Consider the following 44,108-nt stretch of genomic DNA (forward strand, 5'->3'; position numbering starts at 1 on the left):
GAAGCAAAATGGTTAGAAGAGTGGTATGCCGACAACATTTATCAGCAGATTCGTGCATCGCGTATTGGCAAGAAAAAATATGTGCTTCATGACGGCCCTCCGTACGCAAACGGTCAAATCCATTTAGGCCATGCCGTCAACAAAGTCCTTAAAGACATCATCATCAAAAGCCGCGTGATGGATGGCTATGATGCCCCTTATGTCCCGGGTTGGGACTGTCACGGTCTTCCCATTGAACTGAAAGTTGAAGAAAAAGTCGGCAAAGTCGGCGTGAAAGTCGATGCAGCAACTTTCCGTAAGCACTGCCGTGAGTATGCCTACACCCAGGTTGAATTACAGAAAAAAGACTTCGTGCGTATGGGCGTGTTCGGTGACTGGGATAACCCCTACCTCACCATGAACTTCAAGCAAGAAGCCGACATCGTGCGTTCTCTGGGTGCAATTGCCAAAGCAGGTCATATCGAACCAGGTTTAAAACCAGTGAACTGGTGTCTGGACTGCGGTTCGGCATTGGCTGAAGCTGAAGTTGAATATGAAGACAAGAAATCAGATGCGATTGACGTCGGTTTCAGCGTGGTTGATTTGGCAGACCTGTCTGCACGTTTAGGCGTTGAAGTTAAAGACTCAACTGATATCGTGATCTGGACCACAACACCTTGGACATTACCTGCCAACCAGGCCGTTGCCCTGCATGCTGAAATTGAATATCAATTGGTCAAAGCACGTGGTGAAGATAAACAACCGCAAAACTTTATCTTGGCCAAAGATCTGGTTGAATCTGCGACTGAACGTTATGGCTTTAGCACTGTTGAAGTGATTGCCGATTTTACCGGCGCAAAACTTGAAAACCTGCAACTGCAACATCCGTTAATCGCTGATCGTCAAGTACCGGTCATCCTGGGTGAACACGTCATTGCAACCAGTGGTACAGGGGCAGTACATACCGCGCCAGGCCACGGTGTGGACGACTATAAAGTCGGCCTGTTATACAACTTAAAAGTCGATAACCCGGTCGGTGGTAATGGTGTTTACCTGCCAACTTCACCTATTTTTGCCGGTGAACACATCTATAAAGCCAATCCAAAAATTATTGAAGCTTTAAGTGAAGCGGGCAAACTTTGGGCGCATCACCCGATCAAGCATAGCTACCCACACTGTTGGCGTCATAAAACCCCGATTATCTTCCGTGCTACCCCACAATGGTTCATCAGCATGGATGCCAAAGGTTTACGCCAAGGTGCTTTGAATGCCATTGAAAATGACATCAGCTTCGTGCCGGATTGGGGTAAAAACCGTATCCAGGCGATGATTGAAGGCCGTCCGGACTGGTGTATCTCGCGTCAACGTACCTGGGGCGTGCCAATTCCGTTCTTCGTGCATAAAGACACCAACGAATTGCATCCGCGTACCCCTGAACTGATCGAAGAAGTTGCGAAGCTGATCGAACAGGAAGGCATTGATGGCTGGTACAACCGTGAAGCGAAAGACTTCATCGGTGATGATGCTGAACACTACAATGCGGTACGCGATACGCTAGACGTGTGGTTCGACTCAGGTACAACCCACTACGCGGTATTACGTGAACGTGAAGAACTGCAAGACCCAGCTGATTTGTACCTTGAAGGTTCAGACCAGCACCGTGGCTGGTTCCAGTCTTCATTGTTGACTTCAATTGCGATTAACGAACGCGCACCGTATAAAGGCCTATTGACTCACGGCTTCGTAGTTGATGAAAAAGGTCGCAAAATGTCTAAATCACTGGGTAACATCATTACCCCGCAAGACATCATTAAAGATATGGGTGCCGATGGTCTGCGTTTCTGGATCGCATCTGCCGACTACCGTTATGAAATGACCGCCGGTAAAGAAATCTTTAGCCGTGCTTCGGATGGTTACCGCCGTATTCGTAATACCCTGCGTTTCTTGCTGGCCAACCTGAATGGCTTCCAGCCAGCTACTGATGCCTTGCCAGTGGATCAATTGATCGCGCTGGATCAATACATCCTGCAACGTGCTGCGGACGTACAAAAAACCATTCAGCAAGCGTATGAAGATATGAACTTCCATATCGTCACCAATGCCTTGACTAACTTCTGTATCAATGACTTGGGTGGTTTCTATCTCGACATCATCAAAGACCGTCAGTACACCACCAAAGCGGATTCACAAGCCCGTCATTCTGCACAAACTGCCTTGTATCATCTGGTCCAAGCCTTTGTACGCTGGATGGCACCGATCTTGAGCTTTACTGCACAAGAAGCTTGGCCTTTAATTCCGGGTCAAAGCGAGAAATACGTGTTCACTGCCGAATGGTATGACATTCCGGTGGCTTCAACTGTGAACCTGGTTTCAGAAGCTGACTGGCAGACTTTAATTAGCGTTAAATCTGCAGTCAACAAGCAAATTGAAGCGGCACGTAATGCCAAACTGATTGGTTCTAACCTGTCTGCAAAAGTTGAACTTTGGGCCAATGCTGAACTGAAAGCAGTATTGGATCAGCTAAGCGACGAGCTTCGTTTTGTCCTGATCACCTCTCAAGTTACTGTAAATGCCTTTGATGCAGCGCAAGGTGAAGCCACTGATCTGGAAGGTTTACGTGTCAAAGTCTCTGCAGCGGATGGTGAGAAATGTGCACGCTGCTGGCATGTACTGCCTGATGTGAATACACATCATGAACATCCAGGCCTTTGTTCTCGCTGTATTATTAACCTTCCTACAGGTCAAGGCGAAGAGAGAAAGTATGCCTAATCCGCAAAATAAAAAGGGCTTATTTCAGTTCTACCCGCACAATCTGGTGTGGGTCGGATTATCCATTGTGGCAATTATTCTGGATCAATGGACCAAATGGTTTGCAACGACCCATCTGAACTATGCAGATCCGGTCCCTGTACTGCCCTTTTTAAACTGGACATTGCTACATAACTATGGTGCAGCCTTTAGTTTCCTGTCCGATGCCGGTGGATGGCAACGCTATTTCTTTACTTCACTGGCAGCGTTAGTGTCTGTAATTTTTGTATTTTGGCTGATGCGTATGCCGAAAAAAATCGTGATTTTACCTATGGCGATTGCCCTGATTCTGGGTGGCGCCATCGGTAACCTGATTGACCGGGTAACCTTGGGTTATGTGGTCGATTTTATTCACGTTTACTACAACAACAGCCACTTTCCTGCTTTTAATATTGCCGATAGTGCCATTACCGTGGGGACTATCTTGCTCCTGATCGATACGTTTTTCCTGGAAAAACACCGTATTCAACGTGCGGAAGCGCAACAAAATGACTGATTTTATTAATCCAAATGAAGAAACCCGAATTGCAGAAGGCTCTAAAGTCGAGCTGCATTTTTCGGTCGCCATTGAAAATGGTGTGGAAATTGACAATACCCGTAACCGTGAAACGCCTGTCAGCCTAGTAATGGGTGATGGCAGTTTATTGCCGGGCTTTGAAAAAGCCCTGTTTGGTTTACGTGCCGGAGACCGTCGTACCGTAAGTCTTCCCCCAGAAGAAGCTTTTGGTCCATGGAATGCTGAAAACGTACAGAAATTTGATACGGTTAAATTCGAACAGCCTCCTGTTGTGGGTCATATGATTGAATTTGAAGATAAAGCCAAGCAAAGTCTGTTTGGTGTGGTGAAATCGGTCGGTGAAGATATTACTGAAATTGATTTTAATCACCCGCTTGCCGGTAAAAACATTACCTTTGAAGTGGAAATCTTTAAAGTGACCCCGGCGGGTCAGCAAGGCGTTAAAATTATGTAAGGTTTCAGCCTTTTTCGTTTAAAAGCTCCTTCGGGAGCTTTTTTATTTTCTGCTTGCAGCGATGGTTAAAGATACAAATCCCTAATATTCAATAGATAACATTGATAATAAGTTAAACATGACAATTCAAAAAATCTAAGGTCCATACATGAAAATATATATTGTCGTGGGTAGCGTGCGTGAAGGTCGGACTGCCATTAAAGTGGCATGTTGGGTCAAGCGCAGTATTGATCAGGCCAATTTCAGTACGGTTCAAGCAGAACTGGTCGATTTAAAAGAATGGAATCTGCCAATTTTTGCCGGCAGCCATCCTCCCCTGACCGGCATTTATGATCAACCCAAACAGCAGGACTGGGCAGACAAGGTTACTTCGGGCGATGCCTTTATTTTTATCAGTCCTGAATATAATCATGGTTATAGCCCGGCGCTTAAAAATGCCCTCGATTACGTCGGTAAGGAATGGCAAGGTAAACCGGCTGCCTATATTGGCTATGGGGCAACCAATGGCTCCCGTTCCATCGACCAGATTCGCCAGGTCGGAACGCAACTTGGCTTAGTGGACAGTAATGCGGTCATTGAAATTCGCGATATTTTTTCACGTAATAAAACCGAAGAATTTGAACCGAATGAGTTTGATGAAAAAGCTTTAAAAAGTGTACTGGATAAACTGATTCAATACGTAAGCAATTGATACCTAGAAAATCGTTGTACGTTTAAGCTTACAAGAGTTGAAGAATATATCTACTTTTCACACATTATCTTTCACGATATATTTAACTCATACCGAGACAGGAAGTCTCTAAACTTACAACTAAAAAGATAAGTGATATAACAGCAGGATGCTGCAAGGTACGACAGGAGTTATACCTTAGAAAGAATATAAAAAACCTCGACAGGATGTCGGGGTTTTTTTCTTTATGCATGATGCTGATCGGGCTGAGCATTTATCGAAAACTTCAACTAAAACGATTAAAGTTTACATGCTATTGAAACTTCAAACTCTATAATCACAAGCATACAAAAATGAGGCATCATTAGAATAACCCTCAGAATTATTCCAGCCATCCTCAACAAAATAATAAAATGGAACGCTCAAGACAAGCAGACCTTTTTTAATACCATGTACCTAACGTGATGCCCTGTGACTACAATGACAGAAAGGTGATGTCGCCCTTGTGGTTAATATCAGGATTGCCGATTGGGGCATGAATGGCAAACAAGGCAACCGTAAACTGATCCAGATTCAGGCCAATGTGTTTAATGCAGATGAGCATTACGCAGCCTGATTCAGTGCAGTCATGAATATCAATTATTCTAAAAACCCCCATCAGGGGCTTTTGAACTTTATTAAATTTATTTCATAAATCATTTTCAGTGACTATAAGTATTTCATAATACGAAAATAAAAAATTGATTTTTTAGCAGGTATTGGATTCATGAGTGTGGCATGGATGCCACACGTTTCTCATCACGACAAGGAAGTCGTGTATGGGAAACAAAAGGTTTTTCTTGCGAACTCAAAATATATTTTGATGTTCTCATTTTGACCTTTCAAAAGTAGCGATATTGCCTACGCAAAGGCATCAAAATGAAATCCATCAAATGAGGCTGTGCTGAATTAAAAAAATTAAGATTGAACATATTTTTGATTTATGAAAGATATCTATTAATCACCTTATTTCGCAGTCATTTTCAGCAGTCTGGCATTGCTACCATCTTCCAGCACCCAAATTGAACCATCTGGGGCTTGCAGCAGATCACGGATACGCTGCTTCATATCCACGCGCTGTACTTCAGTCACAGGTTTCATCGCTGTATCTACCACTACAATGGCTTTGGAAGACAAGCCACCAATCAGGGCCTTATTTTTCCATGCCGGAAATTGGGAACCGTTATAAAAAATCAGACTAGATGGGGAGATGACAGGTGTCCAGCTGATTTCAGGTGCTTTAAATTCAGGACGGGTATGATGGTCAGGAATATCTCTGCCATCATAATGATCGCCATTTGAAACCAGCGGATAGCCGTAATTTTCACCTTTAACAATCAGATTCAGTTCATCCCCGCCTTTCGGTCCCATTTCCGCCACCCACAGTTTTCCTTGTGCATCAAATGCAATGCCTAATGGATTACGATGCCCCAACGACCAGACCTGTTTTGCAATTTCGCCCTGATCGCTAAACGGATTACCTGTGGCAGGTGTTCCATCCTCATTTAAACGCAATATTTTGCCTAAATTGGATTGCATATTTTGCGCAGGATCAAACTTCTGGCGTTCACCCGAGCTAATCCATAACTTTCCATCCTGACCAAACAGGAGCCGATGGGCATAATGTCCCTGCCCTGATACTTTAGGCACCTGTTTCCATATTGTTTTTAAGTTTTTAACCTGTGGTTGCTGAACATTGGATAAATCCAGTTCGCCACGTGCCACCACAGCCCCATAGCCTCCCTGTCCTGCTTCTGCATAGCTTAAGTAAATGATATGGTTCTGTTCAAATTCCGGATGCAAGGCTATATCACCCAAACCGCCTTGCCCGCCATAGGCCACCTTAGGAATGCCTTTGACTTCAATTTTTTCTCTGGTTTTGGGGTCAAATAACTGTAACTTTCCCTTTTTTTCAGTGACCAGTAAACGACCATCCTTCAGCCCTGTCATGGCCCAGGGTTCATTAAATTCTGCGACGCTGGTGAGTTTATACGTTTGATTGACTGAACCTGAAGAAGGTTTGGAAGATGTGGTTTCTGCTGCTGACTTGGATGCCGGACTTACAGCATCAGTTTGTGCATTACATGCAGTTAAACTTGATGTACTGATTAATATAGTTGTGATCAGCATACGCTGTCGGAATATTTTTATTTTCATCCTGATGATCCTCTGCCATTCAAATCGCTCACCCGTTTTATTCTAAGTACAATATTGAAAATCACTATTTTTTATTGGTAACAAACTTTCATTTGCTATGGTCAGCTTGTGTAAGACATAACGTACACAAAATGATTCTATTAACCTCTATCTGCATCAAGATAAATTTCTTATTCTAAATTCATCAGGAAACAGGACGTTTCCCAAACAGAAAACAACAATAATAAAGTTTGAACATCAGGACGTGAGGTACGACAGGAGTCATACCTAGGCAACCCATATAAAGAAGCCCTATCTGATGGGGAGAGCGTTCAAAATTCTGTGTCAGCCGAATTGGCTAGAGTTTAATTATATCATCGAGCCTGCCTTCAAAGTAAATCGATAACTGTGTGATGGTTTGCCCCCAGTTTGTCACCGGCATTGTCCATTTTTCAGAAGCCTGTTGAATGCCAATATACAGCAATTTCAGCAGGCTATTTTCATTCGGGAAAGCCCCCTTGGTTTTGGTCAGTTTTCTGAATTGGCGATGTACTGCTTCAACCGCATTGGTGGTATAAATTGGCTTCCTAACCGCTTTCGGATATTTGAAATAGGCACTGAGTAAATGCCATTTTTCACGCCATGAACGAATGACTTTCTCGTATTTATCCCCCCATTTGGCTTCCAGCTCATCTAGCGCCATTTCAGCTGCCTGCTTGGTATCTGCTCGGTAAACAGGTTTCAGATCAGCCATAAAGGCTTTTTGATCCTTACTGGCCACATAACGCAAGCTATTGCGGATTTGGTGAATAATACATAACTGCACTTCTGTCTGCGGAAATATCGCAGCAATTGCTTCAGGGAAGCCTTTAAGCCCATCAACGCAGGCGATCAGAATGTCTTGTATGCCACGGTTCTGCAAATCTGTGAGTACGCTGAGCCAATAATTAGCACCTTCACTTTCTGATAGGTAAAGACCCAGCAGTTCTTTATGGCCTTCGGTATTTAATCCCAGTACGGTATAAACGGCTTTGTTGACATAACGGCCTTCATCCTTGATCTTGTAATGGATGGCATCGAGCCACACAAAGGGATATACGGCATCAAGCGGCCTCTGTTGCCAGGCACGTAATTCGGGGATTAGCTTGTCTGTAATATTGGTAATGGCACCCTCGGAAATATCCAGTGCATACATATCGGCAATATGTTTTTGAATATCACGGTAGCTCATGCCGAGCGCAAACAGTGAGATGACTTTACTGTCGATCTCTTCAGAGAGTTTGGTTTGATTTTTCTTGACGAGTTGAGGCTCAAAATCACCAGTGCGATCACGAGGTGTTTCCAGTTCAAATGAACCGGAGGATGATTTTACGGTCTTGCGAGAGTAACCATTCCTGCGATTGGATGGTTTAGGATTTTCTTCCAGATAGTTTTCAATTTCAGCATTTAAAGCCGCTTCTGTCAGCTGTTTGATTAGTGGTGTCAGGATACCGTTTTCACCAGTGAGGGGTTGTCCTGACTGTAATTGTTTTAAAGCTGCTTCGAAATCAAAGTTGTTTGCCATGATGTGTCATTTCCTGTTTTGATTCAGTTTATTGAAATGACACAGATTTTTGAACACTACCATGATGGGGCTTCTTTTTTATCACGATAATCCTTTTAAGCTTTTAAGATAAGCTGTGACTTCTTTATTACCTGCCATTTCAGCAAGCTCTAAAGCCGTATAAGTACTGCGATGATCAACATCTGCACCTTTACAGATCAATAGCTTCACGACTTCTAAATGATCATTTTCAGCTGCTGCCTGTAAGGCGCTATAGCCTTCTTCATCAGCTGAGTTGACGTCCAGACCTTCTTGTAAAGCCTGCTCAATCTGGTCAATGTCACCAATAGATGCCCAGTACACAAGTTCAGGAAGATGCAGTTCGTCATCATCTTCAGGGATTGGGGAGAATGAGTTTAGTTTCATAAATAGCTTACTCACTTAAATAATGAATCTTATATTCATTTTGCTTTTTCAAATAATCCTACCAATTTTCTTCTTCGATCTCTATATAAAGCAATATCTTGTTGTAAGTTAACTTTATCTTTAGGTTCTTTTGGAGTAAGGGGTATTTTCTTAGATAAATCATGGATTCCATTTTTTATTAAACTCGCATCATTTACATTTATATTTCTAATTAATTCTTCAATTTCCTCATGTACTTGCTCTATCTTTGGAGTAATTTCAGTTACAGGCACTCCTAACTCAGCACTTCTTTTAATACTTTCTAATTGAGATAATATTTTATGTAATGAGCCTATTATCCCGGTTCTGGCTTCTAATCTAATCACATCTTCATGTTTTGCTTTTGTAGAAAATTGAACTTCAGAAACAATATATTCTGCTAATCTTTTTGAATCACCATAGATGAGGGCTACACCTTGTCGTAAATCTGGATAACTAGAAACTGCCTGTAATAGTATATTGATTGCACCAAAAACAGTGATCCTAGCTTTTAAAGATCCTTCTTCAAATTCAACTTTTATTGACATATCTGGATGAAGATAGAATGCAGTTCTAGTTTCAACAAATTTTTGAATATGTTCTTTAAATACTAATAAATCTTGCTCAGAATCCAAACCTTTTGGTTCAACATGTATATATGCTTGACTCAAAATATTTTTATCAATGTAATCAGCCACTTTTATCTCTTTTTTACAATAATTTTCTATAAATATATAATTTATTTTTAATATATCAACAACTTAGAAAAATACTTAAATTAATTATATAAATAAAAAGCCCCCTTTCGGAGGCTTCTTTTTAAACTTAACTTTTAAGCTTTAGAAACTGCTGGTTCAGCTGAACCAATCTTTTCAGATTCATCGTCATGCATAATCAATGCAACAGCAATCGCAGTAATTAGCACCGGTAAACCGACTGCAATAAAGTTGAAATGTGCAGGCAGGTTCATGCCCAGTAAGCCACCAATCAGGATCGGGCCTACAATCGCGCCCATACGACCAATCGCAGACGACCAGCCAATACCGGTTGAACGTACCGCAAGTGGGTAGAACTGCGCGACATAACTATACAGCAACATTTGCGAACCAATCGACGCCGCACCCGCCAGGAACACCAAGATGTAAAGTAAGAATTGGTTAGACGCAAAGCCCATTGAGCTCATCACAACCGCACCCATCATACCAAGGATCATCAATACCGGTTTCAAGTGGAAACGGTCTGCAAGAATACCGCCACCCACAATACCGACCACTGCACCAACATTCATGACCATCATAAACATCAGGCTGTTATCCATTGAGTAACCTGCCGCCATCATCAGCTTCGGTAACCAGCTGCTCAAGGCATACATGGTCAGTAAGCAGGTGAAGAATGCAACCCAGAACAATAAGGTATTGGTTGCACGGCCACGACGGAACAGGCTCACCACGTTTGCCGCTTCAGGTACACTTTCCTGTGGCAAAGTAAATGTGGTTTGGTCAGTAACTTTGGTATTTGGCGACAAGCGACGCACAATACGACGTGCTTCAGCCTGCTTGTTTTGCTTTACCATAAACGCTAAAGATTCAGGCAAGAATTTCCAGATTAAAGGCAGCAAAAATAAAGGAATACCTGCAATAAAGAACATGATTTGCCAACCAAAATCAGGCGTAAACCATGAACCTAATAATGCTGCCATCACACCACCAACCGCATAACCGCTAAACATGGTGGTCACAAGTGTGCTGCGCATTTTTTGTGGAGCATATTCAGAAGTCAGTGCCACCAGGTTCGGCATCACACCACCAATCCCCAGACCGGCAAGGAAGCGTAACATACCAAATTCGGTTGGATTAGAGGCAAAACCACCAGCAAAGGTCAAACCACTGAATAAAACAATACAGATCATGATGACTTTCTTACGACCAATCTTGTCCGCCAAAGAACCAAAGATCATCGCACCAAACATCATGCCTGCAAGAGCTGTACTGGCAAGCATTCCCGCTTGAACGGCACTGAGGCCCCAGTCCTTCATTAATAGTGGTAAAGTTACACCATTAATTGCCAAATCATAACCATCAAATAAAATTACCAGTAAACACCAAGCAACTACATTGAAGTGAAAAGGCGTAAATTTCGCATTGTCGACCACAGAATTTATATCTACAGTTTCCATTGTCATCGTTCTCATCTCCCATGAGTACTTGTCCGTAACATTCTTTAAATATTCAGCTGAATATTTAATTCGACGCAATATACGCAAGCCGGATTTAACGCACAATAAGACTAATTGATATTCTTCTATGATCACTGAAATAACATTTATTTGATTGATATATCACATTATTATTAGAGTAATTTATGATCATTTTTATAAGTAAATTGGGCTTTTCAGGCCTTCTAGCTCGATTATTTTTTTGATTGGTTTAATCTTTTATGAAATAGCATAAAAAAACCTCTTCATTTGAAGAGGTTTAGATATTTTTGAAATATTTAACGCTTAAAGATTCTGATCACAATACGATCATTGGGCTTTTAGAGTGTTCAGTTTTTTCACCGCTAATGGATCAGCTTTTACCACTTTGTCTTGACGAACAATCAATGTTACCGCAAGTGCCACAACAATTACCGGTAAACCGACTGCCATAAAGTTAAATTGATGTGGCAATTCCATACCCAGCAACATTCCAATCAGGATTGGTCCGATAATCGCACCAGTACGTCCCACTGCAGAAGCCCAGCCAATACCCGTTGAACGTACGGTTAGCGGATAATACTGTGCGACATAACTATAAAGCAAAATTTGTGAACCAATCGCGGATGCACCAGCAACTGCAACCAGTAAGTAAATCACAGGTTGTGGAGATTTAAAGCCAAGTAAAGATAAAGCCACAGCACCCGACAAACATAAGGTAATAATGACTGGTTTTAAATGGAATTTATCTGCAAGAATACCGCCACCAACTGTACCGATCACCGCACCAATATTCATCGCAAGTAGGAACATCAAGCTGTTATTCATTGAGTAACCTGCTGCCATCATCAGCTTTGGCAACCAGCTGCCCAAGGCGTATAGCGTTAACAGACACATAAAGAAGGCAAGCCAGAACAACAGCGTACTACCTGCACGCCCCTGCTTAAACAAGCTGCTGACAAAAGCAGGTTCAGAAATTTTAACTTCACTCAGTTCAAATTTAGTTTGTGCATTCAAAACTAACTTTGTGCTAAGACGCTGCAAGATATTTCGTGCATGTTCATCCTTTTGAGCCTTGACTAAAAAGGTTAACGATTCAGGCAGAAATTTCCAGATCAGCGGTAACAGCAATAATGGTACGCCTGCAATAAAGAACATAATTTGCCAGCCAAAATTCGGAGTAAACCAGGCACCAAATAACGCTGCCATTACACCGCCTACCGCATAGCCACTAAACATCGTGGTGACCAGTGTTGCTCTTAAACGCTGCGGAGCATATTCTGAAGTTAAAGCGACAAGGTTGGGTAATACCCCGCCAATGCCCAGCCCTGCGAGGAAACGTAAAGCACCAAACTCTGTTGGATTTGAAGCAAATCCACCCGCAAAAGTAAATCCACTAAATAGCACCACACAGGTCAGGATCACTTTTTTACGGCCAATTTTATCCGCCAAAGTCCCGAATAGCATCGCGCCAAACATCATGCCTGCAAGAGCTGTACTGGCCAGCATTCCCGCTTGAACAGCACTTAAGCCCCAGTCCTTCATTAATAGTGGTAAAGTTACACCATTAATTGCCAAATCATAACCATCAAACAGAATAATTACCAAACACAAAAACACGACCTTAAAATGAAAGGTCTTAAATTCAGCTTTATCAATAACATCATTTACATTGACTGTATTCATTGTCATATCCCCACCTCCTGTGAGTTTTAATTCATTGTGATTACTACGACACAACACATGACCTGTAATCTTTTTATTATTTTTAATGATTTATAGCAGCATGCTTTCGTAACTGACTAAGTTGAACACAGCCATTTTTGAGTAAACACTCTACTAAAGTATTAAAAATGACAGAAATCCTAGACCCTTGAGTTTAGTTTTTAACCATTTTTAAATTGACAATTTTGAATTTGAATCAATAAAAATAAAATTAAATTGTTCTTTTTTAATCATTCTTCTTTTTAATAAGAATTCCAGGCAAAAAAAAGCCCCTGCTTTATGCAGGGGCTTTTAGGAATAATGAGCTGGCGATGACTTACTCTCACATGGGTAATCCCACACTACCATCAGCGCTAAGAGGTTTCACTTCTGAGTTCGGGAAGGGATCAGGTGGTTCACTCTTGCTATGGTCGCCAGCACAACTGTTTATGACTTTGCGTTTGGTCTTATTTAGATGCCAATGCTTGGTCAAATAGAATTCATTAACAGGTATATCTGAGCTGTCGTATTTTGTTCTTTAGCGTTCACTAAATCAAGCTGTTTTGCTTAATATCGAATTAATTGATGCTTTATACAACAACTGTTTGGGTGTTGTATAGTCAAGCCTCACGAGCAATTAGTATTGGTCAGCTTCACATATCACTATGCTTCCACATCCAACCTATCAACGTCGTAGTCTTCAACGGCTCTTTAGGAGACATAAAGTCTCGGGGAAATCTTATCTTGAGGTAGGCTTCCCGCTTAGATGCTTTCAGCGGTTATCCCTTCCGAACATAGCTACCCGGCGATGCGACTGGCGTCACAACCGGTACACCAGAGGTTCGTCCACTCTGGTCCTCTCGTACTAGGAGCAGATCCTCTCAAATTTCCAACGCCCACGGTAGATAGGGACCGAACTGTCTCACGACGTTCTAAACCCAGCTCGCGTACCTCTTTAAATGGCGAACAGCCATACCCTTGGGACCTGCTTCAGCCCCAGGATGAGATGAGCCGACATCGAGGTGCCAAACACCGCCGTCGATATGAACTCTTGGGCGGTATCAGCCTGTTATCCCCAGAGTACCTTTTATCCGTTGAGCGATGGCCCTTCCATACAGAACCACCGGATCACTAAGACCTACTTTCGTACCTGCTCGACTTGTGGGTCTCGCAGTTAAGCGCGCTTTTGCCTTTATACTCTACGCGTGATTTCCGACCACGCTGAGCGCACCTTCGTACTCCTCCGTTACTCTTTAGGAGGAGACCGCCCCAGTCAAACTACCCACCAGACATGGTCCTCGTCCCGGATAACGGGACAGAGTTAGAACCTCAATATTACCAGGGTGGTATTTCAAGATTGGCTCCACTAGGACTAGCGTCCCAGCTTCAAAGCCTCCCACCTATCCTACACAAGTAAGATCAAAGTTCAATGTCAAGCTGCAGTAAAGGTTCACGGGGTCTTTCCGTCTAGCCGCGGGTACACCGCATCTTCACGGCGATTTCGATTTCACTGAGCCTCTGCTGGAGACAGCGCCCCCATCATTATGCCATTCGTGCAGGTCGGAACTTACCCGACAAGGAATTTCGCTACCTTAGGACCGTTATAGTTACGGCCGCCGTTTACTGGGGCTTCGATCAAGAGCTTCGCTTACGCTAACCCCATCAATTAACCTTCCAGCACCGGGCAGGCATCACACCCTATACGTCCACTTTCGTGTTTGCAGAGTGCTATGTTTTTAATAAACAGTTGCAGGGGCCTGGTTTCTGTGGCTGCTCTCAGCTCAGGAAGCAAGTTCCATCACCAAAAGCAGCGTACCTTCTCCCGAAGTTACGGTACCATTTTGCCTAGTTCCTTCAGCAGAGTTCTCTCAAGCGCTTTGGTCTACTCGACCTGACCACCTGTGTCGGTTTCGGGTACGATTCCAGTGTAACTGAAGCTTAGAGACTTTTCCTGGAAGTATGGTATCAGCCACTTCACTGTACAAGTACAGCTTGCTATCAGATCTCAGCATAGAGCACCCCGGATTTGCCTAAGATGCATGCCTACTTCCTTCCACCTGGACAACCAACGCCAGGCTGACTTAACCTTCTCCGTCCTCTCATCGCATTACACTGAAGTATTGGAATATTAACCAATTTCCCATCGACTACGCCTTTCGGCCTCGCCTTAGGGGTCGACTCACCCAGCCCCGATTAACGTTGGACTGGAACCCTTGGTCTTTCAGCGAGCGGGTTTTTCACCCGCTTTGTCGTTACTCACGTCAGCATTCGCACTTCTGATACCTCCAGCAGACTTCTCAATCCACCTTCATCGGCTTACAGAACGCTCCCCTACCACGTATACAAAGTATACATCCGCAGCTTCGGCACATAGTTTTAGCCCCGTTACATCTTCCGCGCAGGCCGACTCGACTAGTGAGCTATTACGCTTTCTTTAAAGGGTGGCTGCTTCTAAGCCAACCTCCTAGCTGTCTATGCCTTCCCACATCGTTTCCCACTTAACTATGATTTTGGGGCCTTAGCTGGCGGTCTGGATTGTTTTCCTCTTGACTACGGACGTTAGCACCCGCAGTCTGTCTCCCGGATAGTACTCATTGGTATTCGGAGTTTGCATCGGTTTGGTAAGTCGGGATGACCCCCTAGCCGAAACAGTGCTCTACCCCCAATGGTATTCGTCCGAGGCGCTACCTAAATAGCTTTCGGGGAGAACCAGCTATCACCGAGTTTGATTAGCCTTTCACCCCTATCCACAAGTCATCCCCTGGCTTTTCAACGACAGTGGGTTCGGTCCTCCAGTCAGTGTTACCTAACCTTCAACCTGCTCATGGATAGATCACCCGGTTTCGGGTCTATACCCAGCAACTAAACGCCCTATTAAGACTCGATTTCTCTACGGCTCCCCTATTCGGTTAACCTCGCTACTGAATATAAGTCGCTGACCCATTATACAAAAGGTACGCAGTCACCGAACAAGTCGGCTCCCACTGCTTGTATGCATGCGGTTTCAGGATCTATTTCACTCCCCTCACAGGGGTTCTTTTCGCCTTTCCCTCACGGTACTGGTTCACTATCGGTCAGTCAGGAGTATTTAGCCTTGGAGGATGGTCCCCCCATATTCAGACAAGGTTTCACGTGCCTCGCCCTACTCGACATCATCATATAAGCCCTTTCGTGTACAGGACTATCACCTACTATGGTTGCACTTCCCAGAGCATTCCACTAAAGCTTATATGACTTAATGGGCTTTTCCCCGTTCGCTCGCCGCTACTGAGGGAATCTCAATTGATTTCTTTTCCTAAGGGTACTGAGATGTTTCACTTCCCCTCGTTCGCCTCGTAACACTATGTATTCATGTTACGATACCTACCTTATGGTAAGTGGGTTTCCCCATTCAGAAATCTCCGGATCACAGGATATTTGCCGCCTCCCCGGAGCTTATCGCAGGCTATTACGTCTTTCATCGCCTCTGACTGCCAAGGCATCCACCACATGCACTTAATTACTTGACTATACAACCCCAAACAGTCGTCCATCCCTACAAGTAGGATGAGCAACAGATTATGATGATTTCTCATCACTTTCTTACAGTTGGCGTTTGTGCACTTAAGCACTGTACAGCTTCAATTAGATTCATATACCAAAACGCTTGATTCAGTTTAATCGCTAGTAACTCATTTCTTAATCTTCATCAACCAGTCATAATGACTGCTAATGTCGATTTCAAAACGAGTATGAACAATTTATTTCAACTCAAATATATTCTGTTAATGATTTTTCTCGTCTTCGTCAGATCGAGAAACTGTGATAAATCACAGAGGTTAATAACAATGCCGCGCATTATACGCCGCTTTCTTACTAAGCTCTATAAGCTATCTAACCGTTTGCTTATTATGCATCCGAAGATACATGGTGGAGACTAGGAGAGTCGAACTCCTGACCTCCTGCGTGCAAAGCAGGCGCTCTACCAACTAAGCTAAGTCCCCAGCTTATCAATAAGTCAATGTTTCTGATTTTCCGTACTTCGTCAGTAGTGGTGGGTCTGACAAGACTTGAACTTGTGACCCCACGCTTATCAAGCGTGTGCTCTAACCAACTGAGCTACAGACCCTCAGATACATCGTCATGAAGAACAACTTGTTGTGGATTCTTACCGATCGTCAATCTTTCGTTAAGGAGGTGATCCAGCCGCAGGTTCCCCTACGGCTACCTTGTTACGACTTCACCCCAGTCATCGGCCACACCGTGGTAAGCGTCCTCCTTACGGTTAGACTACCTACTTCTGGTGCAACAAACTCCCATGGTGTGACGGGCGGTGTGTACAAGGCCCGGGAACGTATTCACCGCGGCATTCTGATCCGCGATTACTAGCGATTCCGACTTCATGGAGTCGAGTTGCAGACTCCAATCCGGACTACGATCGGCTTTTTGAGATTAGCATCCTATCGCTAGGTAGCAACCCTTTGTACCGACCATTGTAGCACGTGTGTAGCCCTGGTCGTAAGGGCCATGATGACTTGACGTCGTCCCCGCCTTCCTCCAGTTTGTCACTGGCAGTATCCTTAAAGTTCCCGGCTTAACCCGCTGGCAAATAAGGAAAAGGGTTGCGCTCGTTGCGGGACTTAACCCAACATCTCACGACACGAGCTGACGACAGCCATGCAGCACCTGTATGTAAGTTCCCGAAGGCACCAATCCATCTCTGGAAAGTTCTTACTATGTCAAGACCAGGTAAGGTTCTTCGCGTTGCATCGAATTAAACCACATGCTCCACCGCTTGTGCGGGCCCCCGTCAATTCATTTGAGTTTTAGTCTTGCGACCGTACTCCCCAGGCGGTCTACTTATCGCGTTAGCTGCGCCACTAAAGCCTCAAAGGCCCCAACGGCTAGTAGACATCGTTTACGGCATGGACTACCAGGGTATCTAATCCTGTTTGCTCCCCATGCTTTCGTACCTCAGCGTCAGTATTAGGCCAGATGGCTGCCTTCGCCATCGGTATTCCTCCAGATCTCTACGCATTTCACCGCTACACCTGGAATTCTACCATCCTCTCCCATACTCTAGCTTCCCAGTATCGAATGCAATTCCTAAGTTAAGCTCAGGGATTTCACATCCGACTTAAAAAGCCGCCTACGCACGCTTTACGCCCAGTAAATCCGATTAACGCTCGCACCCTCTGTATTACCGCGGCTGCTGGCACAGAGTTAGCCGGTGCTTATTCTGCGAGTAACGTCCACTATCCCTAGGTATTAACTAGAGTAGCCTCCTCCTCGCTTAAAGTGCTTTACAACCAAAAGGCCTTCTTCACACACGCGGCATGGCTGGATCAGGGTTCCCCCCATTGTCCAATATTCCCCACTGCTGCCTCCCGTAGGAGTCTGGGCCGTGTCTCAGTCCCAGTGTGGCGGATCATCCTCTCAGACCCGCTACAGATCGTCGCCTTGGTAGGCCTTTACCCCACCAACTAGCTAATCCGACTTAGGCTCATCTATTAGCGCAAGGTCCGAAGATCCCCTGCTTTCCCCCGTAGGGCGTATGCGGTATTAGCATCCCTTTCGAGATGTTGTCCCCCACTAATAGGCAGATTCCTAAGCATTACTCACCCGTCCGCCGCTAAGTATTGGTGCAAGCACCAATACTCCGCTCGACTTGCATGTGTTAAGCCTGCCGCCAGCGTTCAATCTGAGCCATGATCAAACTCTTCAGTTTAAAATCAATAGTGCTTTATTCAAAACACCAAATCTGGCTCATCAATTTTCTGACAAATATTTCTCAAATAAACTTCGAGTAATTTCTACCATCAATCAATGAAAATAATTTCGATCAATCAACCAGTAAAAATCCACACAAGTTGTTCTTCATAATTTCTTAATGATCTTTCTAATACCTCGTCAGTATTAGAAGCTGGACTTTAATAAACTTAACAACTTAACACTTTGTGCTTCGTTCGTTTCCATCTATCTCGTCGGTATGGGGTGCATTCTAGAGGATTTCAGAATCATTGCAACCCCCAATTCACTATATTTTTCACGTATGTCTCTTTTTTCTACGAAAATTGCCAAAAAATCGCTTTTTTATCTAAATTTTGAGCATTTTTCTTAAAAAAATAGCGGATTCATTGTGATTCAAATAAAAACAACCCATTTTTTTAAGACCTGATAGCGATCAAAAAACTACGGAATTCCAATAAAATCCTAAAATTCCTTTTCGCTATAAAGGATTTTTTAAAGCTTTCTCTGATTACAGACGATATTTTGCTCTTTTCCATCCGACTTATAGATATACAACACTTTATTCAAAGCAGCTTTCTACTTTTAGACAGATTTTTTGCGATTTAAAATGAATCCGTTATCTCTCCATCCCCTTTTCAACCACAAAAAATTAAGAGCTCATAAAGATTGAACAGCCTATTCAGATGAATTAAGCCACATAGGGTGAGTCATTACGCCCCAACCAGTAACACATGACTTCTTCAATCATTTCTTTCTTACCCCTATAGTCTTCAGCAGCAAATAATAATTTAGCCCGACGCGGTAAACGTTCTTTGACCAATGAAAATAAAGCATAGGCTTGCTCAAAAGATTCCTGCTTCTGTTCAGGCGTATCGTATTCAAATAGAAAACGTAAATTGACATACTCCCACCACTTTCGACTAGCTCAAGTGGGGGATTCTAAAAGCAAAGGCTCTTAGGCGACTTCCTCACGGATTTCGCTTGCTTTCTGCTTCGCAGGGCGACCTTTACTGCGTCTTCCCTCCACAGACAAAACGGTATGTCCTACCGCTAAGATGTTACGAGATGCGTTAATATCCGCATTCGCAACATATCCACACGAAACGCACTCAAATTTAGCTTGAGTGGGTCTATTTTCTTTTGCAATATGACCACATGAACTACAAGTCTGACTTGTATATTTAGGGTCAACTTTAACGAGTAAACCACCTCGCCATTGCTGTTTGTACTCCAACATACCAACAAGCATTGACCAACCTTGATCTAGGATTGATTTGTTTAAGCCTGATTTGGCTTTCACATTCTTTCCTTGATTTTCAGGTGTTCTACTTGCTGACTTCGACATATTGGCTACTTTTAAGTCCTCAACTACGATCATTGCGTGGTTTTTGCTGAGAGTTGTCGTGACTTTGTGCAAGTAGTCATGCCGAATATTGGCAATATGATGATGTAGCTTGTTAATTTTTAAATTAAGTTTTTTCCAATTTTCGCTGAATTTGGTTTTCTTCTTCAACTTTCGTTGAAGCCTAGCTAATTTTAGTTGATTGGCTTTAAAGCTATTGATCGGCTCGAATACCTGACCATCTGATGTTGTAACCAATTTTTTGATGCCAAGATCAACACCAATAGCTGATTTCGATGGGTGAAGTGGCTGTTTGATTTCACGATTAGTACAAAATGAAACATACCAAAGTCCACAAATTTTCTTAATCGTTACACTTGTGATTTTACCAATAATTTCTTGTGATTTTTTAAATCTTATCCAACCTGTTCCTTTAGGCAAAGAAACTCGACCACCAGCAACATCACAATCTGCAAATGGTAGTCTAAAGGATTGCTCACCGTCTGATTTCTTCTTGAATCGTGGCATGAGTGGTCTAAGTTGAACTTCACTACCATCAGTCAATTTAAAGAATTTCGGCTTGCGTGGTTTACGCTTGTTTTCTTTTAGACGAGCATGTTCTTTTGGGTTGTAGTATTTGTTCCATGCCTGAGCAAGATCACGAATTTTTTGTTGTAAGCAAGCTGAATATGTTTGACCAAGAAAAGAAAATTCAGGTTTCTTTTTTAGAGGTACTAAATTCTTTTCAATGGTTTCGTAACGTATATATTCATCTTTGGCGAACATTTCAAACGATTTAGCCAGAATTTGATTCCACACAAAACGAGCAGAACCTATTGCTTGGTTAAGCAATATTTCCTGTTCTTTATTAGGTAGAAGCCTAAATTTATAGTGTTGTGAAATATTCATTAAATCATTGTTTACAAAAGAATTAATATGGGTGAATTATAGCAAAATAAAGCACTGTAATAAAGGCGATATTTGATTTTTTATGGCTATCGCCACTCGCTTATATCCCCCACCTGACTGTCGGTGGGGGTCTTACGCTCGATGAAGATAAAATCGATTTCCTGATCAAAAATATCCTGAGTCTGGTAATGATACATAAATAATGCTTACCCTCTTTTTTATGACTTTTATAAATATTTTTGAGATTCCATATCTCAAGCATGCTAATGATGGGATTCAATCTCAGCATTCATACTGCAGTCTAGCCCGTATTTCAAGCAAATGAAAAACGCAACAGTCCAATAAAAAATCAGCAGGAATCGTGGAAATTCAGAAATAAAAAAGGAAGAGATCTCTCCCAAAATCTCTTCCCTGGAGTTGAATCTTTATGCGATCCATCGTGTCATTATTATAGTTATCTACAAAAATTTAAAAAAAGCCTCTTGGGGAAGAGACTTAAAAATTGTGGAGTTATTTTTATATACCCTCTAGATATGTTTCTACACAATGTCTAGATGAATAAATCTTAAACATAAAATATGACAAAATCAAGACAATTGGAAAAATTTAAGTATTGTTTTTATAAGCTTTTTTTTGAATTTATATAATTCATATATAACTAAAAAAATAAAAGCAGGCGGAAGCCTGCTTTTATTTCAACAACTTAGAATAATACTCAGTCTACAAAAGTCACTTTTGCAATTGCTTTTTTGCTGGCTTGAACGATCAAAGTCACGTTCTCTTTCACAGAAAAATTAGCATCAACCACATTCCAATCTACTTTAACAGCACCACGACCGATCGCATCTTTGGCTTGAGCCGCATTTTTAGTTAAACCCGCAGCACGTAAAATAGAGGTAATAAAGATTTCACCACCAAATTCGCCACGTGAAATGGTCACCTCAGGTGTTCCTTCTGGCAATTCACCTTCAGTAATCAGGTTACCCGCACCTTTATGTGCAGTTGCCGCAGCTTCGGCACCATGGAAACGCTCAACCAATTCAAGTGCAAGAATCTTTTTCACTTCTTGCGGATTACGACCTTCAGCCACTTCTTTTAACAACTGCTGGATTTCTTCAATCGACTTGAAGCTTAACAAATCAAAATAACGCTCGATCAGGGAATCGGGCATTGAAAGGACTTTTTGGTACATCGCACCCGGTGCATCAAACACGGCAATGTAGTTACCTAAAGATTTAGACATTTTATTCACGCCATCTAAACCCTCAAGAATCGGTACCGTAATACAAACTTGTGCTTCCTGGTCATATCGACCTTGCAAAGTACGCCCCATCAACAGGTTAAAGGTTTGGTCTGTCCCCCCCAACTCTACGTCAGCATGTAATGCGACCGAGTCATAACCTTGCACCAATGGATATAAAAATTCATGAATCGCAATCGGTTGGTGGCTGTTATAACGTTTGGTAAAGTCATCACGTTCCAGCATACGTGCTACAGTCTGCTGTGAAGCCAGCTGGATTAAATCAGCTGCAGTTTTTTGAGCAAACCATTCAGAGTTGAATACCACCTTGGTTTTAGCCGGATCAAGAATTTTAAATACTTGCTCTTGATAGGTTTTTGCATTTTCCAGCACTTTTTCACGTGACAGAGGCGGACGTGTCGCGCTTTTACCTGTTGGATCACCGATCATGGCGGTATAGTCACCAATCAGGAAATAAACTTCATGCCCCAAATCCTGGAACACTTTCAATTTATTAATCAGAACCGTATGGCCCAAGTGCAAGTCAGGTGCAGTTGGGTCAAAACCCGCTTTAATTTTAAGCGGACGATTTTCTTTTAATTTCTTCAGAAGATCTTCTTCAGAAATAATTTCATGCGTGCCTCGTTGAATGAGGGCAAGTTGTTCTTCAGCCGGCAGGAAATTTGACATCACAAAACCCAAACACATCAGTTATTCAATTTGTGCGATATACTAACACTTTTTCAGCACATTGCAGGCTTAAGAATAATCATGACAGCGATCTATATTGGGGTAATGACCGGCACGAGCATGGATGGTGTCGATATTGTTGCTGCTTCTTTTGATCCCTTACAGCTTCATGCGACCCTCACTTTGCCATTTGATCCAGATCTTCGTGACGAACTGATGGCGCTCACCCTACCAAGCGACAATGAAATTGACCGTATGGGCAAAGCTGACGTTGCTTTAGCCAGCATGATTGGTCAAGGCATTAATACGCTCATTGAAAAGAACCATTTAGATCGTAACCAAATTAAAGCCATCGGTTCGCATGGACAAACCATACGCCACCGCCCTGAACATGGCTTCACCCTGCAAATTGGTGATCCCAACATCATTACCGAAATGACGCAAATTCCAGTCATTTCAGATTTTCGTCGTCGTGATATGGCGGCTGGCGGTCAAGGTGCCCCTCTGGTTCCGGCATTTCATCAAGCCTTGTTTCAGCATGACAACATTCATCGTGTAATTCTGAATTTAGGCGGGATTGCCAATGTCAGTATGCTGCCTGCCGGCAAACCCGAAGCGGTATTTGGTTTTGACACCGGTCCTGCCAATATTCTTATGGATGCCTGGTGTCAGCGTTATACTGGTCAGCCCTATGATGAAAATGGCAACTGGGCAGCCTACGGACAACCCATTCGCAGCCTGCTGGACCACTTGCAGGCGCATGAGTTTTTCTCCAAAGAACCACCAAAAAGTACTGGCCGCGAAGACTTCAACCTGGAATGGCTGGATGAACAGATTCTCGACTGGCGTAATGACCTTGAATATGACGAATTAGAAGATACCCCTGAAAATGTTCAGGCGACCTTAATGAAACTGACCACCCGCGCCATTAAAAAAGCCATTTACCGTTCCGACATGGATACCGGTGAAGTTTATGTCTGCGGTGGCGGAGCCTATAACTCGAACCTGCTTGAACAATTGCGCTGGCGTTTACGCAAACACGAATGGACAGTACAAACTACAGCAGATTTAGGGCTGAGCCCAACCTGGGTGGAAGCAACTGCTTTTGCCTGGCTGGCTATGCGCTTTGTGAATCAGCAAAGTGGTAATCTGCCTGCAGTCACCGGTGCGGCTGGCTATCGTATTTTGGGAAGCATAACGGCCGTCTAAATATTTTTTAATGCAAAACTTCAGCATAAAAAGGTCTGCTTGATGCAGACCTTTTTATTTCTATACGTTTATAGAGCTATCTATTGCATCATTTTTTTAGCATTTTCACTGCGCAAGGCATTTAAAATTTGTTGTCCGGCTCGTCCGGTTGGGCTAAGCTCCAAACGAATCTGTTCCTGACGGATCGCTTGACGGGTTTTATCCCCAATCAGGCCATCTACAGTACCAATGTCATAACCGCGATTGATCAAGAATTGCTGAATTTCACGACGCTCTGCACGCGATGTTCCTGCATCATCAGTGGGCCAGGTTTTACTAAAGCCAGCACTCTGACCCTGTAAGCGATCAGACAAATGCGCAATCGCCAGAGCATAACTTTCCGCAGCATTATAACTATATATAGCATCAAAATTTTTAAAGACTAAAAATAACGGCCCTTTTTCACCCGCAGGTGCCATGAGACCTGCAGCAGATGACTCGCTTAAATTACCTTGAATTAACGCTGAACCATCCGCGCGAACCACGCCTTGACTGACCCAGCTGCTTAAAGCCTTTTTATTGCGACGGCTTTCACCCGCAATAGACATGCCTTCCGGAATTCTGACTTCAAAGCCCCAAGGCATGCCAGTTTGCCAGCCGCGTTTTTTCAGAAAATTGGCGGTTGAAGCCAGAGCATCTGTAGTACTGGACACCAGGTCACGGCGTCCATCGCCATCAAAATCGACAGCCAACTCATCATAAGTAGAAGGCATAAACTGGGTATGGCCAAATGCCCCTGCCCACGAGCCTTTCATTTGCTGTTCGCTTAAATCACCGCGCTGCAAAATTCGCATGGTGGTAAAAAATTCGCCACGGAAATACCCCTGGCGACGCCCTTCACAACTTAAAGTTCCCAAAGCCTGCAATAAAGGATAGCTTCCGGAAATATCGCCAAAGTTACTTTCTACACCCCAAACCGCCACCACGGTTTCAGCCGGCACCCCATAGGTGGCTGCAACACGATTTAACACCTCTCGGTGCTGGGCCAGTTTTTGTTGCCCCAACTGTACCCGCTCTTCATCAACCAGACCGGATAAATAGTCCCAAATCGGGGTCGAAAATTCAGGCTGATAATTCAATTTATCAATCACAGAATAATCAGGCGTTAAATTTTGCGTATAGCGATCATAGGTAGAGCTACTCACACCCGAAGTTATGGCTTGACTACGTAAGTTTGCCAGACATTGCTGAAAATTATTTTGCGAAGTCAAAATTTGATTGGCTGGTGGGGTTGAAGTGACTGTGACAGGTTGACCATTAATAATCAGCTCAGCATTGGCTTGAGTCATGGCAAGGAAAACTGAACCTAAAACGAAAGCTAAGCGCTGCATAGTATCCTTTACGATCTTTGAATTTAAATTATGCTTTTACCATACCACCATCAGCACATCGTTTCTGAATCAAATCGTAAATTTAAATTCATTTTCTTCATTTTAAATTCATATTTACTTTTGAATTTAAAAATTTTATCCACAGATTTTATTTTTAGTTTTTTTAAATTCAAAACATAAGGAAATATGAATTTAAATTCATTATTTTAAATTTAAAGCAAAGTTTTAAATTCAAACGGCTTGTGGGTAAGCTAATTCTGACCGTTTTTATAATCTTAGAAAGCTCATACTTTAAATTTAAAATCCTAGTTTTTAAATTTAAAAGTTTAAATTCATTTCCTGCTCAAATACTTTGAATTCATATTTTTTTAAATTCAAATGCACGAGCTTAAATTTAAATTCATATTTTGAATTTATTTTTATCTTTTGAATTTAAAAATTTCTGCATTGTTTTACGACAATAAAACTAAAATACAGAACCATTCTATTTGTTTGTTTTTTATGCAGTATATTTATAAAGCATTGTATAAATTACACACAATTATTTTTATTTTGTTCCGATAAATGGCGCATTCTCGAAAAGAGGCGCAATCATGCCCGAAGTGCAGGCATAAAAAAAGCGATCATTGGCATGACCGCTTTTTTATCATTCAAACTTGGGTTTAAATGCTCATATCTTCGCTAAGTGCTAGTGGATTCGGCAAAATTTTCGCCAATGCACGGCATAAAGTAGTCAGTTCAGCACTGTCATTTGGCATCAAGGTGATATGGCCAATTTTACGACCTTCACGCTCAGTCTTGTTATAAAGGTGCAAATGAGCGCCATTTAAAGCCAAGACATCTTCAGATTTAGGATGTTGACCAATAATATTGATCATCACCGTTGGACGAACCACTTCAGTTGAACCTAAAGGTAAGCCCGCCACCGCACGAATGTGGTTTTCAAACTGCGAGCAAACAGCACCTTCAATTGACCAGTGCCCCGAGTTATGCACGCGTGGTGCCATCTCATTGGCATACAAGCCCTTGTCAGTGACAAATAGCTCTAGCGTCAACACACCGACATAATTCAAATGATTCAGCAGACGAGTGATGTAGTCTTGTGCCACAGGCTGTAAATCGGCGCTGTTAGGTGCAGGCACAATTGAGTGCGACAAAATACCATTATGATGGTGGTTTTCTGCCAATGGCCAGGTTTTCACCTCACCATTTTGGCCACGTACCGCAATAATTGAAACTTCACGTGAGAAAGTCACAAAACTTTCTGCAATCAGTGAACCAGCCGGACCAAGCTCAGCCCATGCCTGATCAACCTGATCTACAGAACGCAGCACAAACTGACCTTTACCGTCGTAGCCACCTGTTGTCGTTTTCAAGACGATTGGCAAACCCAGTTCAGCAACAGCCACTTGTAAGGTTTCTAGCGAATCGACTGCCTTATAAGGCGCAACTGGAATCTCGAGTTGATCGAATAAAGCTTTTTCCAGCAAACGGTTTTGCGCAATAGCCAAAGCCTGACGCGGCGGGTGTAATTGTTTTTGCTGGGTTAAAATATCCACATCTGCAAGCGGGGTATTTTCAAACTCCAGACTAAATACATCCGCACTTTGAATAAATTCATTTAAACCATTTTCAGCTTGGCTTGAGATGACCTGACCCAGCGCTGCAGAAGGGCAATCTGTATTGGCTTCAAAGAAGGTGCATTGAATATTCAACGGTAGAGCAGCTTGCGCCATCATACGGCCGAGTTGACCACCACCAAAAATACCGATGGTTTTATCCATAACATGTGTCCCGTTTTAAGCTTGGCTTTAGTTTTGGCCTGGAATATTTTTGCTTGCCACTTTTTCAGTTTGCGCAGCGCGGAATTCAGCAACATTTTTTGCAATTTCAGGACGTGTTAAACCTAAAATTTGCGCTGCCATAATGGCTGCATTGGTTGCACCAGCAGGACCAATTGCCAATGTACCCACTGCGATACCAGCAGGCATTTGCACGATTGAAAGCAATGAGTCTACGCCATTAAGAATAGAAGATTTCACTGGTACACCCAGAACCGGTAAGTCGGTTTTTGCTGCACACATGCCTGGAAGATGCGCTGCACCGCCAGCACCGGCAATAATCACCTGAATACCACGTTCACGTGCTGTTTCAGCATATTCAAATAAACGGTCTGGGGTACGGTGTGCAGAAACAACTTCCGCTTCAAATGGGACGCCAAGCTGTTTCAGCATATTGGCAGTGTGTTCCAGAGTTGCCCAGTCAGATTGGGAACCCATGATAATTCCAACGAGAGGTTGAGTGTCTGCAGCAGCCGCATTCATTGCAAATGTTCCATAAACTAATGTAAGGAAGGATAAATCTCGACAAGAGCCAAGTTTTAAATGAATCACAAGCTCGCTATTATAGACTGATTTTTCATCTCACCAAAATTTAACAGCACAAGCAGGCGGATATTTTCAATTTTTTTATAGAAATAGCTAAAAATAGGGCAGTGGCCAATTTATTGGCTACGAAATACAAAATAAATACAGCCCACCAAACAGAGCCCTGCCCACAAATAATCCAGTTTAAACGGCTGTTTAAACAGAAAAATCATAAAAGGTACAAAGACCAGCAAGGTCACCACTTCCTGGGTTATTTTCATTTGTCTCACAGCCCAGCCCTGTTGTGCAAGCAGGCGAGTGGCGGGAATCATAAAACTGTACTCCAGCAGGGCGATCAGCCAGCCGAATAAAATCGCCTGCCAGATGGGTGCACCATGTAAAAATTTAAGATGACCATACCAGGCCAAAGTCATAAAGCAGTTGGAAATAATTAAAAGCAGCAGGGCAAAGTACATAGTCAATTGATCTGGAAGAACTGCAAATATTTTACGTTTTTCCAGTAAAAAAGCATGTGATTTCCGGACGGATTTTAGCGCGGAGAAATCCCGATCCAACAGCCCCCTAAACTACCGGATGCAATGCCGGGAATAGATACAAGAAAGACTATCTTTTCCGCAAAACCCTTGATATCGTTGCTTTCAAATTGAATCAATAATGACAACACCACCAATAACAACGTGATGTGTCTAAAAAGCAGTGGAGTTAAAACGCATGCATCTGCATATTTTGGGTATTTGTGGCACCTTTATGGGTTCGCTCGCACTATTGGCACGTGATTTAGGACATAAAGTGACGGGTTCGGATGCAAATGTCTATCCACCCATGTCAACCCAACTAGAAAATGCAGGCATTGGCTTAATGCAGGGTTATGACCGCAGTCATTTGCAGCCACATCCCGATCTGGTGATTGTCGGGAATGCCATGAAGCGCGGCATTGATGCGGTGGAATACATGCTCAATGAAGGTCTGCCTTATATTTCAGGTCCACAGTTCTTGGCCGATCATGTTTTACAAGGCAGACATGTGCTGGGCGTTGCAGGAACCCATGGTAAAACCACCACAACCACTATGCTGGCTTGGGTACTGGATCAGGCCGGTTTAAATCCGGGCTTTTTGATTGGCGGCGTACCTTTGGGTTTTAGTGAAAGTGCACGTTTAGGCGGCGGCAAATACTTCTGTGTGGAAGCAGATGAATATGATTCTGCCTTCTTCGACAAGCGTTCCAAGTTCGTGCATTACCATCCTAAAACCGCGATTTTGAATAACCTTGAATTTGACCATGCCGATATCTTTGATGATCTGGCTGCGATTCAAAAACAGTTCCATCATTTAGTACGGACCATTCCAAGTGAAGGCCGCATTATTGCGCCAATTACCGAAACCAATATTGATGAAGTTTTGCAGATGGGCTGCTGGACACCTGTGGTTCGCACTTCATTGGATGCCAATGACAAAGCGTTACTTTCTGCCGAACAGTTATTAAATGATGGTTCACATTTTAAAGTACTGGAAAATGGTATCGTTAAAGGTATCGTGAAATGGAACATGACCGGACAGCACAGTGTGGCCAATGCCTTGGCGACCATTGCAGCGGCGGAACATGTGGGCGTTTCGATCGAAACTGCATGTGAAGCACTTTCCAACTTTGGCGGCGTCAAGCGCCGTATGGAATTGCTGGATACGGTAAAAGGCATTGAGGTGTATGATGATTTTGCCCATCACCCAACCGCCATTGAAACCACGCTTGACGGCGCACGCAAACGCCTGGGTGAACGTAAACTGTGGGCCATTATTGAACCGCGCTCCAATACCATGCGTATGGGTAGCCACAAAGATGGTTTGGCGCATTCCGCACGTCTGGCGGATGAAGTAATCTGGTATCAACCGGAAGGGCTGGACTGGGATCTACAGCCGGTAATTGATGCCGCACCAAACAAAGCCGTGGTGGCACGTAGCTTAGATGACATCATTCAAACGGTTGTCTCTGAGGCAGGTGAGGGCGATGCTGTGGTGATTATGTCGAATGGTGGTTTTGGCGGATTACACCAGAAATTGATTAGTGCCTTACAGCAAAATGCTTAAACTTCTTTTCAGCCTGAACTTGATCAGGACCGTAGCCAATCGTTCTGCGGTCCTTCACTAACAAATTAATAAATAATATATTATTTTTTATTCAAGTAACTATTTTGCTAATGACCTTGTCATCAAGACTTGTTAATTTAACTGGATAGCATCCCGCCAACATGACTGTTGCTATATAAGCCAGGCGGCTGGATGTCTTTTACAATAAACATTAAGAAGGATGGTCCCCATGTCAAATACAATGAAAGCAATGGTTTACTACGGCGCCAATGATATCCGCTTCGAAGAACGTCCTATCCCTACCATCCTGCATCCCGATGATGCGATTATCAAACTCACAAAAGTCACAATCTGCGGGACCGACCTCGGCATCTGGAAAGGTAAAAACCCCGAAATTGAACAGGTGGAAAAAGAAAAAACCGGCAGCTTTAATGGCCGCATTCTCGGTCATGAAGGCATCGGCATTGTAGAAGAAGTCGGTTCAGCCGTAAAAAACTTCAAGAAAGGCGACCGGGTAATTATTTCCTGTGTCAGCCGCTGTGGTACCTGTGAAAACTGCCAGAAACAGCTGTACGCGCATTGCCGTAATGAAGGGGGCTGGATTATGGGTTACATGATTGATGGCACCCATGCCGAATATGTCCGGACTCCATTTGCCGATACTTCACTCTATCATTTGCCACAAGGACTGAATGAAGATGTCGCGGTCTTCCTGTCTGATATTCTACCAACTTCACATGAAATTGGCGTGCAGTATGGCGATGTTAAACCGGGCGATAACGTGGCAATTGTTGGGGCTGGCCCGATTGGGATGAGCTGTCTGCTCACCGCACAATTCTATTCACCTGCCAATATTATTATGGTGGATACAGATGATAACCGACTAGAATTTGCCAAGACTGTAGGGGCTACCCATGTCATCAACTCTGCCAAAGAAGATGCCATTGCAAAAATTTTAGAGCTTACCGGTGGTCGTGGTGTCGATTGTGCCATTGAGGCCGTGGGTGTGGAACCGACCTGGAATATCTGCCAACACGTGGTAAAAGAGGGTGGACATATTGCCAACGTGGGTGTGCATGGCAAATCTGTCAACTTTGAACTGAACAAACTCTGGATCAAGAACCTGACCATTACCACCGGTCTGGTCAATGCCAACACCACCGGCATGCTGCTGAAAACCTGCTGTTCCGGCAAACTGCCACTAGAAAAACTGGCGACCCATCACTTTAAGTTTGCTGAGTTTGAAAAAGCCTATGATGTCTTCAAGCATGCCGCTGATGAAAAGGCACTGAAGGTGATGATCGACATGGCTTAAACTTTAAGTCTTCGATAAAAAAGTCCGCATCGCGGACTTTTTTATTTTAACCTGCATCAGAAATAGGAAAGTGGTCCGCTATTGGCCTGAAGGCAGGTTCTGAATTTTATACCCTACTGCAAAGCCTTGATCTGCCAGATTTAAAAGCCAAATGACAGACAATCTCTCTATCGGCCAGCATCTTTAAACTTAGGCTACAACATCTGTAAAACTCTGATCACGTTTAAACATTACCTCCACATAGGAACAGGTGGGAATAATTTTTAACTGTTTTTCACGTGCAAATTCAACTAAAACATCTAACAATTTTCGTGCTACGCCTTGACCACGCAAACAATCATCCACCCAGGTATGATCAGCCACTATGGTATTTTCATTGCGCCAAACATAACTGATTTCTGCAATTCGTTGACCTGCATCATTCAAAGTAAAAAACTCACCTTTTTGGCCATTATCCTTGTGTTGAAACTGCATCGCTAGTCCTCACTTTTTATTTGACTGAAACCAGAATACGTTAAAAGTAGATTATTTTAAAACAGTGTGAATAGATAAAATTTGCACAATTACAATAAATATGCGATTCTTCAGCCATATTTGGATGAAATCCAAAACAAAATTAAGTTGAACAAGGGGAGTAGCCTCCTCCAAGCCTGATCATGATGCCGTTTTAAAATGATCAGGTGTCAGAATATCGTCATTACACTTTGCAAAAAGTCGGTATCTGAGCATCTGAATTTACATAATATGAATATTCAGATGTAGGCAAGACCTTGATCATGTTGACAGAGATGTTTAAATCATCTGGCAACAGGTCAAGGTTTTTTTATGGCCGGTTGTCAGGTGTGGAGATTTTTATGGAATCCATTGGCAATTTATGGCTGTATTTAGCATTCTTCGGTTTAGTTGCCGTTATGCTCATCATCGACTTCTTGGGCTTTAGACAAAAACAGGGCCAAGAAGTCAAAATTAAAACCGCAGCGTACTGGAGTATGGCTTGGGTTTCTGTCGCCGTGCTATTTGGTGGTGGCTTATGGTTTTACCTGCAACAGACAGCTGGGGTAGCCATCGCAAATACCAAAGTCATGGAGTATTTTGCTGGTTACTTATTAGAGAAATCCCTAGCGATTGATAACGTTTTTGTATGGCTGATGATTTTTGCTGCCTTCGCTATTCCTCCGGCATTGCAACGTAAAATATTGCTCTATGGGGTACTCGGCGCCATTGTATTACGTACCATCTTTATTTTTATTGGTGCCTGGTTCGTTCAGGAGTTCTCTTGGGTACTTTATATCTTCGGTGCTTTCCTGGTCTATACCGGCTTTAAATTTCTTAAAGGTCATGACGAAGACCCCAATATTGAAGATATGGCCTTACTCAAGTGGTTACGTAAACATATGCGTATTACCCCGCAGCTGGAAGGAGATAAATTCTTTGTCCGTCAAAACGGTCTGTTATGGGCCACGCCGTTATTCCTGGTCTTGATTTTGGTTGAAGCTTCCGATGTCATTTTTGCAGTAGATTCCATTCCGGCTATTTTCGCGGTCACCAGTGATCCCTTTATCGTATTAACTGCAAACTTAATGGCCATTTTAGGTCTACGTGCCATGTTTTTCTTGCTGGCAGGTGCAGCATCTAAAATGCATTACCTGCCGTATGGTCTCGGTATTATCCTGCTGTTTATTGGTTTCAAAATGTTGATGCTGGATGTGTTCCATATGCCAATCTGGATATCACTCGGCTTTATTGTGATTGTCCTGTCCATTACCGCATGGTTATCGATTCGCTACAACAAGCAACAACAGTCACTTTAATTTTTAAATAAAATGATTCGGCCTTTCATCTCATAAATGGAAGGCTTTTTTATGACCCATATTTCAAGCGACTGGATATTTATAAGTAGAGTTTTTTATCCTTTAGCATGCAGCTCAATGCATCGCACAGGGGAGAGGATTAACCCCATCAGATCGGGTTTAAGGGAAAAATTTCAGGTACAATCAATCGAAAAAATTCAAAATCGCAGGTTTTCAATGTCTTCTGTAGTTGCAACGACGGCGGTTCGCGGTCGCTTCCTAGATATTCAGAATACGGTTGCCCAAGCGCGTGATATTCACGACCAAGTGCGATATGTAGAAGATGGTTTACTGATTGCCGAAAATGGCAAAATTCGCTGGTTTGGCGACTGGCAAACCGGCCAGCAGCATATTCCGGCTGATGTCGAAGTTCATCACTATCCCGACAAGCTGATTGTACCGGGTTTTATTGATACCCATATCCATTTTCCGCAAACCGAGATGGTCGGGGCCTATGGGGAACAGCTGCTTGAATGGCTGAATACCTATACCTTTCCAACTGAATTGCAGTTTAAAGACAAAGCCTATGCCGACAAAATCGCGCAGTTTTTTGTCCAAGAATTATTAAAAAACGGCACCACCACAGCTTTGGTTTTTTGTACAGTCCATGCGGAATCGGTCGATGCCTTATTTGCAGCGGCACAACAGTATCAAATGCGTTTAATTGCCGGCAAAGTGATGATGGACCGTCATGCACCAGAAGATTTGTGTGACACGCCAGAGACTGCTTATCAGGACTCTAAGGCATTGATTGAAAAATGGCATGGCAAAGGCCGCAACCTGTATGCCATTACCCCACGTTTTGCACCGACCTCGACGCCAGAGCAACTGGCCAAAGCAGTGCAGCTGAAAGCCGAATATCCCGATGTGTATGTGCATACCCATTTAAGTGAAAACAAGAATGAAATTGCCTGGGTCAAAGACTTATTTCCTGAGCAAAAAGGCTATCTGGATGTCTATCACCATTATGGTTTAACTGGGCAACGTTCGGTATTTGCCCACTGCGTACATTTAGAAGATGCCGAGTGGGACTGTATGCATGCCACCGACTCGGCCATTGCCTTTTGTCCGACCTCAAATCTATTTTTGGGCAGTGGTTTATTTCCCTTAAAAAAAACCTGGGAAAAACAGGTTAAAGTCGGTTTGGGCACAGACATTGGGGCAGGGACGTCCTTCAGTCAGCTGCAAACCTTGAATGAAGCCTATAAAGTACAGCAGCTTCAGGGCGATAAACTCTCGGCATTTGAGTCTCTGTATCACGCGACCTTGGGCGGCGCCAAAGCGCTGGATCTGGAGGATAAACTGGGTAACTTTAACCTGGGCAAAGAAGCCGATTTTATTGTACTGGATTTAAAAGCCACTGCACTGCAGGCACTGCGTCAGGAACATGCAAAAAGCATTGAAGATGCTTTATTTGCCCTGATGACCATGGGCGATGATCGTAATATCCATGCCACCTATATTTATGGAGCAGCAGCCTATGTCAAAAAGTGAAGTGAGGAAAAAATCTGCTAAAAAGATCATTGTGTGGGCTGGAATTGCCCTGGTGTGTGCATTTTTACTGAAACGCGATACGGTGCAGCACAAGGTCTGATTAGATTTACAAGCGCAAAAAAGATGCATCTCTTAAACAGATGTATTAAAATTAAAACAACTTTAGAGGTGTTGCTGGTCAACACCTTTTTTATTTTTTGATTTGCTTTTAGGTATCTCCCCATGACCGTTCATATGAGTGTGATGATCTCAACTGAAGAAATTCAAGCCAAAGTCAAAGAGCTTGGTGCAAAAATTGATGCTCACTATGCCAATAGTGACAAAGAATTGGTGCTGATTGGTTTACTTCGCGGTTCTGTCATTTTTATGGCGGATTTATGTCGCGCAATCAGCAAACCGCATGAACTCGATTTTATGACCGTATCCAGTTACGGCGGCGGTACGGTTTCAAGCCGTGATGTCAAAATTCTAAAAGATCTGGACGGTGAAATTCGCGGTAAAGATGTACTGATTGTGGAAGATATTATCGACTCTGGTAATACCCTGAGCAAAGTTCTGGAAATCTTGAGTACTCGTGGTCCCAACTCTATTGAACTGTGTACGCTCATCAGCAAACCTTCACGCCGTGAAATTGAACTTGAAGTGAAATTCCTGGGCTTTGAAGTGGAAGATAAATTTATTGTCGGTTATGGCTTGGACTATGATCAAAAATATCGCCATATTCCATTTATTGGTGAAATTGGTTTATAAGACTGACCCAAGATACTTAAAGTGGCCGAAGGCCACTTTTTTATGCTCTAAATTGCAACAGGCACAAAAAAACAACAGTTATTAGCAGGATTCATCTGTTTCGTGTTGGATAAATGATTAATTATAAAAATGAAAGCGAATTGAAAGTAAATAAATGATAACAAAAGGAGAAGACTGATGTGGTCACTGATCGTTGCAATTGTGGTTGGTTTTATTGCAGGTTTAATTGCACGCGCTATTCATCCGGGTAATGATAAAGCAGGATTTTTTATTACTGCCTTGCTCGGTATTGCAGGTTCTTTATTGGCCACTTATGGTGGACGCTTACTCGGACTGTATGGTGAAAACTCTGCAGCAGGTTTTATTGCTTCGGTGATCGGGGCCATCATTATTCTGTTTCTTTATAACCTAGTGACCAAGAATTCCAGGGGTTAAATACTCCATCACATAATGGAGTCACTCATAAAAAAGTACCGTACATGGTTTCAGTTAAGGAGTTTAGAAATAGACTCTTTAATTTTTTAGTAATTCATGGCGGAGTCTTACCATTTTAAATCAAACCCTTGCAGCTCATTTGTTACTTTGGTTTCGCCCAAAGTAACCAAAGGCATTTGTCATCCGCAAAACTCGTCAGCCACTATCAACTAGCAAATTCATCGCAGAAACAATCATTTTTTAATGTAGTCCTGCCTCAAACAGTTGCGGATGACTTTTCCATATATCAACTACAATCATGAATTTAAAAAGAAATGCCAGTCAATTTCTTAACTGACTGACATTACCGTACACGGTGCTTTTTTATAGTTCCTCGCATCAGCGCAGATCTATTTTATAAACCCAGTTCTTTCCAGATTTTTTCAATTTCCTGGGCAGGGTAGGCCCCCATGACTTTAAAGCCATTGGAGAAAACAATGGCTGGTGTCCCGGTTAAACCTAAAGTTTTACCTAAACTTAAATTACGCTCAATCGGATTGGCACAGCTTTTATTAGCATTGGGTTGAATGCCTTTAGCGATCAAATTTGACCAGGCCAAAGCTGGATCTTTCTCACAAAATACCTGTTTTGAAACCGCCACAGATTGAGTTTTAATAGGGTAAATAAAGGTGTAAATAGTCACATCCTTTAATTTGCTTAGTTCAGTCTCAAGCTGTTTACAATACGGGCAATTTGGGTCAGAAAAGATCGCAATCTGGCGTTTACCATTACCTCGCACGGTTTTGACTGCATCCTGTAACGGCAATTTTTTCCAGTCAACACTGTTCTGCTTCAGTATTAAATCTTTGGTCAGGTTTTTCTGATCACTTAATCGGAACATGGAACCGACCAGAATATGTTGAGCATCTTCCCCCAAATATACCACTTGGCCATCCATTGAGCCGCTATAAATCCCTTTCATTTCGGTGGTTTGAATATTTTCAATGTTTAGTTTGGGATGTTGCTTACTCAGGTTGGTTTTCACTGTATCGACATTTGCCAAAGTTAAAGTGGAAATAAAACTCACCAAGGCACATACCAATGTTTTTTTAATCATCTATTTTGCTCATCGCTTTAAAATCCTTCCCGCTGATTCTACTCAAAAACCAGCCAGGTAATCTTAAAATTTTAGCTCGCCTTACTGAAAATACACATATTTACCCAGCAAGGTTTCACGTGGAACATGGATTTAGCGTGGATTAATTTCTACCGAAACATGTACGATTTCCTCATGAATGGACAAGGCTGCACGAATCTGGTCTGCATTCAAATTGAAATCGGTGGCTAAAGCTAAAATGCAGGAGAATTTACCTTTGCCGACTTTCCAGACATGCAGGTCAGTAATTTCTACTAGAGGAAATTCTGCAATCACCTCGCGAATTTCCTCTACGACCGGATGATCCATTTCTGCATCCAGTAAGGTTTTTCCAGTTTCTTGAATGAGGCCCCAAGCCCATTTCGCCACCAGAATGGATCCGATGATGCCCAGTGCAGCATCCAGAAAAGTCCAATTCAAATACTTGGCAGCAAACAGGGCAATAATGGCAAAAACTGAAGTCACAGCATCGGCAACCACATGCATAAAAGCGGCTTTCTGGTTTAAGTCATGCTCGGTATGAGTATGCTCATTTTCATGATCATGGTGATGGTGATGGTGATGGTGATCATCATGCAGTAACCATGCGCAGATTAAATTAATCACCAGGCCCAATATTGCAATCGGAATGGCTTGATTATAAAGAATATCAACCGGGTTGAGCAGTCGTTCAATCGATTGAAAGGCCATAAACACCGCCACCACCATCAACAAGATGGCGCTGCTATAGCCTGCCAAAATTTCAATTTTCCAGGTGCCAAAACTAAAACGATGATCCTGCGCATAACGACGTGCAGAACGGTAAGCAAAATAAGCCAGTCCCAGCGCCAGCATATGCGAACTCATGTGCCAGCCATCGGCCAGCAAGGCCATAGAGTTGTAAATCCAGCCACCAATCACTTCTAATAACATCATCACTGCCGTTAGAATGGTCGCCAATAAAATGCGTTTTTGTGCGAGCGGGTTGCCTTCATCAAACTGATGACTATGGGTTCGGGTCAATGGGGCGTCTTGCATAATCTAGATTTTCAATATACTCCCCCATAGTATATTTATTTTTGGAGAATAATGTTGGGTCATTTATATCAGGACAAGAAAATTCAGAATCGGGTCAAACGTTTACAAGGTCAGATTAATGCAGTGGATCTGGCTTTAAATACACCTGATGCTTCATGTATTCAAATATTGCAGCAGGCTGCCGCGATTAAAGGTGCGGTGAATGGTCTGATAAATGAGCTTATTGAAGCACATTTGCGTCATCACGTGATTGGAGAACAGACAGCAATTAATGAAACAGAACTGGAAGAATTTCTTAAATTATTAAAGCGTTATAGCTAAACTTCTTACATTTTATCCATTGACGCTATAGATCGATAACCAGTACGCTAAATTCTCCTTTTCTCCCCCCCTATTTGCCATTTTGAACGCTGTGGCAAATATTTTTGCGACACTCTATGACAAATCAACAATCCTGGCGCCCGTTTTTGATGGTGAGCCTGGCTCTTTGTATTGGAACGATGGGGACGGCACTGGCCAGCCCTTTATATCCCATCTATCAGCAACTTTGGCATCTGTTGCCGAGTCATATCACCTATATTTTTGTCACCTATATGTTGGGCTGTTTAGCCACGCTCCTGTTTTTAGGCCGTACCAGTAACAGCATTGGCTTTTTAAAAACCTTAGAACTTGGTTTGGTCATCATCACACTTGGGCTTCTACTGTCCATGTTTGCGAATAATGTGCTATGGCTGTCTTTGGGGCGTTTTATTATCGGAATTGCCTCGGGATTGATGACTACATCAGCATTGATTGGTCTGATGTGGAGCATTCCTGAATCACATAAAAGCCATGCACCCCAGCTCAGTTCAGTAATTACCGCAGTTGGTTTTGGTTTAGGCCCATTGGTCGGTGGACTGATTGCCCAGTTTTCTGCTACACCGCTATTTACCCCGTATATTCCTATCATTGTTGGGGCAATGTTGTGCTTCGTAGGTTTGTTACGTCTGCCACAGCCTGAATTTAGCGCACAGGCATTCTCGATTGCACCGCATTTAGAACGTCCTGAAGCACAATTTCATGTTGAATTTTATATTACCGGTTTGACTGCCTTTTGTGCCTTTGCAGCGTTTAGCCTATTCGCTTCACTTTCTCCCTCATTTGTACAGTTCATCATTCCCTGGCATGGTCCTTTGGTCAGTGGATTAGCCATTACCTGTATTTTGCTAATTTCTGCCATGGTACAGTATTTTTCCAGATCGATTCCTGCAAGAAAATGCCTGAATTATGGGCTGTATACGCTGTTGTTCAGTTTATTGATCCTGGGTTTATGTATCTATCTACACTGGAGCTTTCTGTTTTTTATCAGTGATGTAATGGTTGGCGTTGGGCATGGATTAGCGCTGATCGGGGCATTTGGTTTAATTCATGCCATGACCAACCTGCACAACCGGGCTGCAGTCATGTCGACTTATTTATTTGTAGCCTATTTAGGCACCATTTTACCCATTCTTGCAGTGGGTTATCTTGCCGATCATTTTGGTTTAACCGCAAGCGTACTCAGTTTTTGTGCTGCGTTCTGTTTACTGTGTCTGTTTTTGTTAATTTGGCATAAAAAAATAAATGATAAATAATCATCCTCAGCTTTAATGATCTTGCCCAGAAGTTTAGGTTATACGCTCATTCTCAATAATATTGAATCCATTTTATTCCTCATCGACAGAATGGAAATGCTCAAATTCTAATTCAACTTTTCTTATATCTGGTGATTAATAACCGAATATAATATCATGCCATCAGATGGATTTTGAGCATACACTGAAGCAGTCAATGACATAAAAAAGCACTAAGCCATTAAAACTTAATGCTTTTAAGTTAACACTATAACTTATTAGAATTTACTGAAATATAAAGGTAAATTGAAATTACTTTCCGATACAGAACGACCCAAAGATCTTGCCTAATAAGTCATCTGCACTGAAGTCCCCGGTAATTTCACCCAAGGCATTCTGGGCAAGTCGCAATGACTCCGCCACCAGTTCACCGGCATGGAACACCACCAGTTGTTCACGCGCTTCTGCCAGATAGTGCTGAGTGCGCTTCATTGCGTCTAAATGGCGGGTACGGGCAATAAAGGTATCTTCTTCCGGCTGGAAGCCTGCATGCGCTGTAATCGCATCTATGAGCGACTGCACCCCGGTTTCCTGCTTGGCAGAAACGGTAATATGACGGAAACCTTGATAATCACCAATTGCAGCAGTTGCACCGGTTAAATCACACTTGTTGGCGATCAGTATTAAACGGCGTGGTTCCAAATGTTCGGCAAAATAGTTTTGTGCCAATTGCAGCGGATCTTCCCCTTGGCTTAAGTCATAGACCAGTAGCAACAAATCGGCTTGTTCAATTTCTTTAATCGCACGGCGAATACCTTCTTTTTCCACCACATCACCGGTTTCACGTAAACCAGCGGTATCGGTCAGCGTAATTGGCAAGCCATTCAAGGTGATTTTTTCATGCAACACATCACGGGTTGTACCGGCAATATCGGTCACAATGGCACGTTCATTTCCGGCCAAGGTATTTAATAAGGAAGATTTACCTGCATTCGGTTTACCGGCAATCACCACCTGTAAACCTTCACGCAATAACTGACCTTGGCGTGCAGACTTTTGTACCGCAGTCACTGAACTTTGCACATCTTCAAGCAAAGCCAAAATTTTACCATCAGCCAAAAAATCGATTTCTTCTTCAGGGAAATCAATGGCAGCTTCCACATGTAAACGCAGGTGAATCAATTTTTCTAAAACAGTGTTCACTCGGGTCGAAAACGCCCCTTGTAAAGAACGAACTGCTGAACGGGCGGCGGCTTGTGACGTAGCATCAATCAAATCGGCAATCGCTTCGGCTTGAACCAGATCCAGCTTGCCATTTTCAAAGGCACGCATGGAAAATTCACCCGCTTTAGCCGCAATCGCGCCCAATTCAAGTAAACGACCAAGTAGGGCATTTTGAATCACTGGGCCCCCATGCCCCTGTAACTCCACCACATCTTCACCAGTAAACGAGTGTGGGTTAGGGAAGCAAATGGCCAGGCCTTCATCCATGACTTCACCAGATGCATCATAAAACTGACGGAAACCGGCGAAACGGGCCTTAGGCAAAGCGTTTCGGGTTAAAGCTTCAGCAATGGCATAAGATTTTGGACCCGACAGACGAATTACCCCCACGCCACCGCGCCCAGGCGGAGTTGCAATTGCAGCAATCGTAGTAAGGTTTTGCATAAAATTCACCTAAAAAATCCCAAATCACAGCCAAAGAAAAATCCGCCTAAGATTACCATCTTAAGCGGATTTATTCAGCTATTCGCAATCAGTCGTTACTTAAACCACGTCGCGTTTTTCGCGTTCTTTCGCCACACCTTTGTTGATCAGGCTTTGCTGCAAGATGGTAATACTGTTGTTGACAATCCAGTACAACACCAAGCCCGCAGGGAAGAACAACATAAATACGGTGAAGACAATCGGCATGATCTTGAAGACTTTTGCCTGCATCGGATCAGCCGGTTGCGGATTTAAAGACTGCTGAATAAACATGGTCGCACCCATCAGTAACGGCAGGATAAACCACGGATCCATTGCAGATAAATCTTGAATCCAAGCCAACCAAGGTGCATGACGCAGTTCTACTGATTCCATCAATACCCAGTACAAGGCCAAGAAAATCGGCATTTGTAACAGCAATGGCAAGCAACCCGATAATGGATTGACCTGTTCACGTTTATACAGCGCCATCATTTCTTGCGAGAAGCGCATACGGTCTTCACCGAATTCTTCTTTCATGCGTTGCATTTCAGGTGCAATCACACGCATTTTCGCCATAGAGCGGTAGCTCTTGGACGACAATGGCCAAAGAATCAGTTTGACCAATACGGTCAACAGGATAATTGACCAGCCCCAGTTGCCGACAATGTTATGGAAGAATTGAAGGCCCAAGAACAATAATTTGGCAATTGGCCATAACCAGCCATAATCGACAGTTTGATTCAAGCCGACAGCCAAGTCTTTTAATTCAGACTGTACTTTAGGACCTGAATAGAATGTCGCATCCACTTCCGCCGTAGTACCTGCAGGTACATTCATGGTCGGTGAAGTAAAACCAATAATGTTCATATTATCGGTAGATTGGCGAGATTCCAGTTTGGCACTATAAGGCTGACCATTGGCTTGAGTCAGTTTAAGATCACCCGGAATCCAGGCACTGACAAAATAATGCTGTACTACAGCAACCCAGCCACCTTTGGCTTCAACATTCAACTTTTCATCGTTGAAGTTGGCAAATTTCAGCTTGTTATAATGTTCATCTGGCGTTCCCCACGCACCACCCAGGAATGTGCCGAGTGTGAAAATACCTTGGGAAGATTTACCCGGGTCATCCGAATTGTCACGTTTGATCTGACCAAACATCTGGCCTTGCCAGTTCTGGCCACTACGGTTGACCACTTTGTGGCTGACCATAACCGGATATTCACCTTGCTTGAAGGTAAAAGTCTTAATGATCTCTACACCGTCAGCAGTTTTGTAGACCATCGGTACCGATAAAACCTTAACCGCTTGACCATCTTTGTTCTTTTCCGCTTTGGCATCTGCCAGTGTATAAGATCCTTTTTCAATCTCATATACAGGACGACCATTGCGGTTACTGTCTGGTCCATTTAAACCAATCAATCCAGACTGAGCAACATAAGTCCGTTGTGCATCGCTTTCCAGCATCACGAACGGCGCATTACTGTCTTTGTCTTTATCGTGGTTCAATAATTCAATACGAACAATGTCACCCCCTTTAGGATTAATCCAAAGATGATAAAGGTCAGTTTGTACTGAAATAAGCTGTTGACTTACAGGTGCAGTGGCATCTGTTGTAGTTTGCTGAGTCGCAATATTCGCTTGAGGCATGTCAGACGCAGTAGCAGCGGTTTGACCATTTGGCAAATCTGCAGATACTTCATGTGAAACGACGGCAGTTTGTTGCTGCGGTTTAGTTTCTGCATGACCATAATCCTTTTGCCAAGCCAAAATAAGCAAATATGCGACGACAAACATGGCCCCTAGAATTGCAAACCTGGCCCATTGTTGCATATCTATTATCCCAAGTAGTTAGAGTGATTTCGGTTCAATAAACGATCACGAAAGGGTACAACAACGTGAAGCGTTTGAGAATCTATTTGCTGAAATGAAATAAAACGAATTGCCTTTGGCGGAACCGGATCATATCCCGAGCCCCCCCAAGGATGACAACGACAAATACGCTTAGTAGCTAACCACACACCACGCACAGCACCATAACAATGGACTGCTTCCAAAGAATATTGAGAACATGTGGGAATATAACGACAGCGGGGTCCCAATAAAGGACTAATCGCGATCTGATAGAATCGAATCAACCAATGCAGTAAACGTACCATTGGCCTTCTCTACTTTTGTGGGGAGGGAGCTATCTTTTTATGCTTTTTGGCAAGGCGTTGCAATTTCTGCCAAGCAAATTGTAATTGCTGCTGCAATTCCGCATTAGGGATTGCTTCAATACCCATTTTAGGCATGACCACAATATCTAATAAATCTAATTGCTGCTGATGCAGGCGAAAACTTTCACGAGCAAGACGCTTTACTCTATTTCTTTCATGTGCGCGACGCACTTTTTTCTTGGCAACAACAATACCCAAACGGCTTTTCGGCTGCTCGGAATTTTTAGCAAGAAATAAGAAATGGGGTTGATGCACTTTAAAAAGCGCACCATCAAACACACTTTTATAATCGGCAGCACAGTGTATGCGTACATCTGTGCTGAAGCCATAAAGTGTCATAACACCCAAAATCGTAATAGCGTTAACAGATTAAACAGTTAAGCTATGACGACCTTTTGCACGACGGCGAGCTAATACTTGACGACCAGCTTTAGTAGCCATACGAGCACGGAAACCATGAACACGCTTACGCTTTAATTCTGATGGTTGGAATGTACGTTTCATATTGAAACTCCAAAAATGATCTTTCTATGAAGGTTCGCGATTTTAGTGTTCATTCAATGAGCTGTCAATCAAAAACAAACTTTCTTTCAAAATAAACTGGTTTTTAGAAGATTGATATGTTGAACATGCATTTAGATAATTAAAAGTTGTATCTATTTTATACACAGTATAAATTATTGATTAATAAAACAACGTAAGTTATAAACAGAAATATTCACAATCTTATCCACAATTTATTATGAATAAAATGATTGTGTTGTGAAATGAATTTAAATTTATAATTTTTCCGAGTTATCCCCAAAGAATGGCGTTCTTATAACTAAATTCAAATTTATAAATTTAAATTTATTACTATTAGGGCGGTGTTTTTCTGTGGAAAAGGCTATTTTATTTTTAATAAACATAAATTTAAATTGTGGATATCTATGTTTTTATAATTTTATTAAATTGTGGATAACTTTATGTTATATTTTATCCACAGCTTGCGGATAAACTTATCCACATTGTGATTTAAATTTAAATTTAATCGGAAATTTGCTTTTTTGAATGATATTTCCTGAATTTTGCCATGACAGATGTGGATAACTTCGATAGAATGGCGACCCGCTCGGTCGGGCTCGCATGATTTTTTTACTAACAATGGAATGAATAGGGGTTTCAC

34 protein-coding genes, 2 tRNA genes and 3 rRNA genes (1 of these 39 cut by a window edge) are annotated in these 44,108 nt (G+C 42.8%); 13 read left to right on the forward strand and 26 right to left on the reverse strand.

All coding sequences use genetic code 11. The annotated features are described in order from the left end of the window. The 4 genes from ileS to JFY49_RS15835 all read left to right on the forward strand — a co-directional run. A protein-coding gene (gene ileS, locus JFY49_RS15820) for an isoleucine--tRNA ligase (RefSeq protein ID WP_200223388.1) crosses the window boundary here: on the forward strand, positions 1-2,748 show its 3' portion. The gene continues 99 nt to the left of window position 1, outside the view; only the last 2,748 of its 2,847 coding nucleotides appear in the window; its start codon lies off the left edge, out of view; its stop codon occupies positions 2,746-2,748. Further along, entirely contained in the window at positions 2,741-3,283 is a 543-nt protein-coding gene (gene lspA, locus JFY49_RS15825; RefSeq protein WP_086196606.1) for a signal peptidase II, read from the forward strand. The genes ileS and lspA overlap by 8 nt, the downstream gene beginning before the upstream one ends. Then, on the forward strand, positions 3,276-3,758 hold the full coding sequence (locus JFY49_RS15830; RefSeq protein WP_200223389.1) for an FKBP-type peptidyl-prolyl cis-trans isomerase: 483 nt from the start codon (positions 3,276-3,278) through the stop codon (positions 3,756-3,758). Before lspA ends, JFY49_RS15830 begins: the two co-directional genes overlap by 8 nt. Before the next feature lie 148 nt (positions 3,759-3,906). Beyond that, positions 3,907-4,449 (forward strand): NADPH-dependent FMN reductase, encoded by a 543-nt coding sequence (locus JFY49_RS15835; protein ID WP_200223390.1) that lies wholly within the window; start codon positions 3,907-3,909, stop codon positions 4,447-4,449. A gap of 984 nt (positions 4,450-5,433) precedes the next feature. Here the strand turns inward: JFY49_RS15835 and JFY49_RS15845 are convergent. From JFY49_RS15845 to tyrS, 14 genes are all read right to left on the reverse strand, one after another. Further along, positions 5,434-6,624: a PQQ-dependent sugar dehydrogenase gene (locus tag JFY49_RS15845; protein WP_200223391.1), complete on the reverse strand. Its 1,191-nt coding sequence runs from the start codon at positions 6,622-6,624 to the stop codon at positions 5,434-5,436. A gap of 337 nt (positions 6,625-6,961) precedes the next feature. After that, positions 6,962-8,167 carry an IS256 family transposase gene (locus JFY49_RS15850; RefSeq protein ID WP_004911237.1) on the reverse strand — a complete coding sequence of 402 codons (1,206 nt, stop codon included), beginning with the start codon at positions 8,165-8,167 and terminating at the stop codon, positions 6,962-6,964. 81 nt (positions 8,168-8,248) lie between these two features. After that, entirely contained in the window at positions 8,249-8,572 is a 324-nt protein-coding gene (locus JFY49_RS15855; protein ID WP_086196609.1) for an ankyrin repeat domain-containing protein, read from the reverse strand. 35 nt (positions 8,573-8,607) lie between these two features. Next, the gene (locus tag JFY49_RS15860) at positions 8,608-9,288 is read right to left on the reverse strand and encodes a hypothetical protein (RefSeq protein ID WP_086196610.1); all 681 of its coding nucleotides are present in this window, start codon (positions 9,286-9,288) and stop codon (positions 8,608-8,610) included. 134 nt (positions 9,289-9,422) lie between these two features. Continuing rightward, complete coding sequence (locus JFY49_RS15865; RefSeq protein WP_086196611.1) at positions 9,423-10,772, reverse strand: aromatic acid/H+ symport family MFS transporter; 1,350 nt, start codon at positions 10,770-10,772, stop codon at positions 9,423-9,425. A 342-nt stretch (positions 10,773-11,114) separates the two neighbouring features. Then, on the reverse strand, positions 11,115-12,476 hold the full coding sequence (locus tag JFY49_RS15870; RefSeq protein ID WP_200223392.1) for an MFS transporter: 1,362 nt from the start codon (positions 12,474-12,476) through the stop codon (positions 11,115-11,117). Between the two features lie 336 nt (positions 12,477-12,812). Then, positions 12,813-12,927, reverse strand: a 5S ribosomal RNA gene (gene rrf / locus JFY49_RS15875). A 177-nt stretch (positions 12,928-13,104) separates the two neighbouring features. After that, positions 13,105-15,997 (reverse strand): 23S ribosomal RNA (locus JFY49_RS15880). A gap of 398 nt (positions 15,998-16,395) precedes the next feature. Continuing rightward, positions 16,396-16,471: transfer RNA gene (locus JFY49_RS15885), tRNA-Ala, on the reverse strand. 48 nt (positions 16,472-16,519) lie between these two features. Beyond that, positions 16,520-16,596 (reverse strand) — tRNA-Ile (locus JFY49_RS15890). Positions 16,597-16,657: 61 nt separating this feature from the next. Further along, a 16S ribosomal RNA gene (locus tag JFY49_RS15895) occupies positions 16,658-18,195 on the reverse strand. Together the 16S, 23S and 5S rRNA genes with 2 tRNA genes alongside form the textbook arrangement of a ribosomal RNA operon. A 711-nt stretch (positions 18,196-18,906) precedes the next feature. Then, positions 18,907-19,038 carry a hypothetical protein gene (locus tag JFY49_RS17775; RefSeq protein ID WP_413784587.1) on the reverse strand — a complete coding sequence of 44 codons (132 nt, stop codon included), beginning with the start codon at positions 19,036-19,038 and terminating at the stop codon, positions 18,907-18,909. Between the two features lie 135 nt (positions 19,039-19,173). Next, positions 19,174-20,469, reverse strand: a complete 1,296-nt coding sequence (locus JFY49_RS15905) for an RNA-guided endonuclease InsQ/TnpB family protein (protein WP_086197621.1) — start codon at positions 20,467-20,469, stop codon at positions 19,174-19,176. Between the two features lie 715 nt (positions 20,470-21,184). Next, positions 21,185-22,417 carry a tyrosine--tRNA ligase gene (tyrS, locus tag JFY49_RS15910; protein ID WP_180043256.1) on the reverse strand — a complete coding sequence of 411 codons (1,233 nt, stop codon included), beginning with the start codon at positions 22,415-22,417 and terminating at the stop codon, positions 21,185-21,187. Positions 22,418-22,480: 63 nt separating this feature from the next. On the opposite strand from tyrS, the gene JFY49_RS15915 reads away from it, so the two are divergent. After that, a complete protein-coding gene (locus JFY49_RS15915) occupies positions 22,481-23,608 on the forward strand; it encodes an anhydro-N-acetylmuramic acid kinase (RefSeq protein ID WP_200223393.1) in 1,128 nt (375 codons plus the stop codon). Between the two features lie 80 nt (positions 23,609-23,688). Here the strand turns inward: JFY49_RS15915 and JFY49_RS15920 are convergent, their stop codons facing one another. The 4 genes from JFY49_RS15920 to JFY49_RS15935 form a co-directional block, all read right to left on the reverse strand. Beyond that, a complete protein-coding gene (locus tag JFY49_RS15920) occupies positions 23,689-24,978 on the reverse strand; it encodes a lytic murein transglycosylase (protein WP_180043254.1) in 1,290 nt (429 codons plus the stop codon). Positions 24,979-25,640: 662 nt separating this feature from the next. Continuing rightward, positions 25,641-26,762 carry a 5-(carboxyamino)imidazole ribonucleotide synthase gene (locus JFY49_RS15925; RefSeq protein ID WP_180043253.1) on the reverse strand — a complete coding sequence of 374 codons (1,122 nt, stop codon included), beginning with the start codon at positions 26,760-26,762 and terminating at the stop codon, positions 25,641-25,643. Positions 26,763-26,789: 27 nt separating this feature from the next. Next, the gene (gene purE, locus JFY49_RS15930; protein WP_092820923.1) at positions 26,790-27,302 is read right to left on the reverse strand and encodes a 5-(carboxyamino)imidazole ribonucleotide mutase; all 513 of its coding nucleotides are present in this window, start codon (positions 27,300-27,302) and stop codon (positions 26,790-26,792) included. A 179-nt stretch (positions 27,303-27,481) separates the two neighbouring features. Next, positions 27,482-27,820 carry a DMT family protein gene (locus JFY49_RS15935; protein WP_200224896.1) on the reverse strand — a complete coding sequence of 113 codons (339 nt, stop codon included), beginning with the start codon at positions 27,818-27,820 and terminating at the stop codon, positions 27,482-27,484. A 256-nt stretch (positions 27,821-28,076) separates the two neighbouring features. Here JFY49_RS15935 and mpl point away from each other — a divergent pair, with 256 nt between their 5' ends. Both mpl and JFY49_RS15945 read left to right on the forward strand, forming a co-directional pair. Next, entirely contained in the window at positions 28,077-29,447 is a 1,371-nt protein-coding gene (mpl, locus tag JFY49_RS15940) for a UDP-N-acetylmuramate:L-alanyl-gamma-D-glutamyl-meso-diaminopimelate ligase (protein ID WP_086197602.1), read from the forward strand. A 229-nt stretch (positions 29,448-29,676) separates the two neighbouring features. Then, complete coding sequence (locus JFY49_RS15945; RefSeq protein ID WP_200223394.1) at positions 29,677-30,762, forward strand: zinc-dependent alcohol dehydrogenase family protein; 1,086 nt, start codon at positions 29,677-29,679, stop codon at positions 30,760-30,762. 189 nt (positions 30,763-30,951) lie between these two features. On the opposite strand, the gene JFY49_RS15950 is transcribed toward JFY49_RS15945, so the two are convergent. Then, positions 30,952-31,236, reverse strand: coding sequence for a GNAT family N-acetyltransferase (locus JFY49_RS15950; protein ID WP_086197600.1), 285 nt, complete (start codon positions 31,234-31,236; stop codon positions 30,952-30,954). A 380-nt stretch (positions 31,237-31,616) separates the two neighbouring features. Here JFY49_RS15950 and JFY49_RS15955 point away from each other — a divergent pair, with 380 nt between their 5' ends. The 4 genes from JFY49_RS15955 (at position 31,617) to JFY49_RS15970 (ending at position 35,291) form a co-directional block, all read left to right on the forward strand. Continuing rightward, entirely contained in the window at positions 31,617-32,573 is a 957-nt protein-coding gene (locus JFY49_RS15955) for a TerC family protein (protein WP_086197599.1), read from the forward strand. A gap of 216 nt (positions 32,574-32,789) precedes the next feature. After that, the gene (gene guaD, locus JFY49_RS15960; protein WP_200223395.1) at positions 32,790-34,106 is read left to right on the forward strand and encodes a guanine deaminase; all 1,317 of its coding nucleotides are present in this window, start codon (positions 32,790-32,792) and stop codon (positions 34,104-34,106) included. A 222-nt stretch (positions 34,107-34,328) separates the two neighbouring features. Further along, on the forward strand, positions 34,329-34,856 hold the full coding sequence (gene hpt / locus JFY49_RS15965) for a hypoxanthine phosphoribosyltransferase (protein ID WP_092820932.1): 528 nt from the start codon (positions 34,329-34,331) through the stop codon (positions 34,854-34,856). 177 nt (positions 34,857-35,033) lie between these two features. Beyond that, positions 35,034-35,291, forward strand: coding sequence for a GlsB/YeaQ/YmgE family stress response membrane protein (locus JFY49_RS15970; RefSeq protein WP_086197596.1), 258 nt, complete (start codon positions 35,034-35,036; stop codon positions 35,289-35,291). A gap of 394 nt (positions 35,292-35,685) precedes the next feature. On the opposite strand, the gene JFY49_RS15975 is transcribed toward JFY49_RS15970, so the two are convergent. Both JFY49_RS15975 and dmeF read right to left on the reverse strand, forming a co-directional pair. Further along, complete coding sequence (locus JFY49_RS15975) at positions 35,686-36,387, reverse strand: DsbC family protein (RefSeq protein WP_180043248.1); 702 nt, start codon at positions 36,385-36,387, stop codon at positions 35,686-35,688. A gap of 132 nt (positions 36,388-36,519) precedes the next feature. Then, complete coding sequence (gene dmeF, locus JFY49_RS15980) at positions 36,520-37,443, reverse strand: CDF family Co(II)/Ni(II) efflux transporter DmeF (protein WP_200223397.1); 924 nt, start codon at positions 37,441-37,443, stop codon at positions 36,520-36,522. Positions 37,444-37,497: 54 nt separating this feature from the next. Here dmeF and JFY49_RS15985 point away from each other — a divergent pair, with 54 nt between their 5' ends. Both JFY49_RS15985 and JFY49_RS15990 read left to right on the forward strand, forming a co-directional pair. After that, positions 37,498-37,764: a metal/formaldehyde-sensitive transcriptional repressor gene (locus tag JFY49_RS15985; RefSeq protein WP_086197612.1), complete on the forward strand. Its 267-nt coding sequence runs from the start codon at positions 37,498-37,500 to the stop codon at positions 37,762-37,764. Between the two features lie 116 nt (positions 37,765-37,880). Next, the gene (locus JFY49_RS15990; protein WP_180043246.1) at positions 37,881-39,056 is read left to right on the forward strand and encodes an MFS transporter; all 1,176 of its coding nucleotides are present in this window, start codon (positions 37,881-37,883) and stop codon (positions 39,054-39,056) included. A 291-nt stretch (positions 39,057-39,347) separates the two neighbouring features. On the opposite strand, the gene mnmE is transcribed toward JFY49_RS15990, so the two are convergent. The 5 genes from mnmE to rpmH form a co-directional block, all read right to left on the reverse strand. Further along, entirely contained in the window at positions 39,348-40,703 is a 1,356-nt protein-coding gene (gene mnmE / locus JFY49_RS15995) for a tRNA uridine-5-carboxymethylaminomethyl(34) synthesis GTPase MnmE (RefSeq protein ID WP_200223398.1), read from the reverse strand. A gap of 99 nt (positions 40,704-40,802) precedes the next feature. Next, complete coding sequence (gene yidC / locus JFY49_RS16000) at positions 40,803-42,557, reverse strand: membrane protein insertase YidC (protein WP_200223400.1); 1,755 nt, start codon at positions 42,555-42,557, stop codon at positions 40,803-40,805. Between the two features lie 5 nt (positions 42,558-42,562). After that, positions 42,563-42,883 (reverse strand): membrane protein insertion efficiency factor YidD, encoded by a 321-nt coding sequence (gene yidD, locus JFY49_RS16005; protein WP_166171660.1) that lies wholly within the window; start codon positions 42,881-42,883, stop codon positions 42,563-42,565. A 9-nt stretch (positions 42,884-42,892) separates the two neighbouring features. Then, entirely contained in the window at positions 42,893-43,282 is a 390-nt protein-coding gene (rnpA, locus tag JFY49_RS16010; protein ID WP_086197590.1) for a ribonuclease P protein component, read from the reverse strand. Between the two features lie 30 nt (positions 43,283-43,312). Continuing rightward, positions 43,313-43,447 carry a 50S ribosomal protein L34 gene (rpmH, locus tag JFY49_RS16015; RefSeq protein WP_000831329.1) on the reverse strand — a complete coding sequence of 45 codons (135 nt, stop codon included), beginning with the start codon at positions 43,445-43,447 and terminating at the stop codon, positions 43,313-43,315. Positions 43,448-44,108: the final 661 nt, after the last annotated feature.

It is taken from the genome of Acinetobacter sp. CS-2, assembly GCF_016599715.1.
GTDB lineage: Bacteria > Pseudomonadota > Gammaproteobacteria > Pseudomonadales > Moraxellaceae > Acinetobacter.

Bases quoted from the DNA above. Each gene is read 5' to 3' on its own strand.
- mnmE (WP_200223398.1), bottom strand. From the start codon at position 40,703: ATGCAAAACCTTACTACGATTGCTGCAATTGCAACTCCGCCTGGGCGC.
- rpmH (WP_000831329.1), bottom strand. From the start codon at position 43,447: ATGAAACGTACATTCCAACCATCAGAATTAAAGCGTAAGCGTGTTCAT.
- mpl (WP_086197602.1), top strand. From the start codon at position 28,077: ATGCATCTGCATATTTTGGGTATTTGTGGCACCTTTATGGGTTCGCTC.
- guaD (WP_200223395.1), top strand. From the start codon at position 32,790: ATGTCTTCTGTAGTTGCAACGACGGCGGTTCGCGGTCGCTTCCTAGAT.
- JFY49_RS15905 (WP_086197621.1), bottom strand. From the start codon at position 20,469: ATGAATATTTCACAACACTATAAATTTAGGCTTCTACCTAATAAAGAA.
- yidD (WP_166171660.1), bottom strand. From the start codon at position 42,883: ATGGTACGTTTACTGCATTGGTTGATTCGATTCTATCAGATCGCGATT.
- JFY49_RS15830 (WP_200223389.1), top strand. From the start codon at position 3,276: ATGACTGATTTTATTAATCCAAATGAAGAAACCCGAATTGCAGAAGGC.
- JFY49_RS15835 (WP_200223390.1), top strand. From the start codon at position 3,907: ATGAAAATATATATTGTCGTGGGTAGCGTGCGTGAAGGTCGGACTGCC.
- JFY49_RS15915 (WP_200223393.1), top strand. From the start codon at position 22,481: ATGACAGCGATCTATATTGGGGTAATGACCGGCACGAGCATGGATGGT.
- JFY49_RS15945 (WP_200223394.1), top strand. From the start codon at position 29,677: ATGTCAAATACAATGAAAGCAATGGTTTACTACGGCGCCAATGATATC.
- lspA (WP_086196606.1), top strand. From the start codon at position 2,741: ATGCCTAATCCGCAAAATAAAAAGGGCTTATTTCAGTTCTACCCGCAC.
- JFY49_RS15975 (WP_180043248.1), bottom strand. From the start codon at position 36,387: ATGATTAAAAAAACATTGGTATGTGCCTTGGTGAGTTTTATTTCCACT.
- JFY49_RS15855 (WP_086196609.1), bottom strand. From the start codon at position 8,572: ATGAAACTAAACTCATTCTCCCCAATCCCTGAAGATGATGACGAACTG.
- hpt (WP_092820932.1), top strand. From the start codon at position 34,329: ATGACCGTTCATATGAGTGTGATGATCTCAACTGAAGAAATTCAAGCC.
- JFY49_RS15920 (WP_180043254.1), bottom strand. From the start codon at position 24,978: ATGCAGCGCTTAGCTTTCGTTTTAGGTTCAGTTTTCCTTGCCATGACT.
- JFY49_RS15990 (WP_180043246.1), top strand. From the start codon at position 37,881: ATGACAAATCAACAATCCTGGCGCCCGTTTTTGATGGTGAGCCTGGCT.
- rnpA (WP_086197590.1), bottom strand. From the start codon at position 43,282: ATGACACTTTATGGCTTCAGCACAGATGTACGCATACACTGTGCTGCC.
- JFY49_RS15850 (WP_004911237.1), bottom strand. From the start codon at position 8,167: ATGGCAAACAACTTTGATTTCGAAGCAGCTTTAAAACAATTACAGTCA.
- JFY49_RS15845 (WP_200223391.1), bottom strand. From the start codon at position 6,624: ATGAAAATAAAAATATTCCGACAGCGTATGCTGATCACAACTATATTA.
- JFY49_RS15865 (WP_086196611.1), bottom strand. From the start codon at position 10,772: ATGACAATGGAAACTGTAGATATAAATTCTGTGGTCGACAATGCGAAA.
- tyrS (WP_180043256.1), bottom strand. From the start codon at position 22,417: ATGTGTTTGGGTTTTGTGATGTCAAATTTCCTGCCGGCTGAAGAACAA.
- dmeF (WP_200223397.1), bottom strand. From the start codon at position 37,443: ATGCAAGACGCCCCATTGACCCGAACCCATAGTCATCAGTTTGATGAA.
- JFY49_RS15935 (WP_200224896.1), bottom strand. From the start codon at position 27,820: ATGTACTTTGCCCTGCTGCTTTTAATTATTTCCAACTGCTTTATGACT.
- JFY49_RS15950 (WP_086197600.1), bottom strand. From the start codon at position 31,236: ATGCAGTTTCAACACAAGGATAATGGCCAAAAAGGTGAGTTTTTTACT.
- JFY49_RS15925 (WP_180043253.1), bottom strand. From the start codon at position 26,762: ATGGATAAAACCATCGGTATTTTTGGTGGTGGTCAACTCGGCCGTATG.
- JFY49_RS15970 (WP_086197596.1), top strand. From the start codon at position 35,034: ATGTGGTCACTGATCGTTGCAATTGTGGTTGGTTTTATTGCAGGTTTA.
- purE (WP_092820923.1), bottom strand. From the start codon at position 27,302: ATGAATGCGGCTGCTGCAGACACTCAACCTCTCGTTGGAATTATCATG.
- JFY49_RS15870 (WP_200223392.1), bottom strand. From the start codon at position 12,476: ATGACAATGAATACAGTCAATGTAAATGATGTTATTGATAAAGCTGAA.
- yidC (WP_200223400.1), bottom strand. From the start codon at position 42,557: ATGCAACAATGGGCCAGGTTTGCAATTCTAGGGGCCATGTTTGTCGTC.
- JFY49_RS15955 (WP_086197599.1), top strand. From the start codon at position 31,617: ATGGAATCCATTGGCAATTTATGGCTGTATTTAGCATTCTTCGGTTTA.